Genomic DNA, 54,126 nt, shown 5'->3' on the forward strand with positions numbered 1-54,126 from the left:
CGCGACACCAAGCTCCAGAGCCATGGCAACGCCAGTGACGATGGCCTACCCGACCGATCAGGCCGACCGGCCGGCAACCACCATTATGAACACCCAGCAAGCTCCGCTGGTCGCCGCATCGGAGGGGAATCCCCTCCGAAGCTCCCCTTCGGCGCGCTCGCGTAGAACGAGCGCTGACCGGATCTGGCTGCCGCGCGAGGTCAGCCGAATAGGGTCGGACCGGTGAGGGAGACGGTGCAGGCATTCATCGGTGGGGCGTTCGTCGACGCGGCGAGCGGCGAGACGTTCGACACGATCGACCCGGCGACCGGCGAGGTGCTCGCCACCGTGCCGGCATGTGCGGCCGCCGACGTCGGCGCGGCGGTCGCCGCGGCGCGCGTGGCCTTCGACTCCGATCGCTGGAGCGGGGCGGTCGCCGAACGCGAGCGGGCCACGGTGCTGCATCGCATCGCCGACGGGATCCGGGCCGCCGCCGAGGAGCTGGCCGAGCTCGAGGTGCGTGACTGCGGCAAGCCCATCGCCGATGCCCGCGCCGACATCGACGAGGCGGCGTTCATGTTCGAGTACTACGCCGGCTGGGCCACCAAGGCGGCGGGCGACATCCCGCCGGTCGGGCCGGACGCCCTCAACCTCGTGGTCAAGGAGCCGGTCGGGGTGTGTGGCCTCATCGTGCCGTGGAACTACCCGCTGCTGATGGCGGTGCAGAAGGTGGCGCCGGCGCTGGCCGCCGGCTGCACCACGGTGCTCAAGCCGGCGGAGCAGACGCCGCTCACGGCCCTGCGTCTGGCCACCATCGCGGCCGCGGCCGGGCTCCCCGACGGCGCTCTCAACGTGGTGACCGGCTTCGGGCCGGCGGCCGGCGGCCCGCTGCTCACCGATCCTCGCGTCGACAAGGTGAGCTTCACCGGCAGCCGCGACGTGGGGATCCACATCATGCGCGAGTGTGCCGCGCAGCTGAAGCGGGTCACGCTCGAGCTGGGTGGCAAGAGCCCCAACATCGTGTTCGCCGACGCCGACATGGCCGGAGCGATCCCCGGGACGTGCGACGGAGTGTTCGGCAACCAGGGCCAGGTCTGCTCGGCCGGCTCACGGGTATTCGTCGATCGCGCCGTCTACGACGACGTCCTGTCGGCGATGGCCACCCACGCGTCGGCGATCCGCCTGGGAAGCGGACTCGATCCAGAGACCACGATGGGGCCGGTCGTGTCGGCGGCCCAGTACGACCGCGTCCGCAGCTATGTCGATGTCGGACGGGCGGAGGGAGCCAGCGTCGCCTTCACCGGAACGACCCCCGACGACCCGGCGCTGGCCGGCGGCTACTTCGTCGCCCCGACCATCTTCGAGGCGACGTCGAACGATCTGCGCATCGCTCGCGAGGAGATCTTCGGTCCCGTCATGACCGTCATCCCGTTCGGCGACGTCGACGAGGTCGTGCGGCTCGCCAACGACACCGAGTACGGCCTGGCCGCGGCGATCTGGACGTCCGACATCACCAAGGCCCTGCGGACGGCGAAGGCCGTGCGGGCCGGCGTGGTGTGGATCAACGACAGCCAGCCGGCCCCGACCGAAGGCTTGTGGGGCGGGTTCAAGCACAGCGGCATCGGCCGCGAGCTCGGTCCGTACGCGCTCGATGCCTACCAGGAGCGCAAGCAGATCTACATCAAGCTCTCGTGACCGGCCGCGTCACCAGCGACGTGGCCGACGTGACATCGTGAGCGGGTATGACGACACCGACCGACAAGGACGCCCTGGCGCTCTACCAGTTCAGGGTGTTCTCCACGCTGCAGGGCGCGGTCACCGCGGGGATGGTGCACCTCGGCGATCGCCTCGGCCTGTACCGAGCGCTCGCCGACAGAGAAGGTCCGTCGTCCTCGGCCGAACTGGCTGCGGCAACCGGATTGCACGAGCGCTGGGTCCGGGAGTGGGCCTACAACCAGGGGGCGGCCGGGCTGCTGACCGTCGAGAGCGGAGCCGACGGCGGCGCGCTGATCTCCCTGCCGCCTGAAGGTGCGGCCGTCCTGGCCGACAGCGACCACGAAGCGTTCGGCGCCGGCTCGTTCCACCACCTTCCCGACACGATGCGGGCACTCGACCTCGTGCGCGACAGCTTCCGCACCGGCGTCGGTTTCGACTACGACGCCCAGGGTGCCGAGGCCGCCGTCGGCATGGAGCGTTCGTTCGAGCCGTGGCACCGCGCTCATCTCGTCGACGACGTCCTGCCTTTGCTCGACGGCGTGGTCGAACGGCTCTCCGCCGGCGCCGCCGCCGCCGACGTCGGATGCGGCGCCGGGGGAGCGGTGCTGCTGCTCGCCCAGGCCTTTTCGTCGAGCACGTTCACCGGCTACGACATCTCGCAGTTCGCCATCACCCGGGCCGAGGAGCGGCGCGCCGACCTCGGCGTCGCCAACGCCCGGTTCGCCGACCCCCGGCACGATCCGCTGCCGACCGACGGCCGCCTCGCCTTCGTCTCGACGATCGAGTGCCTGCACGACATGACCGATCCGCAGGGCGTCGCCGCCGCCATCCGGGCTGCGCTCCACGACGACGGCACGTGGCTCCTCGTCGACATGAAGGCGCTCGACGGCTACGAGGCCAACGTCGCCAAGAACCCGATGGCGGCGCTGATGTACGGCATGAGCGTGCTCGGTTGCTTGTCCAGCGCCCTCTCCGAGCCGGACGGCGCCGGGCTCGGCACGCTCGGGCTCCACGAGACGCGGGCGCGCGAGATCGCCGCCACGGCCGGCTTCACCCGGTTCCGCCGGCTTCCCGTCGATCACTCCTTCCTGGCGTTCTACGAGGTGCGACCCTGAGGGCGTGACGAGCGGCTCGCCGGGGCGCTTGGAGTTGGCACGACGGCGGGCCCTAGTCTTGGACGGGTGATCACGGCGGCGCGCTATCGCCTGATTGCGCTCGCTGCTCTGGGAGCGCTGGTAGCCATCGTGGTCACTGGCGCGGCCGTGCGCCTCACGGGATCGGGACTGGGCTGCGACGACTGGCCGGCGTGCAACAACCAGAGGCTGATCGACGTGTCGAGCAAGCACGCCGCCATCGAGCAGGTGAATCGCTTGTTCACCGGCATCGTCAGCATCGCCGTCATCGCCGCCGTGCTCGGGTCGGTCATCCGCCGGCCGCGCCGCAGCGATCTGATCTGGCTCTCGGCCGGGCTCGTCGCCGGCGTCGTCGGTCAAGCGGTGCTGGGCGGCATCACCGTGCTCGTCGATCTCCACCCGGTCGCCGTGCAGGGCCACATGTTGCTGTCGCTGGTGCTCGTGGCCACTGCGGTGGTGCTCGTGCACCGCGCGTCCGAGCCCGATGACGGTGATCTCGTCCGGCCCGTGTCCCCGGAGATCAATCGCCACGTCGTGGCGATCGGCGTGCTCACTGCCGTCGCCCTCGTCACCGGCACGGTGGTCACCGGGGCCGGACCGCATGCGGGCGACGAGGACGTCCAACGTTTCGGTGTCGACATCGGCAGTGCGGCCCGGGTGCACAGCGTCACGGTCTGGCTGGCCGTGGCCGGCATGCTCGCGCTGGCCTGGCGTCTGCGCCGTCGGCCGAGCGAGCGGGCGCACCTCTCCGAATGGATCTCCAGCTGGGTGTTCATCGCCCTGCTGCAGGGCGCGATCGGCTACGTGCAGTACTTCAACGAGATCCCGGCGCTGCTGGTCGGCATCCACGTGTTCGGCGCCACCAGCCTCTGGGCGGTCACCGTTGCGGTCGTCCTGCGCACGGTTCCCGTCCGGCGCGGCGCCGAGGTGGCGGTCGCCGGTGACGGCGCCAACTCGTTGTCCCGGCCGGTCTCGGCGATCACGGCCGATTGAGCCGGAGTCGCCTCCAGCCCGTCGGGCCGCCGGCGCCCGGCGCCGGACGCACGGTGTTCGGCGACGCGTTACCATCGGGCCACCCAAGAAGTCCGGGGTAATCCGGCCCCGTTCGGAGCAGGGGGAGTACCAACATATGCAACGATCACGCATCAGCCGAGTGGCTGTGCCGATGATCCTGGGGGTGTCGCTGGTGGCGGCGACGGGCGCAGTCAGCGCCTCGGCACCGCCCGACAGCGAACCCGCCGGGACCGAGGCCGCCGGTTCGGCGGCGCCAGGAACCGAGACGGCGGCCAGCGCGGCTCCGGGCGACTCCGGCCCCGGTGGAGCGAGTGCCATCGCTCGGTGTGGTTACGCCCCGAGCGACGTGACCGACGGCGACATCTCGGGCTTTGCCGGCACCACACCTGCCGGTGAGCTGACGCCCGAGTTCTTCGACCGGCTGTGCAGCGTCGACCCCAACCTCGAGGATCTCAACTACGCGCCGGAGACGTACGACGCAGTCGTCATCGTCGCTCTCGCCGTCGAGATCGCCCAGACCGACGGCATCGCCCATGCCAGCGAGATCAACGGGGTCACCAAGGACGGCACGAAGTGCTACACCTTCGCCGAGTGCAAGGAGCTCATCGCAGCCGGTGAGGACATCGACTACGACGGTGCCTCCGGTCCGCTCGAGTTCGACGGCAACGGTGAGCCGCTCATCGCCAGCTACGGCCTCTACAAGATGGGCGACAACAACCGCATCGACCCGGCTCTGACGCAGTACATCTCCGTCGAGGGCGAACCGGCATTCCCCGAGGAGGTCCCCGTCGAGGGCACCCGCGAGGGTGACGGCGTGCTCACCATCGGCACGATCCTGCCGCAGACGGGGTCGCTGGCCTTCCTCGGACCACCCGAGTTCGCCGGGTTCAACCTGGCGATCCAGGAGATCAACGAGAACGGAGGCGTGCTCGGTCAGCCGGTCGTGGGCATCGAGGGTGACTCGGGCGACACGACGACGGACCAGGCGAACCAGACGGTCGACCGTCTGCTCGCCGAGAACGCCGACGCCATCATCGGTGCGGCCTCGTCGAGCGTCACGATGACGGTCATCGACAAGGTCGTCAACGCCGGCGTCACGCTGTTCTCGCCGGCCAACACGTCGACCGAGCTGTCGACCTACCCGGACAAGGGCCTGTACTTCCGTACCGCCCCGCCGGACATCTACCAGGGCGATGTGCTCGGTCAGTTCGTCATCAACGACGGCAACCTGACCGTGGCCATCCTCGCCCTGAACGACGTCTACGGGACGAGCCTCGCCGAGCAGGCGACGAACACGATCGTCGAGTCCGGTGGCGAAGTCGTGCTCTCGTCGATCTACGACCCGGCCGCGACGTCGTTCGACAGTGAGGTCGACGAGATCGTGGCGGCCGACCCGGACGCCATCATCGTCATCGGCTTCAACGAGTCGAGCCGCATCCTGCGGACGATGGTCGAAAAGGGCGTCGGCCCTCGCGACAAGATGGTGTACGGCGTGGACGGCAACATCGGCAACGCCCTCGGCGTTGACTTCGACGCCGGCAACTGACGTCACCCACGACTGACAGTCGGAAGGCCCGGATCCGCGAGGGTCCGGGCCTTCCCGCGTGATCCGGCGAGGTGTGATCGGGCGCGCAAGGGCGGCCGAGCGATGCGGCGGGCGATCAGGAGCGGGCGAGGGTGCCGAGGTAGAGCTCGATGACGCGCGGGTCACCGAGGAGGTCGCGGCCGGTGCCGCTGTAGGCGTTCTGACCCTGGTCGAGCACGTAGGCCCGGTGGCAGACCTGGAGGCAGCGGCGGGCGTTCTGCTCGACCATGAGGATCGCCACACCGGTCTCGTTGATCATCTTGCAGCGGAGGAACACCTCGTCCTGCAACATCGGCGAGAGGCCGGCCGACGGCTCGTCGAGGAGTAGGAGCGTCGGGTCGAGCATCAGGGCACGGCCCATCGCCACCATCTGCCGCTCGCCGCCGGACAACGACCCGGCCCGCTGGTCGGCGCGCTCGGCGAGGCGGGGGAACAGGCTGCTGACCACGTCGTAGCGCTCGGCGAACCGCTTCGGGGCGAGGAAGCAGCCCATCTCGAGGTTCTCGCGCACCGTGAGCGCCTGGAAGACGTTCTTGGTCTGGGGCACGAAGCCGACGCCCTTCTGGACGAGTTTGTGGGCCGGCTGCCCGGTGATGTCCTCGCCGCGCAGCAGGACCGTGCCCGAACGCACGGTGACCATGCCGAGCACGGCCTTGAGGAACGTCGACTTGCCGGCCCCGTTCGGTCCGATGATGCCGACGAACTCGCCCGGGCCGACGTTGAGGTTGCAGCCGTTGAGGATGTTCACCTCGGGCACGTAGCCGGCGACCAGGTCGGTGGCGTCGATGATGTCGCCGGTGCTCATTCGTCGGCCTCCCCCTTGGCCTCCGCCTCGTCGCCCCAGTCGGACTCCTCGTGCTCGGCGGTGATCTGCTGCAGCGTGTCGACGCCGAGCTCCTCGGCGTCGAGGCCGAGTTGGGCGATCGCCGACTCCTCGTCCATGGCGCCGAGGTCGACGTCGTGGTGGGCGCCGAGGTAGGCGTCGATCACGCGTTGATCGCCGGAGATCTGCGTCGCCGTGCCCTCGGCGATGAGCCGGCCCTCCGCCATCACCAGCACCCAGTCGCTGATCTCGTGGACCATGTCCATGTCGTGCTCGACGAACAGCACCGACCGGCCCTCATCGCGCAGCAGCGTGATGTGCTCCAGCAGGCTCTGCTTCAGCGCCGGATTGACGCCGGCCATCGGCTCGTCGAGCATGATCAGCGACGGGTCGGTCATCAGTGCTCGAGCCATCTCGAGGAGCTTGCGCTGCCCTCCGGAGAGGTTGCCGGCGAACTCGTCACGCATGTGGTCGAGGCGGAAGCGGGCGAGCAGCTCTTCGGCCCGCTCGGTGATCGCCGCCTCCTGCCGGTTCCACAGGAACGGCAGCGGCGCGGCCCAGATCCGTTCACCCAGCTGTCCGGTGGCGCCGAGCCGCATGTTCTGGATGACGCTGAGCCGGGCGAGGCTCTTGGTCAACTGGAACGTGCGGACCATGCCGAGGCGGGCGACCTGGTGGGGGGACTTGCCGCCGAGCTCGCGCCCGTCGAACTGCCACCGCCCGCTGTTGGGCTGGTCGAAGCCGGTGAGCAGGTTGAAGAACGTGGTCTTGCCGGCGCCGTTGGGGCCGATGAGCGCGGTGATCTGGTTGCGCTGGATCTCGGCGTGTTCGACGTCGACGGCGACCAGGCCGCCGAAGGCGCGCCGGATGCCGTCGGCGACGAGGATCGGATCGGATTTGGCGACCCCTGGCTCGGGGCGGATGGTGTCGACCGCCACGGGCTGGGCGTCGAACGGTTCAACGGACATCGAAGACCTGCTCTCGTCGATCGCCGAAGATTCCCTGAGGGCGGAAGACCACGAGGCCGGCCAGCGCCAGGCCGACGACGATGAGTTTGACGACGCTGAAGTTGGTGGAGTCGACCAGCCAGTCGGGCAGCTTGTCGTTGCGCACCGACTGGTCGAGCAGGTTGTCGACCAGCTGGATCACGAAGAAGAAGATCAGTGTGCCGACGATCGGACCCTTCACGCGGCCGATGCCGCCGAGCACGATGATGGTGAAGGCGAAGAACGTGAGCGTCGTGGCGTACTGGCCGGGCTGGGCCGACTGGGTCTGAGCGCTCAACATGAGGCCACCGATCGAGCCGATCACACCGCCCAGCACGAGGCTCTGCATCTTGAACGCCAGGACGTTCTTGCCCAGCGAGCGAGCGGCGTCCTCGTCCTCTCGAATGCTCTTGAGCACGCGGCCCCACGGGCTGCGCATGAGGGCCCAGACCAACAGCGCGATGAGGAGCACGAGCGACCAGCCGAGCACCATCATGAACAGGCGGTAGCCGTCGATGACCTGGACGCCGAGCTTGTAGCGGCCGTCGTTGGGCCACGGGTTGAGGTCCTGGAACCAGCCCGTCCACCCGTTCTTGCCGTTGCTCCCGCCGGTGAGCCACGTGAAGCGGCTGCTGTTGAGGAAGTAGCGGATGATCTCCGACGCGGCGATCGTGACGATGGCGAGGTAGTCGGCGCGCAGCCGCAGGGTCGGCACGCCGAGGGCGAGGGCGAGGGCGACCGATGCGCCGAGGACGAGGCACAGGGCGAAGGGCACCCGCCACTGGTATTCCGAGATGGTGATCGCAAAGGCGTAGGCGCCGACCGCGGCGAACCCGGCCTGTCCGAAGTTGAGGAGGCCGGTGTAGCCGACGTGGACGTTGAGCCCGGTGGCGACGAGGCAGTACGCAGCGGCGTTGGCGTTGATCGCGGTGTACAGCGCGTTCCAGAAGATGAGCTCCCAGTTCATCCGATCCGCTCCTTTCTGCCGAGGATTCCTTGGGGCCGGATGAGCAGGATCACGATCAGGGCGATCAGCGCGCCGACATTCTTCAGGTCGTTGGCGTTGCTCACGACGAACGTCCACAGCTCGACCATCACGCCGACGACGAGCGAGCCGATGAGTGCGCCGAACGGGTTGCCGAGGCCGCCCAGCGTGATCGCCGCGAACATCAGCAGGAGCAGCGTGAAGCCCATGTCCCAGCGGATGCCGTACTCGAGGCCGTAGAAGACGCCGCCGAGGCCGGCGAGGGCGCCGCCGAGGATCCAGACGACCCCGATGACCCGGTCAGAGTCGATGCCGCTCGACGACGCGAGGTCGGGGTTGTCCGAGACGGCCCGGATCGCCTTGCCGAACCGGGTGCGGAGCAGGAAGAACGACACTCCGAGGATCATGGCCAGCGAGATGCCCATGATCCACAGCGACCGCGGCGGGAGGTCGACGGGACCGATCGCGATGGGATCGCGCTGCAGCGTGAACTGACCGTACTGCTTGAGGTCGCCGCCGACGAGGAAGAGGTAGAGGTTGCGCAGGCCGAGGGCGAGGCCGATCGACACGATCATCATCGACGTCAGGCTGGTGCCTCGTCGTCGCAGGGGTCGCCAGAGTCCCAGCTCGAGGCCGGCACCGGCGGCGGCGGTGGCCACGATGGCGACCAGGGCGGCGACGATCAGGGGCCAGGTCGTCCAGCTGCGATTGAGCCCCCAGGCGAACAAGGCACCGAACGTGACCATCTCGCCGTGGGCGAAGTTGGAGAGACCCGTCGTTCCGAAGATGAGCGAGAGTCCGATCGAGGTGATGGCGATGATGGTGGCCAGCTTGAGCCCGTTGGCCAGGGTCTGGGGCAGCTGGCTCCACTTGCCCTGGACGGTGCGGAGGTCTTCGCCGAGGTTGAAGACCTGCGTGGTACTGCTGCGGGCCCGGATGTCGCGGGTGGAGGACGCCTGCTCGTCGGGCAGCGTCAGGCCCTCGGGCAGCGTGTCCGTGTCGAGGCGGATGACGTAGGTTCCGGGCTCGGGCAGCGAGATCCGGTAGGTGCCCTGGTCGTCGGTGACGGCCTCGGCGACGAGCTCGCCCTCCTCGGTCTCGACGACGATGCGCACCCCGGGGACACCTTCGCGAACGCGTTCGCCGTCCTCTTCGTACTGGTTGTTGACGCGGCCCTGCAGCGTCTGATCCCCGTCTGCGGTACCGGCCGACGCATGACCGCCGCCGCCCAGCCCGAACAACGTGAGCAGGAGGAAGACCAGCGCCGCGAAGACCCCCGCTCTGGGTAGGCGTGAGGTCCATGGTTGCTCGCCGTTCATGGTGGCGCGGGACCTTACAAGACTTCGCGGAGGGTGGTGCGCAATCGCGTGCAAGCGTTACGGGGCCGCAACAATGATGTCGTGGAGCCCATCGATGCCGCTCGTCGCCTGCTCGGTGTCACCGCCGACGCCGGAGTGGAGGACGTTCGCGCCGCTCGCCGGCGGCTGGCCAAGGACCTGCATCCGGACGCCGGCGGCGACGAGTCGGCGATGCGTGCTGTGAACGAAGCGGTCGAGCTCGTGCTCGACGATCTGGCCCGTCCCGCAGCCGGGCGGGCGGGCCCCGGATCGGCCACCGCGGGAGCTGCGGCCTCGCCGCGGCCCGGTTCTGGCTTCCGTCCGGGCCGGGTCGACCACGACGTCGCCTCGTTCACGATCGAGGCTCTCCCGGTGGTCGCCTTCGAGGCGCTGCTCGTGGTGACCTCGTGGATCGGCGAGGTGGTCGTCGACGAACCGCCATATCAGCTCGAGGTCGTGCTGACCGATCCGCTCCGCTGTTGGTGCCGGCTCGACATCGTGCCCGATGCCGGGGCGAGCACCGTGGCACTCACCATCGCCTCGCTCGCCGACGAACCACTCCCGGCGATCGACTCCGTGCGCGACCTGTGGGTCGCCTGCCTCAACCAGGTGGGTGCCGACCCCGATGGGCTCGACGGGAGCGGGCATCGTGGCTGACCCCCGGCAGGGCACCGTTCCCGACGGCCTGGTGACCGTCGATGTCGCCAGGGCGGTGGCATCGATCGTCGCCGGCGGCCTGGTCGCCATGCCCACCGAGACCGTGTACGGCCTCGGTGGCGATGCCACCAACGACGGCGCCGTGGCGAGGATCTTCGCCGTGAAGGGTCGCCCGACCGGCCATCCGTTGATCGTGCACATCGCCGCCGCCGAGGCGCTCGACGACTGGGCGGCGGAGGTGCCGCGGTTCGTACGCGACCTCGCCGAGAACTGCTGGCCGGGTCCGTTGACGATGCTGCTGCGCCGGTCGGCGCGGGTTCCCGACTCGGTCACGGGTGGCCGCGACACGGTCGGGCTGCGGGTTCCGGCCCACCCGATGGCGCTCGACCTGCTCGCCCGGTCCGGGCGGGGGATCGCCGCCCCGTCGGCCAACCGGTTCGGGAGGGTGAGCCCCACGACGGCGCAGCACGTGCTCGACGACCTCGGCTCGCTGCTCGACCCGGCGCGCGACGTCATCCTCGACGGCGGGGCGAGCCCGGTGGGCGTGGAGAGCACGATCGTCGACTGCTCGGTGTCGCCGCCGCAGGTGTTGCGGCCGGGTGGGATTCCCATCGCCGACATCGAGGCCGTGCTGGGCTCCAGCCTGGCGGCGGCGGCTGGACCGTCCCGCGCGGCCGGAATGCTCGCCTCGCACTACGCGCCCCGCGCCACCGTCGAGCTCGCCGAGTCGTCCGACGCCGCCCGGCGCCGTGCGGCTGTGCGGACGGCGGCGGGCGAGCAGGTGCGGATCCTCGACTACGGCGACGACCTGGTGCTGGCGGCCCGGTCGCTCTATGCCGACCTCCGCGACGCCGATGGCGCCGGCACGACACGGGTGATCGCCGTGATGCCACCCGCCGTCGGCCTCGGCCACGCGATCCGCGACCGCCTCACGAAGGCCGCGGCCGCTCGCTGACGGCGCCTGACGGAATGTGCCTGGCCCATCCCGTCAGGCGCACCGGTCGCCGCTGCGGCGGCCGCCTCGGTCGAACATGTGTCGGCGCTCGTCGGGCGCCCTAACCTTGGAGCGGCCGTTTCGCGGCACTCACCCCGACCAGACGGATCACCACCATGCGCATGCTCAACTCCGCCACGTCACCAAGCGCCGGCTCCGGCGGCGCCGGGTTCGACCTCACCTACAACGACGTGTTCATGGTCCCCAGCCTCTCGCGGGTGCCGTCACGCCTCGACGTCGACCTCACCACTCCAGATGGCATCGGCACGACGTTGCCGGTGGTGGTGTCGAACATGACGGCCGTGGCCGGACGGCGCATGGCCGAGACGATCGCCCGGCGCGGGGGACTCACGGTGCTGCCGCAGGACATCCCGCTCGACGTCGTCTCCGCCGTCGTCGACTACGTCAAGAGCCGTCATCCCGTGTACGAGACGCCGATCACGCTCTCGCCGCATCACACGATCGGCGACGCGCTGGCGCTGATCCACAAGCGCTCCCACGGCGCGGTCGTCGTGGTGGACGAGCGCGGCGTGCCGTTCGGGGTGTTCGAGGAGGCCGACGCGATCGGTGTCGACCGGTTCACCCAGCTCCATGTCGTGGCCAATCGGGAGATGCCCACCCTGGACGACGGCATCAGCGCCGTCGAGGCGTTCGACGTGCTCACCGCGCAGCGCCAGTCCCTCGCCCTCGTCGTCGACGACGAGGGCCGCATGGTCGGCGTGGTCACCCGCAAGGGCGCCCTGCGTTCCACCATCTACCGTCCGGCGGTCGATCGCAACCGTCGCCTGATGATCGCCGTCGCCGTCGGCATCAACGGCGACGTCGACCTCAAGGTCAAGGCGCTCGAGCAGATGGGCGTCGACGTCCTGGTGATCGATACCGCCCACGGCCACCAGGAGCGCACGCTCCGCGCCGTCGAGGCGGCGCGTGCCGTCGCCCCCGACGCCCCGATCGTGGCCGGCAACGTGGTCACCGCCGAGGCCACACGCCAGCTCATCGACGCCGGCGCCAACATCGTCAAGGTGGGCGTGGGTCCGGGCGCGATGTGCACGACGCGGATGATGACGGGCGTCGGCCGCCCGCAGTTCTCCGCCGTCGTCGAATGCGCCGCGGCGGCCGCCGAAGCCGGGGGCCACGTGTGGGCCGACGGCGGCGTGCGGTATCCGCGGGACGTCGCCCTCGCCCTGGCCGGCGGGGCCGCCAACGTGATGTTCGGGTCATGGCTGGCCGGCACGTACGAGTCGGCTGCCGACACCCTGCGCGACGCCGACGGCCGGCTCTACAAGGAGAACTTCGGCATGGCATCCCACCGGGCCGTGCAGAACCGCAACCGCGGTGAGGCCGCCCTCGAGTTGGCCCGCAAGGAGCTGTTCCAGGAGGGCATCAGCACCTCGCGGATGTACCTCGATCCCGAACGCCCGGGCGTCGAGGACATCTTGGACCAGATCGTCGCCGGGGTCCGTTCGGCGTGCACGTACGCCGGCGCGGCGACGATCCCCGAGTTCTTCGAGCGAGCCGTGGTCGGCGTGCAGAGTCAAGCCGGCTATGCCGAGGGCCTCCCCAACGGGACGAGCTGGTAGCTCTCGATGACGTCCAACGATGTCGAACCCGATGGCGGCTCGACGGCGATGCGGGTCATCGCGATCGACGGCCCAGCGGGCGCCGGCAAGAGCACCGTGGGGCGCGAGGTCGCCCGTCGACTCGGTCTCGAGTACCTCGACACAGGTGCGATGTACCGAGCCGTCGCCTTTGCTGCGTTGCGTCGCGGGGTGTCGGTGAGCGACGAGCAGTCGGTGGCCGAGCTGGCCCGGGAGATGCGCTTGTCGGTCTCGGAGCACGAGGTGATCGTCGACGATGTCGACGCCACCACCGAGATCCGCGGCCGCGCGGTCACCGAAGCGGTCAGCGCGGTCGCCGCCAACCCGGCCGTGCGGGACGAACTGCGGGGGCGGCAGCGGGCGTGGGCGCGCGAGCACGGCGGTGGGGTGATCGAGGGGCGCGACATCGGCACCGTCGTCTTCCCCGACGCCGATCTCAAGCTGTACATCACGGCGTCGCCCCGCGAGCGCGCCGAACGCCGCGTCCGCGAGATCGGCGGCGACGTCGCCGACGTCGAGTGGTCGATCACCGAGCGGGACCGGCGTGACATGAATCGGCTCGACGGCCCGTTGCGCGCCGACGCCGGCGCGGTCGTCGTCGACACCACCGGGCTGACGATCGGTGAGGTCGTCGACCACATCGTCGCCATGCTCCCGGCCCACACCTCTGACGCCTTATGACCAGGGACGCCTCATGACCAGGGACGCCTCATGAGCAAGTACGCCTCGACGTTCGCCGGGACCGGACGGGTGAGCCGGGCGGCCTACTACGTCGTGCGGGCGATCGTCGCCACCGCGACGCGGCTCTACACCCGCATGCACATCGACGGACGCGAGCGTCTGCCCCGCACCGGCGCCTACGTCCTCGCTCCCGTCCACCGGTCGTACATCGACACGCCGATCTCGTCGTGCCTCACGCGCCGCCGCCTGCGCTTCATGGGCAAGGACTCGCTGTGGAAGTACCGCGCCTCGGCCTGGCTGCTCTCGTCGCTCGGTGGCTTTCCCGTCACTCGTGGCACCGCCGACCGGGAGGCGTTGAAGCGCTGCGTGGCCGTGCTGGAGGCGGGCGAGCCGCTGGTGCTGTACCCCGAGGGGGAGCGCAAGTCGGGGCCGGTGGTGCAGCCGTTGTTCGACGGCGCCGTGTACGTGGCCCTGCGGGCCGGGGTGCCGATCGTGCCGGTGGGGATCGGTGGCTCCGAGCGCGTGATGCCGAAGGACGCCAAGTTCATCTTCCCGCGCAAGGTGCACGTGGTGATCGGCGAGCCGATCCTGCCCGTCGCCACGGTCGGTGATTCGGGTCGCGTCGCCCGGTCGGCGATCCGCCGCCACAGCGACCAGCTGCACGCCACGTTGCAGGAGCTGTTCGACGAGGCGATGCGCCGAGTCGGCACCCCGAACGAGTACTGACGCCGCCCGCCCCCGATTCGAGACGGAACCGCCGCGACGGGAGGGTATCTACCCACCGCCGCAACCGGAGGTATGTACCGGACGCTTCGGTGGGGTACGTACCCTCCGGACTCGGTCGGGCCGGGCGGTCGAGTCGAACGACGCTCAGCCGAGGTAGGCCTCGAGCGCCTTGGCGAGGTGCCCGGGGTCATCGGCGCCGCAGAGCTCGCGGGCCGAGTGCATCGACAGCTGTGGCACACCGACGTCGACGGTGGCGATACCGAGCCGCGTGGCGGTGATCGGACCGATCGTCGAGCCGCACGGCACGTTGTTGCGACTGACGAACGTCTGCACCGGTACGCCCACATCGGCGCAGGCCCGCTGGAACAGCGCGGCCGTTCCGGCGTCGGTGGCGTAGCGCTGGTTGGCGTTGATCTTGATCGCCGGCCCGTGGTTCACCAGCGGCGCATGGCCGGCGTCGTGACGCTCGGGGTAGTTGGGATGGATGGCGTGGGCGTTGTCGGCCGAGACACAGCTCGACGCGGCGAAGACGCGCTGCGTGCCGTCCGCGTCGGCGACGCCGACCGACGCGAGCACGCGGGTCAGCACGCTGTCGAGGACGGGTCCGGCGGCGCCCGATCGTGACGCGGAGCCGACCTCTTCGTGGTCGAACAGGGCGACGACGGCGATGTGGTCGGTCGGCAAGACGGCGGTGAGTGCAGTGACGCCGGCCCAGCACGAGACCTGGTTGTCGAGCCGGCCGCTGGCGAGGAGCGACCGGTCGACGCCGAGGACCGCCGCCGGCTGCGTGTCGTAGAGGCACAGATCCCAGAACGCCGGGTCCCGGGCATCCAGGTCGGCTCCGGTCTGCTCGGCGAGCCAGGCTGCGAACGAGGTGCCCTCGCTGGACGCCCAGACCGGCCGGAGGTGCTGGTGCTTGTCGAGGACGAGCCCACGGTCGTTGACGTCCCGATCGAGATGGATGGCCAGTTGCGGGACGCGTGCCACGGGATCGGACACGTTGACCAGGGTGCTCGTGCCGTCGGGGGCCACGACCCTCCCGGCGATGCCGAGGTCGCGGTCGAGCCAACTGTTGAGCAGCACGCCGCCGTAGATCTCGACGCCCAGCGAGCGCCAGTTGGCCAACGCCTGATCGGGGCGGGCGTGGATGCGCAGCCCGGGGGAATCGGTGTGGGCGCCGACGATGCGCAACGCCGACGCCGACCCCGACGGCAACCGCCACGCGACGAGCGCGGCGCCGCGCCGCACGTAGCCGGCGGGCGGCACCTCGTCCCACCGCTCGGTCTCGTCGACCTCGACGAATCCCGCCGCGCCGAGGAGCGCCGCTGCGGACGCCGCGGCATGCCAGGGGGAGGGGGACGCGTCGAGGAAGGTCATCAGATCCTGCACGCCCGCCATTCAATCGCGTCCGTCCCGCTCGCAGGGCCGAGGCCCCTGCGCGGGGACCGAGGCGGTCTGGTAGAGATGCGGGGGTGAGTCGCCGCACGAAGATCGTCGCCACCATCGGACCGGCGTCCGAGTCACCCGAGTCGCTGAAGGCGCTGATCGCCGCGGGCGCCGACGTGTGCCGGCTCAACCTCAGTCATGGGACCGTCGAGGAGCATCTCGCACGCCTGCGCGCGGTACGGGACGCCGCGGCGTCGAGTGGCAGGCACGTCGCTGTTCTGGCCGACCTTCCGGGGCCGAAGATCCGGGCCGGGTCGTTCCCCGAGGGTGGCGTCGACCTCGCCCCAGGGAGCGTCGTGCGATTCGTCCCCGGCGACGCGCCGAGCAGCGCCCATCAGATCAGCGTCGACTACGACGACCTGCTCACCGACGTGGTCATGGGTGACCGCATCATCCTCGGCGACGGCGGGATCTCGCTGCGCGTGGTGTCCGTGACCGGCGACGCCGTGCTCGCCGAGGTGGAGTCGGGCGGAAAGACGCAGGGCCGGCCGGGCGTGCACCTGCAGTGCGAAGGGTTCACCCTGCGTGCTCCGACGGCCGAGGATCTCGAGCTGGCCGAGCAGATGGCGGTGGCGGGCGTCGACTACATCGCCCTGTCGTTCGCCCGATCCGCGGCCGACATCGATGCCCTGAGAGCCGTCGTCGGCGACCGCGCCCGCATCCTCGCCAAGGTCGAGACCGGCTCGGCCATCGCCGCCATCGCCGAGATCGCCGATGCCGCCGACGCCGTGATGGTGGCCCGGGGCGACCTCGGCATCGACGTCGCCCTCGAAGACGTGCCCCATCTCCAGAAGCGCATCATCCGCCACTGCGTCGAGGTCGGCACTCCGGTCGTCACGGCGACCCAGATGCTCGAATCGATGATCGACGCCCCGACGCCGACCCGTGCTGAGGTGAGCGACGTCGCCAACGCGGTGTTCGATGGCACCGATGCCGTCATGCTCTCGGGCGAGACGGCGATCGGTCGTGACCCGGCGCTCGTGGTGCGCACGATGGCCACGATCGCCGAGCGAGCCGAGCGAGAGGCCGACTACCGGCAGTGGGGCACCCGCCTCGTGCGGGCCCAGCGAGGCCGCGCCGACGGCACCGCTGAACTGGACGACTCCGAGTTCGTCGCCGACCGCATCAGCGAGTCGATCGCCCACGCCGCCTGGCAGGCCGCCGACGACGTCGGCGCGTCGACGATCATCTGCTGCACCCGGAGCGGGCGATGCGCCCGCAACATGGCGCGGTTCCGCCCGGCGGCCCGGTTGCTCGGCATCTCACCCCACGAGTCGACGCGGCGAGCCCTGGCGCTCTCGTGGGGCGTCGAGCCGCTGGCCGTGGACGAGGCGGCGTCGACCGACGAGATGGTCTGGTTCGCCGTCGAGCGAGCCGTCGCCGGCGGCTGGGTCGCGGCCGGCGACACGGTGGTCGTCATCGCCGGCGCCCCCGACCGGGCGAGCGGTGCCGCCGCCGACGTGATGCGGATCGTCCGCGTGGGCTGATGACCGGCACGACGCCTAACGTCCGCAGGTGATGACCGGGATCTGGAGCCACGAATCGGGCGCCGAGGACGCTCCGCTGCTGGTGGCGATCCACGGCGCGATGGACCGCTCGGCGTCGATGGTGAAGCTGTCGCGCCTGCTCGACCACGAGTTCCGCGTGCTGCGCTACGACCGGCGCGGCTACGGGCGGTCGAAGCCGCACGACGGGCCGTTCACGATGCACGACCAGGTCGACGACCTGGTGGAACTGGTCGGCGAGCGCCCGGCGATCCTCTTCGGCCACAGCTTCGGCGGCGACGTCGCCCTCGCCGCCGCCGACCGGTACCCGGGCCTGGTGCGCGCCGTGGCGGTCTACGAAACGCCATTGTCCTGGCTCGACTGGTGGCCCGGCTCCACCAAGTCGTGGCCCGCGGGCCAGGACCCGGCCGTGGCGGCCGAGCGCTTCATGCGCCGCATGATCGGCGACGACCGATGGGAGGCACTCCCTGCCCGGTCGCGCGCTGAGCGGTTGGAAGAGGGTCCGGCGCTGACCGCGGAGCTCGCCGATCTCGCGGCCAACGCGCCCTGGTCGTTCGAGCGGATCACGATGCCGTTCGTGGCGATGTACGGCGGCGCCACCGTCAATCATCACCGCACGGCGGCGATCTACCTCGCCGAGCACATCCCGGGCACCGTCCGTGACGGCGCCTTCGACGGTGCGGCCATCCCCGTCGCCGGCGCATCCCACAACGGTCCCTACACCGACCCGCAACCGGTCGCCGACGTCCTGCGCGCCCTCGCCAAGATCGCCACCTGACGCCCCGCGAACTGTGAGCCCAGATGGCAGGTCTCTGCGTCCGTGGCTCACACTTCCCGGGCGGCTCGACGGGCCCGCCGCGAACTGTGAGCTCAGGGCGCAGATGTCCGCGCTCTGCGCTCACCGTTCGCCGGCGCGGAGCGCTCGCTGGCGAACGCTCACGAGCTCACGGACCACCTTGCACACCTCGGCGGGCCGGCGGGTGGCGTACCAGCCGAGGTAGATGAGCTCCCACCCGGCGAGCGCCGCTCGCAGGTCGCGGTCCTCGTCGAGATGCTCGGCGTCGGGCCCGAAGTGGAACCGCCGGCTGTGCGCCTCGAGGCCGAGCCGAACGGACGGGAAGGCGATGTCGGGACGGGCGACGAACTCGCCCGCCTCGTTGACGATGCTGTGCTGCAGCTCGATCGGCGGCAACGCCGGATCGTCGAGACACAGGGCGAGCAACTCCTCGAACCAGGTGGCCGGCAGCTGACCTTCCCACGGGATCGAAGCGAGCAGACGCAAGAGGACCCCCGTGCCACGCTGGCCCGGTCGATGCAGCCGTTCGACCACGTCACGCGTCAGCGCCAGGTCGAGCCGGTTGCGCCGCGCCGACGTCAAGGCCTGGCGGACGCTCTGAGGCGGCACCACCGAGCCGAGGTCGGCCAGCGTCCGTGGCACGGTGGTGCAGCGGAACCCGTCGACGAGGGCCACGTCACAGGGCTCCATGGGCGTCACGTGGTGGACCACCGCGCGAACGGCCGGGGCGAGACGGAACGATCGCGACACGCTGACCTCGATCATCGCGTTCCGAGGTTCATCGAAGCCGTCGAAGCCGAGGAGGCGGGCCGCGGAGCGGTGCGAGACGACCGCGTGGTCGCCGGCGGCGAGCATGACCACCATCAACCGCTGCGTCCAGGACGCCTCGACGCCCTGGAGCGTCAGCACGCCAGGCAGCGGCTCGGCCAGCCATCCCGCGCGCTTGGCCGTGGCGACGCGGCGGGAGTCGAAGCCGACGGCGGTGGCCTGGCGGCGCGTGAGCGCACGGTGCTGGCCGGCCGCCAGGGCGATGACGGCGTGGCGGGCGACATCTCGATCGACGGTGGTCATCACCGGATCGTCCGCCCCCGCACTCACTGCGAGCCTCACCGCGGGCGCCGGTGACGAGATCGGTGAGCTCACAGCGCAGATGTCCGCGCCGTGAGCTCACAGATCGTCGGCGCCGACCGGCGAATCGGAGAAGTGTGAGCTGACAGCGCGGAAACCCGCGCTCGTGGCTCACAGATCGTCAGCGGCGGGCGTCGATCTTGGCGAGGCCGCGCTCGACGGCCTCGATCAGCTCGGGGCGCAGGCGGGTGGGGTCGATGATCCGATGCACCGAACCCACCGCCTGGGCCCGCTCGACGCTGTGGATGCGGTCGAACTCGGCGGCGACCTCGCCGAGCTTCTCGGCCCGCACCAGATCGCGGGTCTCGGCGAGCTCGGCTCGCCGCACGTTGGCCTCGTCCTCGGCGGCGCCGGCCACCTTCGCCTCCAGCGCCTTCACCCGCGGATCGGCACCAGTGCGCTCGTCGACCTCGCGGGTGAACACCACGGCGGCGGCCGGGGCGCCGCCGATGACCGAGGCGAACGACCCCTCGACGGCCAGGACCTCCATGTCATCGTTGAGCCGGGCCGAGAACACGACGAACGCTCCGCCGTGGTAGCGCGAGATCACGCAGAGCACGAACGGCCCCTCGAAGTTGACGATGGCCCGGCCGATCTCGGCGCCGTACTCCAGCTGCAGTCTCCGCAGGGACTCCGGCGAGCCGTCGAATCCCGACAGGTTGGCCAGGACGACGACCGGTCGCCGGCCCGACGCGGCGTTGATGGCGCGGGCGACCTTCTTCGACGACAGCGGGAACAACGTCCCGGCCGACCACTGGGCGGGGCCGTCCGCCGGTGTCGAGCCGTGACGGGGGAGTGGACGTGACTCGATGCCGATCATCGACACCGCATGGCCGCCGAGACGACCGTCGTACACCACGGCCATCTCCGCCTCGGCCATCTCGGCCCATCGCTCCAGCGGCCGGCGATCGGCGTCGAGGACGGCGCCCATCACCGTCCGCACGTCGAACGGCTTCTTGCGGTCCCGGTTGGTGCTGTCGGAGAAGATCGCCCCGACCGTGGTGAACTCGCTGCCCTCGACGGTGTGAACGGCCTCGCCGGCGTCGCGGTCGCGGGGATCGTCCGTGGCTGCCGGCCGCGGCCAGCGCTCGCCTGGCGCCCGGTACGTGAGCTCGTAGTGGTCGAAGAGCACGTCGCACGCCGCCGCGATGGTGGGCGCGAAGTACTGCGCCTCGCCGTTGGGGCCCATCACGCGGGCATAGCCGCCGATGCCCAGGTTGTCCTCGGCCGACACGCCGCCGGAGTAGTCGATCGCCTGCTTGCCGGTGAGCACCATGGCGCTGTCGGGCGTCATCACGAGGATGCCGGATGTGTGCATCAGCATCGTCGCCTCGGCGTTCCAATACGGCTGGGCCCCGACGTTGATGCCGGCGACGACGACGTTGACCTCACCGCCGACCCGCCCGCCGACCCGCCCGCCGTCCCGCCCGCCGACCCGCCCGCCGTCCCGCCCGCCCGGCTGCGTGTGCTCGACGAGCCGGCGCAGGACGGTGGCGACCCAGTCGAGGTTCTCGCTCCCCGAGTCCATGGCGATCTTGGCACCGGCCGACAGGGCGAACCACTCGATGGGGATGTCGCGCTCCTCGGCGAGGTCGATCGCCCCGAGGATGCGCCGGCACTCGGCCTCGGTGATCGCCCCCATCGCCTTGGTGGGGTCGCCGCAGATCGCGACGCGCGTCACCCCTTCGGGATAGCGCGCTGTCGGTGTCGAGACGATGCCCACCACCACGCCGGCCTTGTTCAGCCCGCGGTCACGATCGACGGGAACGAGTCGATCGGTGTCGTCGAGGTCGTACTCGACGAACGACCCGCCGCGGCCGGCCAGCAGCGGGATCAACTCGTACGGGTAGACGAGACCCCGGCGCCGGGCCTGGATGTTCTTGCGGGTGTACTCGTCGAGCGGCTGCATTGGCGCGGCGGGCGGCTCGGTGACGCGGACGGTCAGACCGCGGCCGGGCTCGTAGCCGAGACGAAGGACCGTCTCGATCGGCTCGGCCACGTCAGGCGACGCGAAGCGGGCGCTGACCACCACCTGCTCGATCCCGAGGCCCTCGGTCAGCGGTGTCAGGCGGCGGGCGATGGCCCGGACCTCGTCGAAGCCGAAGTCGACCGGCGGCCACACGTAGAGCATGACGCGGTTCCACTCGAGACGCCTCCCATCGGATCTCCGGGCGAGGGCCTGGCGGATCGCGTCGAGGCAGCCGACGAGCACGTGCTCGACGCCGGGCAACGCCACCACTCGCCCGGCATCGTCGCGGACCGGCGTGAGATCGCGTACCTCGGCGACCGCCACGAGCCGCTCGTCGCTAGCGGTGTCGCGCGCCACGCAGTTGAAGGCGTACACGTCGTCGGCAGACGGGAGCCGGGAGATCTCGAAGTTGGCCAGGCGCCACATCTGCAGACGCCGGGCGATCATCGGATGGAGCCCTCGGAACTTGACATCTTCGCGGAATCGATCGCGGCGGGCGTTCTCATCGTCGGCGACGTCGGCCAGCATCCAGTAGGGCCGCACGCCGTCGTCCCCAGCACGGCGGAAGGTGAGTGGCAGGCTCGCCGAGCCGTCTGGCCGGGCGGCGATCACGGCGACGCGGCGCACGAGGCCGGGCAGCGCTGAGGCCGCGACCGCATCCTCGATCGGGCCGGCGATGACGTCGATGGACCGGTCGTCGGCGGGTGGAAGACAAGCGTACACGTCGACGACAGCGGTGTCCGGGAGGGACACGTCGCCGGCGGCGGCGGACGCGGCGTCGAGCGCGTCGGCCAGCTCGCCCGGCCGCGCCCGGAGAGCGATCACGTGGACGATGCGACCGTTGTGGCGGTACATCGCCCGGACCACGGCGAACCCGTCCACGGTCTCGACGCGCAGGTCCTCCAGGGTGCGGATCTTGTAGTAGCGGCGCGTCAGGATGGCGAGCAGCGGGCCGGGATCGTCGGTGGTGCCGAACCGGTCGCCCTCGGTGAACAGCGCCATGAGCGGCAGGGGGCAGGCGACGAGCGTGTCGGCCCGGGCGGCGGCGGTGGCGGCATCGACGCCCGGTGCGGTGAGCTCGCTGAGGACCGTGCGCATCTCGCTGCGCACGCTCGACTGGTGGGCCTCGATGACAGGCCGGTCGAAGTAGCGGTAGCGGACCCCTCTCGCCAGGCTGGCGATCGAAGGGTGGCGGCGCTGCGTGGACTCGATGAGACGGTCGAGGGCGTCGCGGAGCCGGGACGGGTCCTCGGTGGCCGGGGCGCCGCTGAGTCGATCCTCGAGCAGGGCGGTGACGACGCCCAGCTGTTCGTCGCGGCGGTGATGGGCGATGGCGATGCGGACGAGCGCGGCCTGCAGTTCGGCGGTGACGTCGAGCGTGCCGACGCCGTAGTGAGCGACGGCACGGGAAATGCGGTCGACGAACCACGAGGGGAGGCCCTCGCGCTCTGCGTCGAGCGAGCGCAGGTAGGCGCTGAACAGCTCGCGTGGGGTGCTCGTCACGACGGCTTCGGGATCGCGCCGCTCGGGCGACAGCGAGCAGAGGTCGGCGAACAGCCCGAGCGCCTCCACGTCGGCGTCGTCGTGCGGGGACCGGCAGCTGATCGCGGCGGCCGCCGATCGAGCTGCCGCAGGACCGACGTCGAAACCGAGCATGAACCCCCGCAACGTCGCGGCGGTGTCGCCGGCACCGCCCTCGGCGGCGGTCGGGCCGACGAGTTGGGCGAGGGTGAGTGCGGGCGTGGCCGGGGTCTGGTCGTCAGAGGTGGTGGTGGACGGTTCCACCCGGACGAGCGGCGCGCCGGCGTCGACCTGGGTGTTGCGCGTGACGAACACCTCGCCGACGCGGCCGTCGACGGGGGCGTTGATCGCCAGTTCCATCTTCATCGCCTCGACGACGGCGAGTCGCTGGCCGGCGACCACCTCGTCGCCGGGGGCGACGTCGACGCCGACGACGAGCGCGGCGGCCGGCGCCCGGACCACGCCCGCTTCGTCGCGCGAGAAGCGATGGGTCACGCCGTCCACCTCGACGAGGAAGTCGCCGGTGTCGTCACAGTCGGGGGGCGTGGCGATGACGACGAACGAACGCCCGTCGACGACGAGACGCGACCGCGTCCTCGTGAGGCGGTCGACCCGGACGTCGACCTCGTCCCGGCCGAGCCGGACGGCGAAACGGTCGGTGCCGAGCGTGCGCACGGGGATCCGGTACGAATGCGCGCCGTGGCGCAGCTCGACCTCGTGGCCGATGGAGCTGTCGGCATGGGCCCGTCCCCGCGCCGCCGTGCCGAAGAACCGTTGCTGTTCGAGGAGGGCGATGTCGAGCGCCGCGTCGACCGCCGCGGCGACGAGCGCCACATCGGCGTGGCGAGTGACGAGGTGCTCGTCGGTGGCCGTGAGCCGGTCGAGCCACGCCGTGTCGATCGTGCTGTCGAGCACCTCGGGTCGCTCGAGGAGGCCGAGAAGGAACGACTTGTTCGTGGTGCCGCCACGGACGAGCGCGACGGTCTGTTCCAGAGCGCGCCGCAGCCGAGCCATCGCCTCGTCCCGGTCGCGGCCCGACGCGATGATCTTGGCGATCATCGAGTCGTACTCGGGCGGGATCACATCGCCCTCGGCAACGCCGGTGTCGACCCGCACGCCGGACCCGACGGGGAACGTGAGCGTTTCGATCGTGCCCGGGGACGGAGCGAATCCGCGCTGGGGATCCTCGGCGTTGAGGCGGGCCTCGATGGCGTATCCCGACGGGGCCGGCGGCTCGGGGTGGGGGAGGGCACCGCCCGACGCGACGTGCAGCTGCAGCTTGACGAGGTCGACGCCCGTGGTGAGCTCGGTGACCGGATGCTCGACCTGCAGCCGGGTGTTGACCTCGAGGAAGGCGAAGCCCGACAGCACGTCACCGGCGGTGGGGGAGGTCGGGGGGTCCACGGGGGGCGGAGCCCCCCTTGAGTACAGGAACTCGACGGTGCCGGCGTTCGTGTACCCGGCCAGCTTGGCGAGGCGGACGGCAGCGGCACGCAGCTCGCGGTCCTGGTCGGGAGTGATCGCCACGCAGTGGGACTCCTCGATGACCTTCTGGTTGCGGCGCTGGAGGCTGCAGTCGCGCACGCCGAGCGCCCACACCGTGCCGTGCTCGTCGCCGATCAGCTGCACTTCGACGTGACGAGCGCCGGTGACGACGCGCTCCATGAACACGGTCGGGTCGCCGAACGCCTTGGCCCCTTCGTTGCGGGCGCTGTCGAAGGCCTCGGCCAGTCCCTCGGGCCCGTCGACGCGGCGGATGCCTCGCCCGCCGCCGCCGGCGGTGGCCTTGATCATCAGCGGGTAGCCGATGCGCTCGCCGGCGGCGATGGCCGCGGCGAGCGAGTCGACCGGGCCGCCGCTCCATTCGGCCACCGGCACGCCCGCTTCCTCGGCCAGCAGCTTGGCGCCGATCTTGTCGCCGAGGCGCCGCATCACGTCGGGCCGGGGACCGATGAACGTGACGCCCAGCCGATCGCAGAGCTCGGCGAACTCCGGGCGCTCGGCGACGAAGCCCCAGCCGACCCACGCGGCGTCGGCCCGCGCAGCAACGAGGGCGGCCTCGAGGACGGAAAGGTCGAGATAGGGAGATCCGGTCGCCGCCGAGTCACGCCCGGCGTCGATGCACACCGCCTCGTCGGCCTCGCGGACGAACATCGCCCGCCGCTCGGCGTCGGTGTGGAGGGCGATGGAGCGGATGTCCTGACCCGTCTCGTGGCGCAGCTCGCGCACGGCGTTGACGAGGCGCATCGCCGCCTCGCCGCGATTGACGACGGCGATTCGCCGCACGCCGGTGGAGCCCGTGATCGTCACTCGGGGGATCGTAGATCTCGGCGATGGGCCGACCGTGATCCCCTCCCGCCGTCGGACACGGGGCGGCCCGGCGCCGGTTGGCGAGGCGTCAGGCGAAGAGGCTGCGGTCCTGCCGGGCGGGCTCGGCCTTGCGCAGCATCTCGATGCGGTGGGCGGCGGCCACGGCAGCGATCGCTCCCGCCGGCTTCACCCCCGACGTCGTCTGGCCCGTGGTGATGCTCAACCACTCCTCGTAGTCGATCTCGTAGTCGGCCACCCGCACCATGATCTCGTAGGGCGTGCCGTAGATCTCGCCGTCGACGATCACCTCGGCTCGCGGGTGAATCGTGGCGTCGGGATCACGAAGGGGCCAGTCCGTCTCCCAGAGGAAGGCGAGCACGTTGGTGACGTCGAACGCCGTGAAGTCGCGCACGCCCTGATCGGTGACGTCGGTGGTGACCGATACCGACACGGTGGCCGTCAACTCGTCGAACGTGATCGGATCGACCGCCGTGATCGCGTCGTTGTTGTCCATCAGCTGGTCGCCGATCGGCCCGCTGTCGCCGACGAGGACGGCGACGGCGTCGAGGACCGCTTGGTCGGCGGCCGAGTGGTTCGCCGGATCTGGAGCCGGCGTGGGGTCCGGCGTGGGGGTGGGATCGGGCGTCGGGTTGGGCCCAGCCGGCAGTTCCGATCCGGGGACGGTGTCCGACTTGGTGATCGCCGTGAACGTGTAGACACCGGGGGAGACGAGGGTGGCGACCGCCGCGATGCTGTCGCGTCCGACGAGGGCGAAGCACAGCATCTCACCGTCGCTGTTCTGCGTGGGCGGGAGCGTGCACGTGATGTCGCTCGGGCGCAGACTGGTGTTGGCGAGGAGATAGACGCGGAACTGGGCCTCGGCGAGCTCCGAGTTCTTGTCGCCGTCGCCCGCCGCGGTGGCCACGCCGGCACCGGTGGTCGCGGCCAAAACGGCGGCCACAGCTGTCCCCACGATTGCACGACGTCGCATCCGCAGGACACTAGACCCTGCACCCGACGATCACGACGCGAGCTACCACACCCGCGCCGGGCAAGCGTTCCGGGGCATCAGCCCGCCGATTGGGTAAGACTCACGTGATGAGGATCGTGTTCGCCACTGCCGAGCTGGCGCCCGTCGCCGCCGTGGGCGGGCTGGCCCAGGCCGCCGCCGGACTCACGGCGGAGCTGCGGAGGCAGGGCGTCGAGGTCGACGTCGTGCTGCCCGACTACAGCGGACTGGAACTGGCGGACGAGCAGGTCGAGCCGCTCGTCGTGCCGGGATGGGCGGGGCCGGTCACCATGCGCACCGGGGTCCACGCCGTCGCCGGTCCCCTGCGGCTCGTGTCGGCCCCCAACCTGCGCCGGGCGCATCCCTATCTGCAACCCGACGGCACCGGGTGGCCCGACAACGCCGAACGGTTCATGGTGTTCTCGGCGGCGATCGCCGCGTTCGTCGCAGCTCGCCGGCCCGACGTACTCCACGTAAACGACTGGCACACGGGCGCCGCCCTGGCCGCGGTCGACCCCTCCCTGCCCACCGTGCTGTCGCTCCACAACCTGGCCTATCAGGGAACGACCGACGGATCGTGGCTGACGCGCATCGGTCCGCGCGCCGTTCACTACGAGTGGTACGGCGGGACCAATCCGCTGTCCGGGGCGATCGCCCTGGCCGATGCCGTCGTCGCCGTCTCGCCGACGTACGCGTCCGAGATCCTCACCCCGGAGGGTGGTTTCGGCCTCGACGGCGCGCTCCGCGATCGCTGGGCCGCGGTGTCGGGCATCCTCAACGGCATCGACGACATGGCGTGGGATCCGGCCACCGACCCCGCCCTCGCCGCCGCCTACTCGGCGGCCGACTCCACCGACGACCGAGCCGCCGCCAAAGCCGGCAACCGGGCCGTCGTCGCCGGACGCGTCGGTTGGGAGGGCGACGACGGCCGGCCGCTCGCCGTGATGGTGACGCGGCTCACCGACCAGAAGGGGGTCGACCTCGTCGCCCCGTTGGTGCCGGTGCTCGACGACGTCCCGTTGCGGCTCGTGGTGCTCGGAACGGGCGACGCGAGGCTCGCCGACCACCTGCGGGCGGCAGCTACCGCCCATCCCGGCTCGTTCGCCTTCGTCGAGGCCTACGACGACGCGTTCGCCCACCTGCTGTTCGGCGCCGCCGACATCTACCTGATGCCGAGCCGGTTCGAACCGTGCGGCCTCGCCCAGATGCAGGCCATGCGGTACGGCGCCCTTCCGGTGGTCACCGACGTCGGCGGTCTGCACGACACCGTGGTCGACGCCGACCGGCAGCGCAACGGCACCGGCTTCGTCGCGCCCGCGGTCACCGAGGCGGCCGTGACGGCCGCGCTCTTCCGGGCGGTCCGGCGATTGTCGAACCGTCGCCAGCGAGAGGCGATGACGAAGCGGGCGATGCGGATCGACTGGTCGTGGCGGGACCCGGTGCGGCGCTACATCGCGCTCTACCAACGGCTCATCGCGTCGCGGGCGGCGGATCCGGCCACCTTTGCGGTGCGAGGAACCGCGCACCCGCCGTCGCACTGACTACCTTGGGCCAGGTGGCTGACCCCAAGGTCCTCGTGATCGTGCTCGCCGGCGGAGAGGGCAAGCGCCTGCTCCCGCTCACCAACGACCGGGCCAAACCGGCGGTGCCCTTCGGGGGCTCGTACCGGCTGATCGACTTCGCGCTGTCCAACTTCGCCAATGCCGGACTGCTCAAGATGGTGGTCCTCACGCAGTACAAGAGCCACAGCCTCGACCGCCACATCAGCCAGACGTGGCGCTTCTCGACGATGCTCGGCGACTACGTCACGCCGGTACCCGCACAGATGCGGCGGGGCCCGTTCTGGTTCTCCGGCTCGGCCGACGCGATCTACCAGAACCTCAACCTGATCCACGACGAGAGCCCCGATCTGGTCGCCGTGTTCGGCGCCGACCACATCTACCGCATGGATCCCCGCCAGATGATCGACCACCACGTCGAGGTCGGCGCCGGCGTGTCGGTGGCGGCGATCCCCGTGCCGGTCCACGAGGCCCGGTCGTTCGGCGTGATCGAGGTCGACGAGTCGGGCAAGATCCTCGAGTTCCACGAGAAGGTGGACAACCCGCCGACGATGCCGGGCGACGACACGCGGTGCCTGGCCTCGATGGGCAACTACGTGTTCGACACGCAGACGCTCGTCGACGTCGTGACGCCCCGGGACGACACGTACACCGACATCGGCGGCCACGTGCTGCCGGCGCTCACCCGCCAGGGGGTGGCCCACGTGTACGACTTCTCGACCAACGTCGTGCCCGGCCAGGACGATCGCGAGCGGGGCTACTGGCGCGACGTCGGGACGATCGACTCGTACTTCGCCGCCAACATGGACCTGATCGCCCCGCTGCCGGCGTTCAACCTGTACAACGACGCCTGGCCGGTGTACACGTACCGGGGCGCCGAGCCACCGGCCAAGGTGTCACGCGGGCCCGGCTACGAGCCGTCCTACGTCGACGGGTCCCTGCTGTGTCAAGGGTCGATCGTGTCGGGCGCCCACGTGGAGCGGTCGATCATCTCCAATGGTTGCTACGTGTCCCACGACGCCCACGTCACCGACTCGATCCTCTTCCCGGGTGTCCGGGTCGGTCCCGGCGCCCGGTTGAACCGCTGCATCGTCGACAAGAACGTGGTGATCCCCGACTGGCACCGCATCGGGTTCGACGCCGTCCACGACGCCGAGCAGTTCACCGTCAGCGAGTCCGGCATCACGGTGATCGAAAAGGATCGCGCCTTGTAGACAAGTGATTCTCAGCCGTCTGGCGTCGCGTTTTCGGGCGCTCCTGTCGCTTCGTGGGTCCTGAACGGTGGAAGTGCCTACGGGGTGGGCCTCGGGGAGCGCGCTGGGTCGGCACTTCGGCGGGGCCGTCGCGCCTCTCTCGTCGTCTGCTGGCCGCAGGTTGGGCTGTGTCGCCGGTGACGGCTGCTGCTCCGAAGGTGAGGCGATCGACATAGTGGCCGGGTGGACGCTGGACACGTCGAGAATCTGGGGCTCGATCGTGCCATTCGGTGATCTAGGGCTGGATCGTGACGACAACCGTCACGATCCAACCCCCGAAACATCCCACGAGCCGCGCTGGCGTCGAGACCCCGAGGTTGGTGACGGAGAGTGCGGCAAGCGAGCGTCCTGGAGTTCGAGCGGGTAGGCGACCGGAGCGCCAGCGGAGGGAGCCGGCGCGCGCGGCCTGCGTGGCCAATGAGCTTCAGCGAATCGTTTGTAGGGAACGCTAGAGATACGTGGCGAGGACCCACCAGCGGCCGCGGCGGGCGGCGAGGAGGCGAGCGGTGCCGTCGTCGGTGACCACCTGCAGACGGGCGAGGCGGCGATGACGGCGCGTGTCCCACCACCGTTCGTCGAGCGGCCACGGGCCGGCCCACGCGACGACCGTCTGTGGACGATGTGAGCCGACCGTGATCGCCGCCGGCGCCGCGCTGATCATCCCGCGGCCGTTGACGGTGACCGGACATCCGTCGGCGTCGACGAGTTCGGCGGCCGGCGGACGCTCACCGGTCGAACGGTCGAGCACCATCGCCGGTGACGGCGCCGGGATCGCCCCCGGCCACGGGTGGGTCTGGGCGACCGGAGGGCGCAGCCGTTCGGCGGTGTCGTCGGGATCGGTGACATCGACGGTGGTCGCCGGGATCCAGCGGTAGCGATCGCCGGGCAACCGGCCGCCCTGCCACGCCGGCACCTTCACCGCCTCTTCGCCGACGATGCCGGCGAGATGGGCGATGGCGCGCGCCGCCCGCTCGTCGGCCGCCGACGTGCCGCCCCACAACGCCTGCTGATCACCGCCGGACGGCCGCAGCTCGACGGGATCGAGCCGCAGCAGGACCACACCGGCGGTGATGGCGCTGGGCGCCGACGAGGCGGACCCGGTGCCCACCGACATCGACGTGCCGTTGACCCAGCCGTCGAGCTGCCACCTCACCCGTTCGACCATGGCGAGCGGCGACAGTCCGCCGGCCCGGTACCAGGAGCGCTCGCTGCGCTCGCCGTGCTCGGTCTCGGCCGTCACCGCCAGCCGCACGCACGACAGGCCGGCGGCCTCGAGATCGTCGACCAGCTCGTCGGCCAGCTGCTTGCCGACGAACACCAGAGGTTCGAGTTGCAGCACCGGTTCGTCGAACGCTCGCTCCACCGCCCGCAGCGGCGTCGGCACACGTGTCTGCAGAGCGGTCTCGTCGGTGCCGGACGCGAGCGCATGGGCTCGGCCGCCGTCGGGGCCGAACCGGGCGGTCACGTCGGTGGCCGCCAGATCGGCGAGGTCACCGAGCGTGAGCAGGCCGAGGCGGGCGAAGAGCCCGACGAGGCCGGGATCGACGCCGCCCGTGTCGGCAAGCCAGTCGATCGCCAGCGGGGCGAGGAACGCTGCCGTGGCGCCGGGTTCGACGATCTCGATGCGATCGCCCTGCCGGCGCGACGACGTCCCGCCCCGGCCTGGACGCGCCGGCGGAACGGTGGCGTCGGCAGCCCGGCGGGCGGCGGTGGCACTGGCGAAGCGGCCGTCGGCGACCCCCACGCCGTAGCCGTCGATCTCGCCGACGAGCTCGGCCACGTCGGCGACGATCTGCTCGGTGAGTCGCTGGTCGCCGCCGAAGTAGCGCGACGGGCCTCGCGTGGCGATCGCCAGCCAGCCCGGCTCGACCACGTCGAGGCGGGGCGTGAACCGCTCGATGGCCTGCACCACCGGTTCGAACAGGCGGGCGTCACGATCGGGATCGTCGTCGAGCAGCACCGCTTCGGGACAACGTTGCTGGGCGACACGGCGGCGCTGCCCGCGCTGCACTCCGGCCGCTGCCGCGGCGGGGGAGCAGGCGATCACCCGGTTGGCCCGCACCACCATCGCCGCCTGCGCGGGATCGATGGCTCCCGGTCCGGCCGCCGCCCTGGCGGCCACCACCGGCCAGCCCGACCACCACAGCGTCAGCGTCCGTTCGTTCATCGTCACCCAGCCGCCGAGTGCGATGAGATGTCGGGTCGGTAGGCGGCCCCGACGCTCATCGCGTCGTCCACCGCGTTGACGGTCCCGCCACCCACCCGGCTGATCACGCCGCCCGGACCGGGGAGCCACAGCTCGGCGCGCCGCGGTCGGGGCGTGCGCCGACCGCTCGCCTCGACGACCACCCGTCGGGACCGGAGGTGGCCGGCGCCCGGCTCGATGCCTTCCCAACGGGCGCGGGCCGACCCCAGCTCGATGGCCGCCGACACCGGTCCCGGCCGGCCGACCACCACGACGACCGCACCGCGGGCCTTCCAACGAGCTTGCACCCGGGTCGCCATCGCCCGGCTGAGCATGTCGGGCACACGCGTGATGACGATCTCGAAGCCGTCGACGGTCGCCGTGATCAGCTCGGCCCACATGGTGCCGCGGTCACGGCCGCCGGTCGACCCTGCTCGCCCACGACCGGGATCGATCCGCACGATCCGCTCGAGGGGGATGCCGAACTCTGCGGCGGTCTCGAGCCCGAGCATCGGCACGTCGACGACGGCCAGCCATGAGCCGGCGGCGACGGCGCCCGAGACGGCGGCCAAGGCCAGCGACAGGGCCGCCGGCCCGCTGCTGACGATCGCCTGACCGCGGACGAGGCCGCCCTCGGGAAGGAGCGTGGCCAGCGGCTCGACCACCGGCAACAGGCGGTCCTTGGCCAGCGCCGCGCCGGACAACACGGGCGCCGCCCAGTTGTCGGGGACCGCTGGTCGAGCCGTCGCCGTCCTGTCCACCCGTCCACCATATCGAACTTTTGTTCGTGGGCGATCAGGTGTTCGTCACGGCCCGGTCGCCAACTCGGCCGCCACCTGGGCGGCGACGGCGTCGCCGGCGATCGACAGGGCCTCGGTCGAACGCGACGCCCGGCCGAGCAGGAACGCCCCTTCGAGGGCGATCAGGAAGTGCACCGCCGAGGTCCGCGCGGCGGCAGCCTGCATGCCGGCGTCGGTGAAGTACGACTCGAGCCAGGCCAGCCAGATCTCGAACACGTCGTGGGTGGCCTGGCGCAGGCGATCGTTGGTGCTGGCCACCTCCAGGGCCACCGTGGCGACCGGGCAGGCGTCGGCGTAGTCGCTCTCACGGAGGTGATCGGCGGCTCCGGCGAACATCGCCCGGATCATCGCCGGCGGGTCGAGATCGGGGTCGAACGATTCCAGGGCGAGGTCGAGGTAGTAGTCGGCTGCGCCGCGGATGACCGCCTCGGCGAGCTCGTCTTTGCCGCCGGGGAAGTGGTGGTAGAGCGACCCGAACGGCGCGCCGGCCTGGACGGTCAGCTGCTTCAGCCCGGTCGAGGCGTAGCCCTGCCGGCGGAACAGTTCGGCTGCCGTGTCCAGCAAGCGCGCCTTGGTCGTCGATCTGGTCGTCGATCTGGTCGTCGATCTGGTCGTCGATCTGGTCGTCGATCCGGTCCTCGATGGCATGGCGTCAGCGTAGACCGTTGACTCGCTAGAGCGATCGTCCTAGTTTGGTCGTCATGGAACGGTTCACCAAGATCCTGACGGTCGTGCTCGTGGCCGCCGTCGTCGTCTCGGTCGTCCACTACGTCGACAACACGATCCGCTACGACCAGTTCGTCAGCGACGACCCCAACGTGGTGACCCGCCTGATCAAGCGTCCTGTCGTGCCGTTGGCGTGGGTCGCCTACACCGCCGCCCTGATCTGGGCCGTGCGGCAGTACCGCGCCCGGCGGTACGACCGGGCCGCGCTCGGGTTCGCCGCCTATTCGGGGAGCGGCATCGTCGGTCTGCTGCACTTCACCGACGTGTCACCCTCCGAGTTCGACGCCTTCCAGCTCACGCACGTCATCGCCGACATCGTGCTGGGCATCGCCGTCCTGGCGTGCGCCGCGTGGTTGGCGTTCCATTCGCAGCCGAGCCGGACACCGGCGATCGACCCGTCGTGACGATCGGTCAGGCGAAGCGGTCGAGCGCGAACGGGCGGAGATCGTGCCGCGGCTCGGCACCGGTCGCCAGGTCGCCGAGCAGCGCGCCGATCGCCGGCGTGTACTTGAACCCGTGGCCCGAGCAGGGCGACGCGACCACGACGTTGTCGTGGTCGGGATGCCGGTCGATCACGAAGTGCTCGTCCGGAGTCTTGGTGTAGAGGCACGTCAGCGTCGACGCCACCGGGCCCGAGGCGGCGGGCAGGAAGCGATCGACCCAGCTGCGCAACGCGGCGACCTCGTCGGCGGTGACGACGCGATCGACGTGATCAGGGTCGGTCGGAGTACCCGACACGCCGACCTTGAGGCCGTCGCCCGGCACCACCGGGATGCCGTACATGGTGCCGCTGCGGAGGGCCGGGGTGCCCTCGCCGCTCGTCCCACCGCCGCCATCGAGGTCGCCGCCGTCGACGATGAACGGCGGCAGGCGATCGGGGGAGAACAGCTCTCGGTCGTGCGGTTCGAAGTAGGCGTTGACGACGCGGTTGGCCACGAGGGGGACGTCCAGTCGAGACACCCGTCCCGTCCATGCGCCGGCCGTGATCACCAGGCGATCGGCGGCGAACGTCTCGGTCGCTGTGGACACACCAACGCCGTCCGGCCCGGCCGTCCACGTGCTCACCGGCTGGCCGAAGCGGAGGTCGGCGCCGCGCCGGCGAGCCCGATCCTGCAGCGTGGCGACGGCGCGGGCGGCGTGCACGAAGCCCGCACCGGGCTCGAAGTAGCCGCAGTAGTCGTCGGGCACGGCGAAACCCGGGAACCGCGCGCTCACGTCCGGTCCGCTGAGCGACTCGTAGGGCAGCGACCAGGCGTCGGCGCTGGCCCGGAACGCGGCCAGCAGCTCGCAGCCCGGCGGGCCGAGGCGGATCGCTCCACACCGGACCAGCAGTTCGGTCGCTGTGTCCTCCTCGAGCTGGGCCCAGCGCTCGAAGGCGTCGAGGGCGAGCGGCACGTAGAACGGGCCTTCCTCGATCACCTGTCGGACGATGCGGTGGGTGCCGTGCGAGGAGCCGTTCGCGTGGCCGGGGCCGAACGCCTCGAGGCCGATCACGCTGACGCCGCGCCCGGCGAGCGCGTCGGCCGTGGCGCTCCCCATCGCTCCCAGCCCGACCACGATCACGTCCGCGTGTCCCTCGGCAGTCACCGGACCAGTCTCGCCGCCGGGAGTCCCGTGGTTCAGGACAACCGGGAGGATTCCCGGTGACCGTGGCAGGCGTGGGGCGTACCGTCGCCCTCGCGGTGGTCGCGAAAGGAACGGTGACGTGATGGCCGGGTCGAACTACCAACACCCCGAACGGCGTCTCGGCGAAGGACCCGATCGGGACGGCGACGGCCTGTCGGACTCGTTCGAGCAGCGCTGGGGGTCGAATCCGGACAAGGCCGACCCCGATGGCGACGGGCTCAACGACTGGGCCGAGTGGTGGCTCGACACGAAGCCGAACGTCGCCGACACCGACGGGGACGGGTACGAGGACGGCGAGGATCTGGCATTCGGCGACCCGTTGCGACCCAACGCCGGCGGTGCCGCGCGGGCGAAGTTCATCGCCGACGTGCGCAAGCAGTTCGCCGCCGAGGGTTCCGACCGCGACCGTGACCTCGTGCGCGACTACTTGGAGGACCAGGCCGGCACCAAGCAGGACAATCCCGACAGCGACGGCGACGGGATCAGCGACGGCGTCGAGATGATGATGAAGACCCCGCAGCACAGCACGCCCGACGACACGACGGATCTCGACGGCGCCATCGAGCGGCTGGGCAACCTCCGGGCATCCACCGACGCCCTGGGCCCATCCGGTGCGTCGAGCGGCATGGACGATCTGGCCGCCGACGTCGAGCCCCCGTCCTACGACGAGGCCGTGTCCTACGACGAGGCGGTGTCCTACGAAGAGGCGGTGTCCTACGACGAGGCGGACGTCGACGCCGAATTGGCGGGCGACGACAGCGGCCTTGCGTCCGACGGCGACGCCTTCGCCTGACCGCGCTCCGAGATAGTGCCAGGCACTATCTCGGAGTCAATGAAAGTCGCGGCTGGTGTGGAAGCCGGCGCCGGGGACCTGGAGGCGTTCGAGGTGGTCGGCGACGATGTTGATCACGCCTTCGGCTCGCTCGAGCCGGCCGCGGACCAGCATCGCCGGGGCCTCCTGGGCGACACGGCGGTACTGCGCCCACTTCTGCTTCCACACGACGACGTTGATGAGGCCGGTCTCGTCCTCGAGGTTGAGGAACGTGATGCCCTGCGCCGTCATCGGCCGCTGGCGGTGGGTGACGACGCCGGCCACCGTGACGTGCGATCCCGGGCGGATGCGCCGGAGATCCGTGGCGGTGACGACGCCCTGGGCCGCCAGTCGTTCGCGCACGAACACCGTGGGATGACCGTCGGGGGAGATGCCCGTCGACCAGAGATCGGCGATCGCCTCGGTCGCCGGCGTCATACCTGGGAGCTGCGGCGGTGCCGATCCGGTGACCACCCCGGCGAGGCGGCCGGGCCGTGACTGGGCCACGGCGCCGACGGCCCACAGTGCCTGGCGCCGCTCCAGCCCGAAGCTGCCGAACACCCCGGCGGTCGCCATCGCCTCCAGTTGCGGCAGCGTGAGCGCCGGCACGCGCCGCACCAGATCCTCGGGATCGCGGAACGGGCCGTCCTCGTTGCGCACCCGTTCGATCTCCTCGGCGATCTCGTCACCCACGCCCCGCACCGACGACAACCCCAGGCGCACGGCCAGAACATCGGGAGGGTGTGTCCCCACCGCCGCATCCGGAGGGTGAAGACCTGACGCTTCGGTGGGGCAAATACCCTCCGGTCGCCCGCACGGCTCCAGCGAGGCGCCGGCGCGGGAGAGGTTGAGGTCGGGCGTGCGGACCTCGACGCCGTGGCGGCGGGCGTCGCGCACCAGGCTGTGTGGGCTCCAGAACCCCATCGGTTGGGCGTTGAGCAGCGCCGCGCAGAAGGCGGCCGGTTCGTGGTACTTGATCCACGACGAGGCGTACACGAGGTAGGCGAACGACACCGAGTGTGACTCGGGGAAGCCGTAGTTGGCGAACGCCTTCATCTTCACGTACAGCTCGTCGGCGATGTCGCCGGTGATGCCGCGCTCGGCCATGCCGGCGTAGAGGCGCTCGCGCAGCTGCTCCATGCGCGCCGCCGAGCGCTTCGACCCCATCGCCTGGCGCAGCTCGTCGGACTCGGCCGGCGTGAACCCGGCGACGTCGATCGCCATCTGCATCAACTGCTCCTGGAACAGCGGCACGCCGAGCGTCTTCTTCAGGCTCTTCTCCAGCAGCGGGTGGGCGTAGGTGGTCGGTTCCTCGCCGTTGCGACGCCGGATGTAGGGATGCACCGATCCGCCCTGGATCGGCCCGGGTCGGATGAGGGCGATCTCGACCACGAGGTCGTAGAACTCGCGGGGCTTGAGCCGGGGCAGCGTGGCCATCTGGGCCCGCGACTCGATCTGGAACACGCCCACCGTGTCGGCGCGGCACAACATGTCGTACACCTCGTCCTCCTGGGGGAGGTGGGCGATGTCGATCGTGTAGCCACGGTGTTCGCGCACGAGGTCGATGGCGCCGTGGATCGCCGTCAGCATCCCGAGCCCGAGCAGGTCGAACTTCACCAGCCCGGCCGCCGCGCAGTCGTCCTTGTCCCACTGCAGCACCGAGCGGTCCTTCATCCGCCCCCACTCGACCGGGCAGACCTCGATGACCGGACGGTCGCACATCACCATCCCGCCCGAGTGGATGCCGAGGTGCCGTGGCGCGTCCTCCAGCTGGGCGGCGAGGTCGAGCACCTCGGTCGGGATCTGGTTGCTCTCCTGCTGGGCCCGGGTGACGGCCACGGTGCCCCAGCCGTCGATGCGCTTGGCCCAGGCGTCCTGCTGGCCGGGGGAGTAGCCGAGGGCCTTGGCCATGTCGCGGATCGCCGAACGGGCCCGGTAGGTGATGACGTTGGCCACCTGGGCCGTGTGGTGGCGGCCGTGCTTGGCGTAGACGTACTGGATCACCTCTTCTCTTCTGGAACTCTCGATGTCGATGTCGATGTCGGGCGGACCATCACGTTCCGGGGAGAGGAAGCGCTCGAACAGCAGTCCGAGCTTCACCGCGTCGGCGGCGGTGACCTGGAGGGCGTAACAGACCGCCGAGTTGGCCGCCGAGCCGCGTCCCTGACACAAGATGTCGTGCTCGCGACAGAAGCGGGCGATGTCCCAGACGACGAGGAAGTAGCCGGCGAATCCCAGGTGCTCGATGATCGCCAGCTCGCGGTCGAGCGTGTGCCAAGCCCTGGCGAGGAAGGAGTTCGGATCGGCACCGGGAGCCGGACGCGGTCCGTAGCGCAGGCGGCCGCCCTCCTCGACGAGCCGTCGCAGGTACTCCATCTCGCTGAGCCGACCACCGGCGTGATCGGGGTCGGGCGGGCAGTCGAACGGCGGGAGCGACGGGGCGACGAGACGCAAGTCGAACGCCGCCGCCCGGCCGATCTCGGCGGCGAGGGCGACGACGCCCGGGTAGCGGGCGAAGCGGCGTTCCTGCTCACGACCCGAACGCAGATGGGCACCGGCCGATGCCGGCAGCCACGGATCGATCTCGGCGAGGCTGCGCCGTGACCGCACCGCCGCCAGCGCCGTGGCGAGGCGTCGCTGGTCGGGGGTGGCGTAGTGGGCGTTGGTGGTGGCGACGCAGTCGACGCCGTGGCGATGGGCGAGCTCGGCCAGGGCGTCGTTGCGGGCCGAGTCGAGCGGGTCGCCGTGGTCCCACAACTCGACGAGGACGCGGTCGCGGCCGAAGGCGTCGATCAGCTGCTCGAGGCGCCGGCCGGCGGCGGCCGGGCCGTCGGCGACGAGCGCGGCGGGGACGGCGCCCTTGCGGCATCCGGTGAGGACCCAGGCGTGGCCGGCCACGGTGTCGGCGACATCGGCCATCGTGAACTGCGGCGCCCCCTTCTCGCCGGCGAGGTGACCGAGGCTGATGGCGCGGGAGATGCGGGCGTAGCCATCGGGACCGTCGGCGATCAGCAGCAGGTGCTCGCCGTGCGGGTCGGGCGCGGTGGCGTCGGGAACCCGGCCGGTCTTGGTCTGGGTGGTGGTCTCGGCCTCCGGGCGGAACAGGCGCAGCTGTCCGTCGCCGCCCCGGGCACCTCCGGTGCCACTGCCGGGCTCCAGCGTGAGCTCGGTGCCGAAGATCGTCGGCAGGCCGACGGCGCGGGCGGCCTCGGCGAAGCGGACGATGCCGTAGAAGCCGTTGTGGTCGGTGAGGGCGAGTGCCTCGAGACCCAGTCGCGCCGCCTCGGTGGCCAGCTCTTCGGGATGGGAGGCGCCGTCGAGGAACGAGTAGCTGGAGTGGCAGTGCAGCTCGGCGTACGGAACGGCATCGTGGGTCGAGCGGGCGCCGGACAGACCCGGCGGTGGTTCGAACGGCTGGCGGCGCCGGCTCCACGCTGGTCCGTCACCACCGGCGTTCCACGACGGCGATCCCGGGCCGCGACCATCCCGTCCGCGAGCTCCTGGAGCGTTGTCGCGGCCGGAGAGCGCCGCCTCGAGCTCCTGCCACGTCCAGTCCGGGTTGTTGAACCCCACCTCCCCAGTATCGAACGCACGTTTGCTTCGCGCAACCCGTCGGGCCGCGCTTCAAACTCTTGTACCGCCCTCGTCGCGAAATCGCGACCGCAGACGCCTGAGAATCGGGATTTCGGCGCGGTGCGCGAGGATGGCGGGGTGAACGTGCTCGAGGGCCTGGTGCCGTGTGACTTCCTGCGGCGGCCGGCCCTGGTGCGCGAGGCGCTCGACGGGCGCACGGCCATCGTGTCCGACCCCGCCAACATCCGCTGGCTCGTCGGCTTCGCCGGGTCGCTCGGCTGGGTGGTCATCGGCCCCGACCGCATCGTCCTGGTCACCGACTACCGCTACGCCGACCGGGCCGCGTCCGACCTCGCCGCCGCCGGCCTCGACGGCCTCGTCGACATCGACGCCCGCCGTGTGCGCGCCGAGATCGCCGACGCCGTCGTCGGCGCCGCCACGGCATCGGCGGGCCCCGGTGCCGTCGTGCTGGCCGAGGACGGTCACCTCACGCACGCGGCGTGGACGGCCTTTGCCGACCAGCTCCCACTCGAGCCGGCCGGCAACACGATCGCCGCCTGCCGCCGCGTGAAGGACGCCGGAGAGGTGGCCCGCATCGCCACCGCGGCGGCGATCGCCGACCGCGCCCTCACGGTCGTCCACCCGATGCTCGCCGACCACCCCACCGAGGCCGACGTGCGCGACGAGCTCGAGTACCGCATGCGCCGCTACGGGGCCGACGGGCCGAGCTACGACACCATCGTCGCCAGCGGCCCGACGCACGCCGCCCGCCCCCATCACCACACCGGTCGCCGCACGATCGTCGAGGGCGACACGGTCGTCATCGACGTGGGAGCGCTGGTCGACGACTACCACTCCGACATGACCAGGTCGTTCGTCGTCGGGGCGCCGACCGCTCGCCAGCAGGAGATCTTCGACATCGTCCGCGAGGCGCAGGCCGCCGGGCTGGCTGCGGTCGCCGCCGGCGTGAAGGCGGTCGACGTCGACACGGTGTGCCGCGACGTGTTCCGGGCCGCCGACGTCGAGGATTGGTACCTGCACGGGACCGGGCACGGCGTCGGCCTGCTGATCCATGAGGACCCGTTCGAGTCGGCGACCTCCACCGACGTGCTGATGGAGGGCGACGTGGTGACGGTCGAGCCCGGCCTCTATCGTGACGGATTCGGCGGGTTCCGCATCGAGGACCTCGTCTCCGTCACCGCGACGGGCTGCGAACCCCTGACCCATCTGTCCCGTGACCTCAGCTTGAAGGACGCCCCATGCCTGCCATCACCACCAACGACCTGAAGAACGGGATCACGCTCGAGCTCGACAACGGCCTGTTCCAGGTCGTCGAGTTCCAGCACGTGAAGCCGGGCAAGGGCGGCGCCTTCGTGCGCACCAAGCTGCGCAACGTGCGCACCGGTGCCGTGCTCGAGCGCACGTTCAACGCCGGCATCCGCGTCGAGCAGGCCATCGTCGAGCGCCAGGACATGCAGTTCCTCTACCGCGACGGCGACGACTACATCTTCATGAACACGTCGACCTACGACCAGCTGGCGATCCCGCCGGCCCAGCTCGGCACGGCGGCCGACTACCTCGTCGAGCAGGCCGTTGCCCAGATCGCCCAGTTCCAGGGCGAGATCGTCGACGTCGAGATCCCCGCGTCGGTCGAGCTCACCGTGGCCAACACCGAGCCCGGCGTGCAGGGCGACCGCGTGTCGGGCGCCCGCAAGCCGGCCGAGCTGGAGACGGGCAAGACCATCCAGGTCCCGCTGTTCGTGAACGTCGGCGACAAGGTCCGCGTCGACACCCGGTCCGGCGACTACATCACCCGCGTCTGAGTCGTGCCGAGCGACCGCAGGTCAGATGCTCGGGAGCGGGCGCTGTACCTCCTGTACGAGGCTGCCCAGAAGGACGTGGCCCCGGCCGACGTGCTCGCCGCCCAGCTCGTCGCCCCCGAGCCGCTGACCGTGCAGCTGGTCGAGGGCGTCGTCGCCCATCGCCAGCGCATCGACGCGGCGATCGCCGCCAAGACGCAGAACGCCGAGGGGGGCGGTTGGACGCTGCAGCGCATGCCCGTGCTCGACGTCAACGTGCTGCGCATCGCCGCGTACGAGCTGATCGATCGGCCCGACGTGCCGATCGCCGTGGTGATCGACGAGGCGGTCGAGCTGGCCAAGCGGTTCTCCACCGACAACAGCGGGCGGTTCGTGAACGGCGTCCTGTCGTCACTCGCCCCCGAGTTGCGGAGTGATGGCGCCGGCTGACACGGCTCCGGCGGCCGGAGACGCCGCCGCGTCGCCGGTGGCTGTCGGCGCCTCCGGGTCGGCCCGCGGGCGGACGGATCGGTGGGCGGCGAGCCTGACGTCGGGCACCCGACGGACCGTCGCCATCCTGCGCGAGACCTCGTCGCCCCTCTGCCTCGGTCTCACCCTGGCCGGGATCGTGCTGTACACGGGCATCTTCGCCACGCTCAGCATCCGCAACTACCACAACTACGGCAACTGGGCGTTCGACCTGGCGATCTACGACCAGGCGTTCTGGCTCGTCTCCCGCTTCGGCGACACGTTCATGTCGGTGCGCGGCATGGACGTGTGGGGCCACCACGTCACACTCGTCGCCCTCGTCTTCGCGCCGTTCTACCGCCTCGGCGCCGGACCCGAGTTCCTGTTCGTCGTGCAGTCGTTCGGGATCGCCCTCGGGGCCTTGCCGGTGTATCTCATCGCCAAGGCCAGGCTGGGCAAGCCGTCGATCGGCCTGCTGTTCGCCGCCGTGTACCTGATGTACGCGCCGCTGCAGAACATCAACCAGCGCGACTTCCACCCCGAGGCGTTGGTGATCGCGCCGTTCCTGTTCGCCTGGTACTGCGCCATGCAGCGTCGTTGGCGCTGGTTCTTCGTCTGCCTCGTCATCGCCATGGGCATGCGCGAGGACACGGCGCTGGCGGTGATCATGCTCGGCATCGTGCTCGGGGTGGCCAACTGGCGCAAGGACGACGGTCAGCGCGTCGCCAAGATGGCGCTGGCCACCGTCGTGCTGGGCATCGCCTGGTACGCCGTGTCGACGCAGCTGATCATCCCGCACTTCAACGATGGTGACTCGGCCTTCTACCTCAAGATGTTCTACGGCCGCTGGGGTGGCAGCTTCTCGGGCATCGTCGAGAACATCGTGCGGCACCCCAACCGCGTGATCAGCGACGCCGTCCAGCACGATCGCCTCACCTTCTACAAACAGCTCGCCTGGCCCGTCGGCTGGCTGCCGCTCCTCGCCCCGTTGCACCTGCTCATGGCGGCGCCGCAGTTGCTGGCGAGCGTGATCGGGGACTCGCCGTACGCCCGCCAGATCTGGTTCCAGTACACGTCGGTCATGATCGCCCCGATCTTCATCGCCAGCATCGAAGGCGCGGCGAACCTGCGGTCGATCGCCCGCCGCGTCGCCGCCGCGCTCGGGGCCGGCCCGTCGACCGCGGTGGTGCTCAAGGTCCTCGCCGTGTGCGGGTTGCTCGGCTCCTCCTACGCCACCAACGTGGCGTGGTCGTCGTCGCCGATCAGCGACCGCTATAGCGGCATCTGGTTCCAGGACAACCCGCGCCGGGACGCGTTCGACGCGGCGCTGGCGATGATCCCCTCCGACGCCGTGGTCTCGTCGTCGTACAACTTCGGCCCGCACCTCGCCCACCGCCGCGGGAGCTACGACTTCCCCAACCCCTTCTGGCCGGCGTACTGGGGCAACGAGCTGCCGACGCAGGCCGACTGCACCAACTTCCCGAGCGCGTCCGAGGTGGACTACATCGTGCTCGACTACGCCTACTACGAGAACGACGCAGCCACGACGGCGTTCCTCGCCGCGATCATCGCCCCCGAGGGCGACTTCGAGCTGCTCGACGAGGACCTGCTCACCGAGTCGAAGATCTTCGTCGCCCGTCGGGTGGAGCCGGGACCCGACGGCGTCGCCCTCGAGCCCAACTGCACCACCGAGGTGCCGCGGCCGGCCGCCGGGCTGGGCACCGCGGCGGGGATGCTGGCCAACTACCCCCACGCCGCCATCGGCGCCACGCTGCCGGGAATGGCCCCGACGGCGACCGTGCCGCCGGCGACACCCTCGAGCAGCGCCACGTCGCCCGGCGCCCAGACGGTGGCCACCACGACTCCGGTCGGATAGGAGCGCCTGCGGGAGGTGCCGATGTGCACAGCTGCCGGCCGGGTGGGTCGGCGGCCGCAGTGCTACGCTCCACACCCGACCAACCGCACCGTGAAGCGGGTCCCGTGAGGCCCGTACGGAGGAACTCATGACCGACACCGGCCGCGTGCTGAAGCACGTCCTCGGCCCCGACGACGTTCGTCGGGCCCTCACCCGCATTGCCCACGAGATCATCGAGCGCAACCGGGGACTCGACGGTGTGGTCATCGTCGGCCTCCAGCGCGGCGGGGTCTGGCTCGCCGAGGCGCTCGGCGCCGAGATCGAGCGCATCGACCGGGCGGTACCCGTCGGCAAGGTGGATGCCGCCCTCTACCGCGACGACATCGGCCTGCGGCCCGTCAGTCCGTCGGCCCCGAGCGATCTTCCCGTGCCCATCGACGGGGCGACCGTCGTGCTCGTCGACGACGTGCTCTACACCGGTCGCACCGTTCGTGCCGCGCTCGACGCCCTCGCCGACTACGGCCGGCCCCGAGCTGTGCAGCTCGCCGTCCTCGTGGACCGCGGGCACCGGGAGCTGCCGATCCGCCCCGACTACGTCGGCAAGAACCTGCCAACGAGCACCTCCGAGGACGTCGAGGCGACGGCCGACGGGGTGGTGATCAGCTCGGGCGAGGCGACCGGCGGCACGTCGTGACGGCCCGGCACCTCCTGTCGATCGCCGAGTTCGGTGCGGCCGGCGTGCAACGTGTCCTCGATCTCACCGACCACATGGTGGCGGTGAACCAGCGGCCCAACCCCAAGGTGCCGGCCCTGCGTGGCCGCACCGTGTGCAACCTCTTCTTCGAAGACTCGACGCGGACGCGGCTGTCGTTCGAGACGGCGGCGAAGCGGCTGTCGGCCGACGTGATGACGTTCTCGGTCGGTTCGTCGAGCGTGAACAAGGGCGAGAGCCTGCGCGACACCATCGAGACCGTCGCCGCGATGGGCGTCGACGCCTTCGTCATCCGGCACCGTTCGAGCGGTGCCCCGTGGCAGGTCACCCGCTGGACCGAGGCGAGCATCATCAACGGCGGCGACGGCTGGCACGCCCATCCGACGCAGGCCCTGCTCGATGCGTACACCGTGCGGGGCGCGCTCGGGCGCGGAGGCGCCGGCACCACGTTCGACGGCGTCCGGGTGGCGATCGTCGGCGACATCAAGCACTCCCGGGTGGCGCGCAGCAACGTCGAGGTGTTCTGCGCCCTCGGCGCCGACGTCACGCTGGTCGCGCCGCGCACGCTGCTGCCGCCGGAGCTCCCGACCGGCGTCGAGGTGACGAGCGACCTCGACGCCGTGATCGACGAGATCGACGTGCTGTACCTGCTGCGCATGCAGAACGAGCGCATCTCCGATGCCGGAGCGCCGAAGGGTGCGATGGGGACATTGGTGCCGACCATCCGCGAGTACAGCGCCCGGTTCGCCCTCACCCCTGAGCGGGCGCGCCGGCTCGGCGAGCACGCCCTGGTGATGCACCCGGGTCCGATGAACCGGGGCGTGGAGATCCAGGTCGACCCGGCCGAGCTGCCGGGCGCGCTGATCACCCGGCAGGTGGCCAACGGGGTGGCGGTGCGCATGGCCGTTCTCTTCGATCTGCTCGCCGGCCCGACCACCACCATGACCGGCCTGGTCTCCGAGGAGGCAACCGCATGAGCATCTGGGCGCGAATCGTGCCATTCCCCGATCTGGGCGAGGATCGTGACGCTCACCGTCACGACTCGCGCCCAGATCGTCGAGGAGGCCGCCGATGACGGCCATCGTGATCGCCGGCGGCCGGGTCGTCGACCAGAACGGCGACCGCCCGGCCGACGTGCTCGTCGACGACGGCGTGGTGAAGGCCGTGGGCGACAAGCTCCGCATGCCCGGCGCCGACACCATCGACGCGTCCGGGTGCGTCGTCGCGCCGGGCTTCGTCGACCTCCACACGCACCTCCGCGAGCCGGGTCACGAGGAGGCCGAGACGATCGAGACCGGCAGCCGCGCCGCGGCGCTCGGTGGGTACACCGCGGTGGTGGCGATGCCCAACACCGATCCGGCCGCCGACTCCCGCGCCGTGGTCGACTTTGTGCGGGCGGCGGGGGAGCGCGCCGGTCTATGCGACGTGCGGCCGAGCGGTTGCATCACCGTCGGGCGCGCAGGCGAGCGGCTGGCGCCCTTCGGCGAGCTGGTCGAGGCGGGGGTTCGGATCTTCACCGATGACGGCGCAGGTGTGCAGGACCCCCAGCTCATGCGCCGGGCGATGGAGTACTCCACCGGCCTCGACATGGTGCTCGCCCAGCACTGCGAGGTGTCGGCGCTGACGAGGGGCGCGGTGATGCACGAGGGTCGCTGCTGCAGCGAGCTCGGCGTTCCCGGTTGGCCGGCGCTGGCCGAGGAGCTGATGGTGCACCGCGACATCGAGCTGGCCCGGCTCACCGGCGCCCGGATCCACGTCCTCCACCTGTCCACCGCCGGCAGCGTCGAGCTGGTGCGCCGGGCCAAGGCGGACGGGCTACCGGTGACCGCCGAGGCCACGCCGCACCACCTGAGCCTCACCGACGAGCAGCTACGCAGCTTCGATGCCACCTACAAGGTGAACCCGCCGTTGCGGACGATGGCCGACATCGAGGCGCTCGTCGCCGGCCTCGCCGACGGCACGATCGATGCCATCGCCACCGACCACGCCCCTCACCCTGCCGACCACAAGGAACGCCCGCTCGACGAGGCACCGCCGGGGATGGTGGGCCTCGAGACGGCGCTCGGCGTGTGCCTGCCGATCCTGTCCGACGCCGGGATGTCGCTGGTCGACATCGTGGCGGCCCTGTCCTGGAAGCCGGCGGCGATCGCCCGGCTCGACGAGGAGCACGGCCGGGCGCTGGAGCCGGGCGCGCCGGCCAACCTCGTGGTGTTCGACCCGGCCGCCGAGTGGGAGGTGGTGCCGGCGCGGCTGGCCAGCCGCAGCCACAACACACCGTTCGCCGGTCGTCCGCTGCGCGGTCGCGTCCGGCACACCCTGCTGCACGGTGTGGCAACCGTCGACACGGGGACAGCAACCCGATGAGTCAGAAGCGAATGAATGAACATACAATGGAACGCATGAACATGCGGGAACGTCGTCCGGAGGGGGTCTTGGTCCTGGCCGACGGCTCGGTCTTCGAGGGAGAGCTGTTCGGCGCCCTGCCCGCCGGCGCGGCGTCGGGCGAAGTGGTCTTCAACACGGCGCTGTCGGGCTACCAGGAGATCGTCACCGACCCCAGCTACGCCGGCCAGATCATCACGTTCACCAACCCGCACATCGGCAACTACGGCGTGAACCTCACCGACTTCGAGTCACGAGGGCTGTTCTGCCGCGGCGTGGTCGTGCGCGACCTCTCCCGCCGGCCCAACAACCGGAGGTCGCAAGCGTCACTCGACGCCATGCTCACCACCTACGGCGTTCCCGGCATCGCCGGAATCGACACCCGCCGCCTCACCCGCCTGATCCGCGACACGGGTGCGATACCCGGCGCCATCGGTCGGGCCGAGGACGTCGACACCGTGGCTGCGGCCGCCGCGGCCGAACCCGGCACCGACGGCATCGATCTCGTCGCCGAGGTCACCACGCCCGAGCCCTACGTCGTGGAAGCCGGATCCGGCGGTTTCTCCATCGTCGCCTACGACTTCGGTATCAAGCGGACGATCTTGCGGCATCTCGCCCGGTACGGCCGGGTCGAGGTGGTGCCGGCCTCGACGAGCGCCGCCGATGTGCTGGCCCGCGATCCCGACGGCATCTTCCTGTCGAACGGTCCCGGCGATCCTGCCTGCGTCGCCGGCGCCACCGAGGCGATCACCGGCCTGCTCGGCTCGGGCGTTCCGATCTTCGGGATCTGCCTCGGCCACCAGTTGCTCGGCCGGGCGCTCGGCGCCGAGACGGTGAAGCTGCCGTTCGGTCACCACGGCGCCAACCATCCGGTGAAGGACCTGACCACGGGCAAGATCGAGATCACCAGCCAGAACCACAACTTCGCGGTGGCGATCGACGACCTCGACGGCATCGCCTCGCTGACCCACGTGAACCTCAACGACAGGGTGTGCGAGGGCCTGCAGGCCGACGAGGCCGACGCCTTCAGCGTGCAGCACCATCCCGAAGCCGGTCCCGGCCCGCACGAGAGCGCCTACCTGTTCGAGCGCTTCGTCCACCGTATGACGATGCGGCGCAGCGGCGGTGAGCCGTCGTGGTTCATGTACCGGGGCGGGATCGACGACTCCGCCCTGCCCCAGCCCGAGAAGGGCGTCGCCTGATGCCTGTCACGACCACCACCAGGGGAGGGTATTTGCCCACGATCTCGCCGGACCGGAGGGTACATACCCCACCGAAGCGTCCGGTATCTACCCTCCGGTCGTCGCGGTGGGTAAATACCCTCCCGTCGGCCGGCTCGTGTGGGGGGAGCGTCTGATGCCGAGGCGCGACGATCTGCACACGATCCTCGTGATCGGCTCGGGGCCGATCGTGATCGGTCAGGCCTGCGAGTTCGACTACTCGGGCACGCAGGCCTGCCGCGTGCTCCGCGAGGAGGGCTACCGCGTGGTCCTCGCCAACTCGAACCCGGCGACGATCATGACCGACCCGGACTTCGCCGACCGGACCTACATCGAGCCGCTCACGCCCGACGTCCTCGCCCTCATCATCGAGCGCGAGCAGCCCGATGCCGTGCTGCCCACGCTCGGCGGTCAGACCGGCCTCAACATCGCCATGGAGCTCCACCGACGCGGCCTGATCGGCGTGGCCGGCACGCCCGAGATGATCGGCGCCAACGCCACGGCCATCGAGACCGCCGAGAACCGTGAGCGCTTCAAGCAGGCGATGATCGAGATCGGTCTCGACGTGCCCCGGTCGGGAACCGCCCACACGCTCGACGAAGCGATGCGAGTTGTCGAAGAGATTCGTCTGCCCGTCATCATCCGGCCCGCCTACATCCTCGGGGGCCGCGGCACCGGGATCGCATCGACTCCCGACGAGTTCCGCCGCCTCGCCACCGCCGGCCTCGCCGCCAGCCCGATCAGCGAGATCCTCATCGAGGAGTCGATCGCCGGCTGGAAGGAGTTCGAGCTCGAGGTGATGCGCGACCGCGCCGACAACTGCGTCATCATCTGCTCGATCGAGAACTTCGACCCGATGGGCGTACACACCGGCGACTCGATCACGGTGGCGCCGGCCCAGACGCTCAGCGACGTCGAGTACCAGCGCATGCGCGACGACGCCTTCGCCTGCATCAGGCGGGTCGGCGTCGAGACGGGGGGGTCGAACGTGCAGTTCGCCCTCGACCCGGCCACGGGGCGCCAGGTGGTCATCGAGATGAATCCGCGCGTCTCTCGCTCGTCCGCGCTGGCGTCGAAGGCGACCGGCTTCCCGATCGCCAAGATGGCGGCCAAACTCGCCGTCGGCTACACGCTCGACGAGATCCAGAACGACATCACCAAGGTCACGCCGGCCTCGTTCGAGCCGGTCATCGACTACGTGGTCACGAAGGTCCCGCGCTGGGCCTTCGAGAAGCTGCCCGGCACCTCGGGCGTGCTCGGCACGCAGATGCAGTCGGTCGGAGAGGTGATGGCGATCGGCCGCACGTTCCCCGAGAGCCTGCAGAAGGCCCTTCGCTCGCTCGAGCACGGGCGCTTCGGCCTCGGCGCCGACCCGGCCGAGGCCGGGCTCGACGGCGTCACCACCGATGAACTACTGGCGCGCATCGGTGTCCCGACACCAGACCGCATCTTCCAGATCGGCGAGCTGTTGCGGCGAGGCGTCGACGTCGACGATCTCCACGACGTCTGCCGGATCGACGAGTGGTTCCTCGACCAGATGCTGGCCATCGTCGAGCAGCGCCACGAGATCGAGGCTGCCGGAACGGGCGACGACGCCCTGGCCTCGTTCGGCAAGAGCGACTGGCGACGCATCAAGCAGCTCGGCTTCTCCGACACGCAGGTGGCCCACCTCCTCGGCGTCGGCGCTCACGATGTGGCCGCCGCACGGAGCGGCCACGGCATCGTCCCGACGTACAAGACGGTCGACACCTGCGCCGCCGAGTTCGCCGCCGAGACGCCGTACCACTACTCCACGTGGGAAGACGAGAGCGAAGTCCGCGACAGCGACCGGCCACGCGTCGTCATCCTCGGTTCGGGTCCCAACCGCATCGGGCAGGGCATCGAGTTCGACTACTGCTGTGTGCACGCGAGTTTCGCCCTGCGCGACGCCGGCTACGAGACCGTCATGGTCAACTGCAACCCCGAGACCGTGTCCACCGACTACGACACGTCGGACCGCCTGTACTTCGAGCCGTTGACGGCCGAGGACGTGCACAACGTGATCGCCGCCGAGACGGCGGCGGCTGGGGGAGTGGCACCGAAGGTGATCGTCGCCCTCGGCGGTCAGACGCCCCTCAAGCTGGCGTCCGAGCTCGACCCCACCCTGGTGGCGGGGACCTCGGCGGCGTCGATCGACGCCGCCGAGGACCGCGAGAAGTGGAACGCGATCTGCGACGAGCTGAACATCCCGCAGCCGCCCGGCGGCACGGCTGTCGATCTCGAGGGCGCGCTGGCCGTCGTCGACGAGGTCGGGTTCCCGGTGCTCGTGCGCCCGAGCTACGTGCTCGGCGGCCGGGCGATGCGCATCGTCCACGACGCGACACAGCTCGCCGAGGCGCTGCAGGCCATCTGGGGCGATCTCGGCTCGCTGAACCGGGAAGGCGGCCTGTCGGCGCAGCGGCCTGTACTGATCGACCGCTTCCTGGGCAACGCCGTCGAGGTGGACGTCGACGCCGTTCGTGACCACACCGGCGAGGTGCTCATCGGCGGAGTGATGGAGCACGTCGAGGAGGCCGGCGTGCACTCGGGCGACTCCGCCTGCGCCATCCCGCCGCCCACGCTGGCGCCGTGGGTCGTGGAGGTCATCGAGGCCTACACGGCGGCGATCGCCAATCGTCTCGACGTCCGCGGGCTGCTCAACGTGCAGTACGCCGTGGCCGGCACCACGGTCTACGTGATCGAGGCCAACCCGCGCGCCAGCCGGACGGTCCCGTTCGTCGCCAAGGCCACCGGTGTGCCGCTCGCCAAGGTGGCCACCCGGGTGATGCTGGGAGCCACGCTGGCGGAGCTGCGCGACGAGGGCCTGCTGCGGTCGTCGGTGCTCAGCGGGGCGACGGTGGCTGTGAAGGAGGCGGTGCTCCCGTTCTCGCGCTTTCCCGAGGTCGACCCCGCGCTCGGGCCCGAGATGCGTTCCACGGGTGAGGTGATGGGCATCGACGTGACCTTCGGGCGGGCGTTCCACAAGGCCGAGCTGGCGTCGGGGACCGACCTCGAGCCCGAGGGCACGGTGTTCCTGTCGCTTGCCGACGGGGACAAGCCGGCGGGCCTCGTGGTGGCCAAGCGCCTGCGCGAGCTGGGAATGGGCATCGTGGCCACCGAGGGCACCGCCCGTTACCTGGCCAACTTCGACCTCCCCGTCGACTCCGTCGTCGCCAAGGTTCACGAACTGCGCGACGATGCCGACGCGGCCCCGGCTGCCGACGACACGCCCGAAACGGCGGTCGATCTGATCTCGTCGGGCAAGGTGACGCTCGTCGTCAACACGCCCCAGGGCCGGGGCGGCCGCACCGACGGCGAGCAGATCCGCAAGGCGTCGGTGTTGCACGGGGTGGCGTGCGTGACCACGATCAGCGCCGCCCTCGTCGTCGTCCAAGGCCTCACCGAGCAGCGCGGCCACCCGCTCAACGTCCGTTCGCTGCAGGAGCTGCACGCCGGGTGAACGCCGATCCGCCGTCGCGTTACGGTTGGTGCCTGGCACCAACCGTAACGGCCACAAGATGAACGCCGGGCCGGTGACGATCGGGTCGGTGGCCCTGGCCAACCCGGTGATGACCGCATCGGGCACTGCGGGCTACAGCACCGAACTGGCCGGGGCGTTCGACCTCGCCGAGCTCGGCGCCGTGGTCGTCAAGTCGTTGGCCGCGTTCGAGTGGGCCGGCAATCCCGCGCCGCGCCTGCGTCCCACCCCCAAGGGGATGCTCAACGCCGTCGGGCTGCAGGGCCCGGGCGTCGCCGCCTGGCTCGAGCACGGACTGCCGGAGCTGCTGGCCGCCGGCGCCACGGTCGTCGCCAGCATCTGGGGGCGCACGGTCGACGAGTACCGCGACGCCGCTCGCCAACTGTCTGCCGCCCCCGAAGGTGTGGTCGCCGTCGAGGTCAACCTCTCCTGCCCGAACCTCCACTCGGACGGTCACGGCCACGGCGGCGACGTGCGCACCAGCATGTTCGCCCACCACGCCGACCGGGCCGCCGAGGTGATCGCCGCCGTCGTGGACGTGGCCGGGCGTCCGTGCTGGGCGAAGCTCAGCCCCAACACCGACAGGATCGTCGCCGTCGCTGGCGCCGTTCGCGACGCCGGGGCCGAGGCCGTGACGTGTGTGAACACGCTCCTCGGACTCGCGTACGACGAGTGCACGGGAGCGCCGGCGTTGGGCGCCGGGGGCGGCGGGCTGTCGGGTCCGGCCATCCACCCGATCGCCGTGCGGGCGGTCAATGACGTCGCCACGGCTCACCCTGGGCTCCCGGTCGTCGGTGTCGGTGGCGTCGCCACGGCGTGGGATGCCACCGAGTTCCTCCTCGCTGGAGCCGTCGCCGTACAGGTCGGCACGGCCACGTTCGCCGACCCCAAGGCGCCCCTGAAGGTGCTCCGCGGCCTGCGCGCGCGGCCGTTGGCCTGACTTGTCCCGGCGGGCCCGACCGACTGACCAGGCCCGATATCCCCGGAGTGGCCCAAGTGCCGCGCTAGCGTTGACCGCCATGGCTACACCTCCGTCACTCAGCCCAGAGCAGCGGGCTGCCGCCCTCGAAAAGGCGAAGGAGGCACGCGCTGCGCGTGCTGAAGTCAAGGCCCGTCTCAAGATGGGTTCCCTGTCGCTGGCCGACGCCCTCGGTTCCGACGACACCAACATCGGCAAGCTCAAGGTCGTGTCGCTGCTCGAGTCACTGCCCGGAGTCGGCAAGGTCAAGGCCCGCAAGGTGATGGAAGACATCGGCATCGCCGACAACCGTCGCGTTCAGGGTCTCGGCGCTCAGCAGCGGTCGGCGCTGCTGTCGGCTCTCGGGTGACAGACGGTTCTCACTCCCGACCGATCACCGTCGTCATCTCCGGACCTGGAGGTGTCGGGAAGAGCACCATCGCTGACCGCCTCGTCAGCCGCGATCAGCGGCTCTGGCTGTCGCGCTCATGGACCACTCGGGAACGCCGCGACGGCGAGCCCGAGGGTGCCTACGTGTTCGTCGATCGCGACGCGTTCCAGCAGCGCATCGACGCGGGCGGCTTTCTCGAGTGGACCGAGTTCCTCGGCAACCTCTACGGCACACCGACGCCCGAACCGGTCGCGGGGAGCGACGTCGTCGTGCTCGAGATCGAGGTCGACGGCGCCCAGCAGGTGAAGGCGCAGCACCCGGAGGCGATCCTCGTGTTCGTGCTGCCACCCACCCGGACCGAGCAGGAACGCCGCCTGCGCGAGCGCGGCGACCACGAGTCGAAGGTGATCCAGCGGCTGCGCAAGGCGGAGTCGGAAGAGCCGGTGGGACTCAAGCTCGCCGACCACGTGCTCGTCAACGACGACCTCGACGAGACGGTGAACGACCTGCTGCGCATCATCGACCGCGCCCGTGCCCGGTAGCAGCAATTCGGTACGACGGCACAGGTAAACTCTCGCGTCCGTCTTTTGCAGGAGAACCCCACACGCATGGAACGCTCGCACGACACGATGATCAACCCGCCCATCGAGGAACTCCTCGACCGGGTGGGTTCGAAGTTCGGGCTCGTCACACTCGCGGCCCGGCGGGCGCGCAACATCAACGCCTACTTCAACCAGCTCGGCGAGGGACTCGGACACATGGTCCCCCCGCAGGTGTCGTCGGTGTCGCGCAAGCCGCTCAGCATCGGGTTCGAGGAGATCGCCGCGGACAAGATCGTCTGGACGGAGCCGGCCGAGGTGCCTGAAGTCGCCGAGGACGCCGCCGACGGCGAGGCTGATGCCTCCGCCGGCGACGAGACCGCCTGATCCATCCCCGTAGTTCCCGAGGGCGTCAGCGCTCACTCGGCCCCGCAGCGAAAGCGAGCACTTCCATGTCCCGTTGGACGTTCACATCTGAAAGCGTCACCGAGGGTCACCCCGACAAGATGGCCGACCAGGTCAGCGACTCCGTCCTCGACGCCATCCTGGCCGAGGACCCCAACGGTCGAGTGGCCTGTGAGACGCTGCTGACGACCGGCCTCTGCGTCGTCGCCGGTGAGATCACCACGTCGGCCTACGTCGACATCCCCAAGCTCGCCCGCGAGACCATCAAGTCGATCGGCTACGACGACGCGATGTACGGCTTCGACGGCAACACCTGCGGTGTGATCGTGTCCATCGACGAGCAGTCGCCGAACATCGGCCAGGGCGTCGACACGTCTGAAGAGCTCCGTGGCGGCACCGCCGGCGAGGACCAGATCAACGCCCAGGGCGCCGGCGACCAGGGCATGATGTTCGGGTACGCCTGCAACGAGACTGACGACCTGATGCCGTTGCCGATCTGGACGGCCCATCGGCTCGCCGAGCGCCTGTCCGCCGTGCGCAAGTCCGGCCAGGTGCCCTATCTGCGTCCCGACGGCAAGACCCAGGTGACGTTCGAGTACGAGGACGGCGTCCCGGTGGCGCTCAAGACCGTGCTGATCTCCACCCAGCACCAAGAGGGCATCGACCGCGACACCGTCATCCGGCCCGACCTCATCGAGCAGGTCATCCGCCCGATCATCCCCGAGCGGTACGCCGACGACGACTACGACGTCTACGTCAACCCGACCGGCACGTTCGTGCTCGGCGGCCCGCACGCCGACTGCGGCCTCACCGGCCGCAAGATCATCGTCGACACGTACGGCGGCATGGGCCGTCACGGCGGCGGTGCGTTCAGCGGCAAGGACCCGAGCAAGGTGGACCGCTCGGCCGCCTACGCCGCGCGCTGGGTGGCCAAGCACGTGGTGGCCTCCGGCGTCGCCTCCCGCTGCGAGGTGCAGGTGGCCTACGCCATCGGCGTCGCCCACCCCATGAGCATCCTCGTCGAGACGTTCGGCACCCACACGGTGCCCGAGGACCAGATCGTCCAGGCCGTTCGCGACGTGTTCGACCTGCGCCCCGGCGCGATCGTCCGCGACCTCGACCTCAAGCGGCCCATCTACCGCGACACCGCCGCCTACGGTCACTTCGGGCGCTCGCTGCCGAACTTCACCTGGGAGCAGACGAGCAAGCTCGACGAGTTCAAGAAGGCCGTCGGCGCGTAGTCGTCCTCGGCTCGCTTCGGTCGCTGCGCTCCCTCGCTCGCCTGCGGCGAGTTTGTTTGGAGCGGCTTCGCCGCACCCAATTGCAGCGGCGGGGCGAGCAAGCTCGCCTGATCCGCCGAGGCGAGGGGGCTACCGCCCCCTCCCGCACCCCCGACGGAGTCGGATCGTTGATCGGGGGGCGACCGGATCTCAGTCCGCGTGGGTCTGCTTGCCAGGTCCGCCGAGGCGA

Annotated in this window: 42 protein-coding genes; 29 read left to right on the plus strand and 13 right to left on the minus strand. The window is 70.7% G+C overall.

The features are described from left to right. Positions 1-222 precede the first annotated feature (222 nt). From DN771_RS25680 to DN771_RS30215, 4 genes are all read left to right on the plus strand, one after another. The gene (locus DN771_RS25680) at positions 223-1,674 is read left to right on the plus strand and encodes an aldehyde dehydrogenase family protein (RefSeq protein WP_205528775.1); all 1,452 of its coding nucleotides are present in this window, start codon (positions 223-225) and stop codon (positions 1,672-1,674) included. 47 nt (positions 1,675-1,721) lie between these two features. Further along, complete coding sequence (locus tag DN771_RS25685; RefSeq protein ID WP_117000431.1) at positions 1,722-2,810, plus strand: class I SAM-dependent methyltransferase; 1,089 nt, start codon at positions 1,722-1,724, stop codon at positions 2,808-2,810. Positions 2,811-2,876: 66 nt separating this feature from the next. Continuing rightward, a complete protein-coding gene (locus DN771_RS25690) occupies positions 2,877-3,821 on the plus strand; it encodes a COX15/CtaA family protein (protein ID WP_117000432.1) in 945 nt (314 codons plus the stop codon). A 172-nt stretch (positions 3,822-3,993) separates the two neighbouring features. Next, positions 3,994-5,388 carry an ABC transporter substrate-binding protein gene (locus DN771_RS30215; protein WP_227462484.1) on the plus strand — a complete coding sequence of 465 codons (1,395 nt, stop codon included), beginning with the start codon at positions 3,994-3,996 and terminating at the stop codon, positions 5,386-5,388. Between the two features lie 115 nt (positions 5,389-5,503). On the opposite strand, the gene DN771_RS25700 is transcribed toward DN771_RS30215, so the two are convergent. Genes DN771_RS25700 through DN771_RS25715 form a run of 4 tightly spaced genes read right to left on the minus strand, consistent with a single transcriptional unit; the run spans position 5,504 to position 9,540 of the window. Continuing rightward, positions 5,504-6,232 (minus strand): ABC transporter ATP-binding protein, encoded by a 729-nt coding sequence (locus DN771_RS25700; protein WP_117000433.1) that lies wholly within the window; start codon positions 6,230-6,232, stop codon positions 5,504-5,506. Next, on the minus strand, positions 6,229-7,218 hold the full coding sequence (locus DN771_RS25705; protein ID WP_117000434.1) for an ABC transporter ATP-binding protein: 990 nt from the start codon (positions 7,216-7,218) through the stop codon (positions 6,229-6,231). The genes DN771_RS25700 and DN771_RS25705 overlap by 4 nt, the downstream gene beginning before the upstream one ends. Then, positions 7,208-8,203, minus strand: a complete 996-nt coding sequence (locus DN771_RS25710; protein WP_117000435.1) for a branched-chain amino acid ABC transporter permease — start codon at positions 8,201-8,203, stop codon at positions 7,208-7,210. Before DN771_RS25710 ends, DN771_RS25705 begins: the two co-directional genes overlap by 11 nt. Beyond that, positions 8,200-9,540 (minus strand): branched-chain amino acid ABC transporter permease, encoded by a 1,341-nt coding sequence (locus DN771_RS25715; protein WP_117000436.1) that lies wholly within the window; start codon positions 9,538-9,540, stop codon positions 8,200-8,202. Before DN771_RS25715 ends, DN771_RS25710 begins: the two co-directional genes overlap by 4 nt. An 81-nt stretch (positions 9,541-9,621) precedes the next feature. Between DN771_RS25715 and DN771_RS25720 the strand changes: the two genes are divergently transcribed. From DN771_RS25720 to DN771_RS25740, 5 genes are all read left to right on the plus strand, one after another. Beyond that, positions 9,622-10,215: a J domain-containing protein gene (locus tag DN771_RS25720; protein ID WP_117000437.1), complete on the plus strand. Its 594-nt coding sequence runs from the start codon at positions 9,622-9,624 to the stop codon at positions 10,213-10,215. Then, positions 10,208-11,170, plus strand: a complete 963-nt coding sequence (locus tag DN771_RS25725) for an L-threonylcarbamoyladenylate synthase (protein ID WP_205528777.1) — start codon at positions 10,208-10,210, stop codon at positions 11,168-11,170. The genes DN771_RS25720 and DN771_RS25725 overlap by 8 nt, the downstream gene beginning before the upstream one ends. A gap of 155 nt (positions 11,171-11,325) precedes the next feature. Then, complete coding sequence (locus DN771_RS25730) at positions 11,326-12,789, plus strand: GuaB1 family IMP dehydrogenase-related protein (protein WP_205528778.1); 1,464 nt, start codon at positions 11,326-11,328, stop codon at positions 12,787-12,789. Between the two features lie 6 nt (positions 12,790-12,795). Beyond that, positions 12,796-13,488 (plus strand): (d)CMP kinase, encoded by a 693-nt coding sequence (cmk, locus tag DN771_RS25735; protein WP_227462481.1) that lies wholly within the window; start codon positions 12,796-12,798, stop codon positions 13,486-13,488. A 30-nt stretch (positions 13,489-13,518) separates the two neighbouring features. Continuing rightward, complete coding sequence (locus tag DN771_RS25740) at positions 13,519-14,214, plus strand: lysophospholipid acyltransferase family protein (RefSeq protein WP_117000439.1); 696 nt, start codon at positions 13,519-13,521, stop codon at positions 14,212-14,214. Positions 14,215-14,358: 144 nt separating this feature from the next. On the opposite strand, the gene DN771_RS25745 is transcribed toward DN771_RS25740, so the two are convergent. Further along, positions 14,359-15,612, minus strand: a complete 1,254-nt coding sequence (locus tag DN771_RS25745) for a M18 family aminopeptidase (protein ID WP_117000440.1) — start codon at positions 15,610-15,612, stop codon at positions 14,359-14,361. A gap of 74 nt (positions 15,613-15,686) precedes the next feature. Here DN771_RS25745 and pyk point away from each other — a divergent pair, with 74 nt between their 5' ends. Together pyk and DN771_RS25755 are read left to right on the plus strand one after the other, a co-directional pair. Next, on the plus strand, positions 15,687-17,147 hold the full coding sequence (pyk, locus tag DN771_RS25750; protein ID WP_162942414.1) for a pyruvate kinase: 1,461 nt from the start codon (positions 15,687-15,689) through the stop codon (positions 17,145-17,147). Positions 17,148-17,178: 31 nt separating this feature from the next. Further along, on the plus strand, positions 17,179-17,943 hold the full coding sequence (locus DN771_RS25755; RefSeq protein ID WP_117000442.1) for an alpha/beta fold hydrolase: 765 nt from the start codon (positions 17,179-17,181) through the stop codon (positions 17,941-17,943). Between the two features lie 120 nt (positions 17,944-18,063). On the opposite strand, the gene DN771_RS25760 is transcribed toward DN771_RS25755, so the two are convergent. The 3 genes from DN771_RS25760 to DN771_RS25770 form a co-directional block, all read right to left on the minus strand. Next, positions 18,064-19,032, minus strand: a complete 969-nt coding sequence (locus DN771_RS25760) for a hypothetical protein (protein WP_117000443.1) — start codon at positions 19,030-19,032, stop codon at positions 18,064-18,066. 178 nt (positions 19,033-19,210) lie between these two features. Beyond that, on the minus strand, positions 19,211-24,889 hold the full coding sequence (locus DN771_RS25765; RefSeq protein WP_205528779.1) for an ATP-binding protein: 5,679 nt from the start codon (positions 24,887-24,889) through the stop codon (positions 19,211-19,213). Positions 24,890-24,977: 88 nt separating this feature from the next. Further along, on the minus strand, positions 24,978-25,880 hold the full coding sequence (locus DN771_RS25770; protein ID WP_162942415.1) for a hypothetical protein: 903 nt from the start codon (positions 25,878-25,880) through the stop codon (positions 24,978-24,980). 107 nt (positions 25,881-25,987) lie between these two features. On the opposite strand from DN771_RS25770, the gene DN771_RS25775 reads away from it, so the two are divergent. Then, positions 25,988-27,439 carry a glycogen synthase gene (locus DN771_RS25775; protein WP_117000445.1) on the plus strand — a complete coding sequence of 484 codons (1,452 nt, stop codon included), beginning with the start codon at positions 25,988-25,990 and terminating at the stop codon, positions 27,437-27,439. A gap of 14 nt (positions 27,440-27,453) precedes the next feature. Next, positions 27,454-28,671, plus strand: coding sequence for a glucose-1-phosphate adenylyltransferase (glgC, locus tag DN771_RS25780; protein ID WP_205528780.1), 1,218 nt, complete (start codon positions 27,454-27,456; stop codon positions 28,669-28,671). A 487-nt stretch (positions 28,672-29,158) separates the two neighbouring features. Here glgC and DN771_RS25785 read toward each other — a convergent pair whose 3' ends face one another. From DN771_RS25785 to DN771_RS25795, 3 genes are read right to left on the minus strand one after another with little or no spacing between them, the layout of a single operon-like run. Further along, entirely contained in the window at positions 29,159-30,877 is a 1,719-nt protein-coding gene (locus tag DN771_RS25785) for a Y-family DNA polymerase (protein ID WP_117000447.1), read from the minus strand. 2 nt (positions 30,878-30,879) lie between these two features. After that, positions 30,880-31,656, minus strand: a complete 777-nt coding sequence (locus DN771_RS25790; RefSeq protein WP_117000448.1) for a hypothetical protein — start codon at positions 31,654-31,656, stop codon at positions 30,880-30,882. Between the two features lie 45 nt (positions 31,657-31,701). After that, the gene (locus tag DN771_RS25795) at positions 31,702-32,259 is read right to left on the minus strand and encodes a TetR/AcrR family transcriptional regulator (protein ID WP_205528781.1); all 558 of its coding nucleotides are present in this window, start codon (positions 32,257-32,259) and stop codon (positions 31,702-31,704) included. A 137-nt stretch (positions 32,260-32,396) separates the two neighbouring features. Between DN771_RS25795 and DN771_RS25800 the strand changes: the two genes are divergently transcribed. Further along, a complete protein-coding gene (locus DN771_RS25800) occupies positions 32,397-32,825 on the plus strand; it encodes a hypothetical protein (RefSeq protein WP_117000450.1) in 429 nt (142 codons plus the stop codon). Between the two features lie 7 nt (positions 32,826-32,832). Here the strand turns inward: DN771_RS25800 and solA are convergent, their stop codons facing one another. Continuing rightward, positions 32,833-34,008 (minus strand): N-methyl-L-tryptophan oxidase, encoded by a 1,176-nt coding sequence (gene solA, locus DN771_RS25805; RefSeq protein WP_117000451.1) that lies wholly within the window; start codon positions 34,006-34,008, stop codon positions 32,833-32,835. A 121-nt stretch (positions 34,009-34,129) separates the two neighbouring features. Between solA and DN771_RS25810 the strand changes: the two genes are divergently transcribed. After that, positions 34,130-34,840 (plus strand): hypothetical protein, encoded by a 711-nt coding sequence (locus tag DN771_RS25810; RefSeq protein ID WP_117000452.1) that lies wholly within the window; start codon positions 34,130-34,132, stop codon positions 34,838-34,840. 36 nt (positions 34,841-34,876) lie between these two features. Here DN771_RS25810 and DN771_RS25815 read toward each other — a convergent pair whose 3' ends face one another. After that, positions 34,877-38,431 carry an error-prone DNA polymerase gene (locus DN771_RS25815; protein ID WP_117000453.1) on the minus strand — a complete coding sequence of 1,185 codons (3,555 nt, stop codon included), beginning with the start codon at positions 38,429-38,431 and terminating at the stop codon, positions 34,877-34,879. A 138-nt stretch (positions 38,432-38,569) separates the two neighbouring features. On the opposite strand from DN771_RS25815, the gene DN771_RS25820 reads away from it, so the two are divergent. The 14 genes from DN771_RS25820 to metK all read left to right on the plus strand — a co-directional run bounded on the left by DN771_RS25820 (position 38,570) and on the right by metK (position 53,897). After that, on the plus strand, positions 38,570-39,718 hold the full coding sequence (locus DN771_RS25820; RefSeq protein WP_162942416.1) for a M24 family metallopeptidase: 1,149 nt from the start codon (positions 38,570-38,572) through the stop codon (positions 39,716-39,718). Then, positions 39,691-40,254 (plus strand): elongation factor P, encoded by a 564-nt coding sequence (gene efp / locus DN771_RS25825; protein ID WP_117000454.1) that lies wholly within the window; start codon positions 39,691-39,693, stop codon positions 40,252-40,254. The genes DN771_RS25820 and efp overlap by 28 nt, the downstream gene beginning before the upstream one ends. Before the next feature lie 3 nt (positions 40,255-40,257). Next, positions 40,258-40,680 carry a transcription antitermination factor NusB gene (gene nusB / locus DN771_RS25830; RefSeq protein ID WP_117000455.1) on the plus strand — a complete coding sequence of 141 codons (423 nt, stop codon included), beginning with the start codon at positions 40,258-40,260 and terminating at the stop codon, positions 40,678-40,680. Continuing rightward, positions 40,667-42,574: a DUF2079 domain-containing protein gene (locus DN771_RS25835; RefSeq protein WP_117000456.1), complete on the plus strand. Its 1,908-nt coding sequence runs from the start codon at positions 40,667-40,669 to the stop codon at positions 42,572-42,574. Before nusB ends, DN771_RS25835 begins: the two co-directional genes overlap by 14 nt. Before the next feature lie 127 nt (positions 42,575-42,701). Next, a complete protein-coding gene (gene pyrR, locus DN771_RS25840) occupies positions 42,702-43,247 on the plus strand; it encodes a bifunctional pyr operon transcriptional regulator/uracil phosphoribosyltransferase PyrR (RefSeq protein ID WP_117000457.1) in 546 nt (181 codons plus the stop codon). After that, positions 43,244-44,242, plus strand: a complete 999-nt coding sequence (locus tag DN771_RS25845; protein WP_117000458.1) for an aspartate carbamoyltransferase catalytic subunit — start codon at positions 43,244-43,246, stop codon at positions 44,240-44,242. The genes pyrR and DN771_RS25845 overlap by 4 nt, the downstream gene beginning before the upstream one ends. A 94-nt stretch (positions 44,243-44,336) precedes the next feature. Continuing rightward, a complete protein-coding gene (locus DN771_RS25850; RefSeq protein WP_117000459.1) occupies positions 44,337-45,629 on the plus strand; it encodes a dihydroorotase in 1,293 nt (430 codons plus the stop codon). A gap of 35 nt (positions 45,630-45,664) precedes the next feature. Continuing rightward, positions 45,665-46,849 carry a glutamine-hydrolyzing carbamoyl-phosphate synthase small subunit gene (gene carA / locus DN771_RS25855; RefSeq protein ID WP_227462482.1) on the plus strand — a complete coding sequence of 395 codons (1,185 nt, stop codon included), beginning with the start codon at positions 45,665-45,667 and terminating at the stop codon, positions 46,847-46,849. Between the two features lie 154 nt (positions 46,850-47,003). Next, positions 47,004-50,345 (plus strand): carbamoyl-phosphate synthase large subunit, encoded by a 3,342-nt coding sequence (gene carB, locus DN771_RS25860; RefSeq protein WP_117000470.1) that lies wholly within the window; start codon positions 47,004-47,006, stop codon positions 50,343-50,345. 28 nt (positions 50,346-50,373) lie between these two features. Continuing rightward, positions 50,374-51,303 (plus strand): dihydroorotate dehydrogenase, encoded by a 930-nt coding sequence (locus DN771_RS25865; RefSeq protein ID WP_227462483.1) that lies wholly within the window; start codon positions 50,374-50,376, stop codon positions 51,301-51,303. 79 nt (positions 51,304-51,382) lie between these two features. Beyond that, a complete protein-coding gene (mihF, locus tag DN771_RS25870; RefSeq protein WP_117000461.1) occupies positions 51,383-51,691 on the plus strand; it encodes an integration host factor, actinobacterial type in 309 nt (102 codons plus the stop codon). After that, positions 51,688-52,254 carry a guanylate kinase gene (gene gmk, locus DN771_RS25875; RefSeq protein WP_117000462.1) on the plus strand — a complete coding sequence of 189 codons (567 nt, stop codon included), beginning with the start codon at positions 51,688-51,690 and terminating at the stop codon, positions 52,252-52,254. The genes mihF and gmk overlap by 4 nt, the downstream gene beginning before the upstream one ends. A 66-nt stretch (positions 52,255-52,320) precedes the next feature. Then, a complete protein-coding gene (gene rpoZ, locus DN771_RS25880) occupies positions 52,321-52,638 on the plus strand; it encodes a DNA-directed RNA polymerase subunit omega (protein WP_205528782.1) in 318 nt (105 codons plus the stop codon). A 65-nt stretch (positions 52,639-52,703) separates the two neighbouring features. Then, positions 52,704-53,897: a methionine adenosyltransferase gene (gene metK / locus DN771_RS25885; protein ID WP_117000463.1), complete on the plus strand. Its 1,194-nt coding sequence runs from the start codon at positions 52,704-52,706 to the stop codon at positions 53,895-53,897. Positions 53,898-54,126: the final 229 nt, after the last annotated feature.

It is taken from the genome of Desertimonas flava, assembly GCF_003426815.1.
GTDB classification, from domain to species: Bacteria; Actinomycetota; Acidimicrobiia; order Acidimicrobiales; family Ilumatobacteraceae; genus Desertimonas; species Desertimonas flava.

What these genes read in the sequence shown, in the direction of transcription:
- DN771_RS25755 (WP_117000442.1), top strand. Translation starts at nt 17,179, where the DNA reads ATGACCGGGATCTGGAGCCACGAATCGGGCGCCGAGGACGCTCCGCTG.
- rpoZ (WP_205528782.1), top strand. Translation starts at nt 52,321, where the DNA reads ATGGAACGCTCGCACGACACGATGATCAACCCGCCCATCGAGGAACTC.
- DN771_RS25710 (WP_117000435.1), bottom strand. Translation starts at nt 8,203, where the DNA reads ATGAACTGGGAGCTCATCTTCTGGAACGCGCTGTACACCGCGATCAAC.
- metK (WP_117000463.1), top strand. Translation starts at nt 52,704, where the DNA reads ATGTCCCGTTGGACGTTCACATCTGAAAGCGTCACCGAGGGTCACCCC.
- DN771_RS25745 (WP_117000440.1), bottom strand. Translation starts at nt 15,612, where the DNA reads ATGGCGGGCGTGCAGGATCTGATGACCTTCCTCGACGCGTCCCCCTCC.
- DN771_RS25800 (WP_117000450.1), top strand. Translation starts at nt 32,397, where the DNA reads ATGGAACGGTTCACCAAGATCCTGACGGTCGTGCTCGTGGCCGCCGTC.
- DN771_RS30215 (WP_227462484.1), top strand. Translation starts at nt 3,994, where the DNA reads ATGATCCTGGGGGTGTCGCTGGTGGCGGCGACGGGCGCAGTCAGCGCC.
- DN771_RS25730 (WP_205528778.1), top strand. Translation starts at nt 11,326, where the DNA reads ATGCGCATGCTCAACTCCGCCACGTCACCAAGCGCCGGCTCCGGCGGC.
- mihF (WP_117000461.1), top strand. Translation starts at nt 51,383, where the DNA reads ATGGCTACACCTCCGTCACTCAGCCCAGAGCAGCGGGCTGCCGCCCTC.
- DN771_RS25700 (WP_117000433.1), bottom strand. Translation starts at nt 6,232, where the DNA reads ATGAGCACCGGCGACATCATCGACGCCACCGACCTGGTCGCCGGCTAC.
- DN771_RS25705 (WP_117000434.1), bottom strand. Translation starts at nt 7,218, where the DNA reads ATGTCCGTTGAACCGTTCGACGCCCAGCCCGTGGCGGTCGACACCATC.
- DN771_RS25850 (WP_117000459.1), top strand. Translation starts at nt 44,337, where the DNA reads ATGACGGCCATCGTGATCGCCGGCGGCCGGGTCGTCGACCAGAACGGC.
- DN771_RS25835 (WP_117000456.1), top strand. Translation starts at nt 40,667, where the DNA reads ATGGCGCCGGCTGACACGGCTCCGGCGGCCGGAGACGCCGCCGCGTCG.
- DN771_RS25775 (WP_117000445.1), top strand. Translation starts at nt 25,988, where the DNA reads ATGAGGATCGTGTTCGCCACTGCCGAGCTGGCGCCCGTCGCCGCCGTG.
- DN771_RS25770 (WP_162942415.1), bottom strand. Translation starts at nt 25,880, where the DNA reads ATGCGACGTCGTGCAATCGTGGGGACAGCTGTGGCCGCCGTTTTGGCC.
- carB (WP_117000470.1), top strand. Translation starts at nt 47,004, where the DNA reads ATGCCGAGGCGCGACGATCTGCACACGATCCTCGTGATCGGCTCGGGG.
- DN771_RS25785 (WP_117000447.1), bottom strand. Translation starts at nt 30,877, where the DNA reads ATGAACGAACGGACGCTGACGCTGTGGTGGTCGGGCTGGCCGGTGGTG.
- DN771_RS25715 (WP_117000436.1), bottom strand. Translation starts at nt 9,540, where the DNA reads ATGAACGGCGAGCAACCATGGACCTCACGCCTACCCAGAGCGGGGGTC.
- efp (WP_117000454.1), top strand. Translation starts at nt 39,691, where the DNA reads ATGCCTGCCATCACCACCAACGACCTGAAGAACGGGATCACGCTCGAG.
- cmk (WP_227462481.1), top strand. Translation starts at nt 12,796, where the DNA reads ATGACGTCCAACGATGTCGAACCCGATGGCGGCTCGACGGCGATGCGG.
- DN771_RS25760 (WP_117000443.1), bottom strand. Translation starts at nt 19,032, where the DNA reads ATGACCACCGTCGATCGAGATGTCGCCCGCCACGCCGTCATCGCCCTG.
- DN771_RS25685 (WP_117000431.1), top strand. Translation starts at nt 1,722, where the DNA reads ATGACGACACCGACCGACAAGGACGCCCTGGCGCTCTACCAGTTCAGG.
- DN771_RS25810 (WP_117000452.1), top strand. Translation starts at nt 34,130, where the DNA reads ATGGCCGGGTCGAACTACCAACACCCCGAACGGCGTCTCGGCGAAGGA.
- pyrR (WP_117000457.1), top strand. Translation starts at nt 42,702, where the DNA reads ATGACCGACACCGGCCGCGTGCTGAAGCACGTCCTCGGCCCCGACGAC.
- DN771_RS25740 (WP_117000439.1), top strand. Translation starts at nt 13,519, where the DNA reads ATGAGCAAGTACGCCTCGACGTTCGCCGGGACCGGACGGGTGAGCCGG.
- carA (WP_227462482.1), top strand. Translation starts at nt 45,665, where the DNA reads ATGAACATGCGGGAACGTCGTCCGGAGGGGGTCTTGGTCCTGGCCGAC.